Annotated in this window: 51 protein-coding genes (1 of these 51 only partly in view); 29 read left to right on the top strand and 22 right to left on the bottom strand. The window is 72.9% G+C overall.

All coding sequences use genetic code 11. From position 1 onward, the window contains the following. Both ACH4N1_RS29880 and ACH4N1_RS29875 read right to left on the bottom strand, forming a co-directional pair. Window positions 1-676, bottom strand: partial view of a PucR family transcriptional regulator gene (locus ACH4N1_RS29880; protein ID WP_398102155.1) — the start only. The gene continues 962 nt to the left of window position 1, outside the view; the window shows 676 of its 1,638 coding nt (coding positions 1-676); it begins with the start codon at window positions 674-676; its stop codon lies off the left edge, out of view. Between the two features lie 86 nt (window positions 677-762). Beyond that, the gene (locus tag ACH4N1_RS29875; RefSeq protein ID WP_366059259.1) at window positions 763-2,565 is read right to left on the bottom strand and encodes a glycoside hydrolase family 15 protein; all 1,803 of its coding nucleotides are present in this window, start codon (window positions 2,563-2,565) and stop codon (window positions 763-765) included. 532 nt (window positions 2,566-3,097) lie between these two features. Here ACH4N1_RS29875 and ACH4N1_RS29870 point away from each other — a divergent pair. From ACH4N1_RS29870 to der, 16 genes are all read left to right on the top strand, one after another. Continuing rightward, window positions 3,098-4,765, top strand: a complete 1,668-nt coding sequence (locus tag ACH4N1_RS29870) for a CTP synthase (protein ID WP_366059245.1) — start codon at window positions 3,098-3,100, stop codon at window positions 4,763-4,765. Window positions 4,766-4,899: 134 nt separating this feature from the next. Continuing rightward, a complete protein-coding gene (locus ACH4N1_RS29865; RefSeq protein ID WP_398102152.1) occupies window positions 4,900-5,526 on the top strand; it encodes an NUDIX domain-containing protein in 627 nt (208 codons plus the stop codon). Between the two features lie 259 nt (window positions 5,527-5,785). After that, the gene (locus ACH4N1_RS29860; RefSeq protein WP_398102149.1) at window positions 5,786-7,843 is read left to right on the top strand and encodes a tetratricopeptide repeat protein; all 2,058 of its coding nucleotides are present in this window, start codon (window positions 5,786-5,788) and stop codon (window positions 7,841-7,843) included. 135 nt (window positions 7,844-7,978) lie between these two features. After that, the gene (ald, locus tag ACH4N1_RS29855; protein ID WP_398102146.1) at window positions 7,979-9,103 is read left to right on the top strand and encodes an alanine dehydrogenase; all 1,125 of its coding nucleotides are present in this window, start codon (window positions 7,979-7,981) and stop codon (window positions 9,101-9,103) included. A 401-nt stretch (window positions 9,104-9,504) separates the two neighbouring features. Continuing rightward, window positions 9,505-10,641: a ParA family protein gene (locus tag ACH4N1_RS29850; RefSeq protein ID WP_398102143.1), complete on the top strand. Its 1,137-nt coding sequence runs from the start codon at window positions 9,505-9,507 to the stop codon at window positions 10,639-10,641. Further along, on the top strand, window positions 10,626-11,189 hold the full coding sequence (locus ACH4N1_RS29845) for a hypothetical protein (protein WP_398102140.1): 564 nt from the start codon (window positions 10,626-10,628) through the stop codon (window positions 11,187-11,189). The genes ACH4N1_RS29850 and ACH4N1_RS29845 overlap by 16 nt, the downstream gene beginning before the upstream one ends. Before the next feature lie 17 nt (window positions 11,190-11,206). Further along, entirely contained in the window at window positions 11,207-12,313 is a 1,107-nt protein-coding gene (locus ACH4N1_RS29840; RefSeq protein WP_398102137.1) for a segregation and condensation protein A, read from the top strand. Next, window positions 12,310-12,984, top strand: a complete 675-nt coding sequence (gene scpB, locus ACH4N1_RS29835) for an SMC-Scp complex subunit ScpB (protein ID WP_398102134.1) — start codon at window positions 12,310-12,312, stop codon at window positions 12,982-12,984. Before ACH4N1_RS29840 ends, scpB begins: the two co-directional genes overlap by 4 nt. After that, a complete protein-coding gene (locus tag ACH4N1_RS29830) occupies window positions 12,984-14,099 on the top strand; it encodes a pseudouridine synthase (RefSeq protein ID WP_398102131.1) in 1,116 nt (371 codons plus the stop codon). The genes scpB and ACH4N1_RS29830 overlap by 1 nt, the downstream gene beginning before the upstream one ends. Window positions 14,100-14,208: 109 nt before the next feature. Beyond that, window positions 14,209-14,931, top strand: a complete 723-nt coding sequence (locus tag ACH4N1_RS29825; RefSeq protein ID WP_398102128.1) for an NUDIX hydrolase — start codon at window positions 14,209-14,211, stop codon at window positions 14,929-14,931. After that, window positions 14,928-15,950: an ADP-ribosylglycohydrolase family protein gene (locus tag ACH4N1_RS29820; RefSeq protein ID WP_398102125.1), complete on the top strand. Its 1,023-nt coding sequence runs from the start codon at window positions 14,928-14,930 to the stop codon at window positions 15,948-15,950. Before ACH4N1_RS29825 ends, ACH4N1_RS29820 begins: the two co-directional genes overlap by 4 nt. Before the next feature lie 204 nt (window positions 15,951-16,154). Then, window positions 16,155-16,517 carry a chorismate mutase gene (gene aroH, locus ACH4N1_RS29815; protein WP_398102122.1) on the top strand — a complete coding sequence of 121 codons (363 nt, stop codon included), beginning with the start codon at window positions 16,155-16,157 and terminating at the stop codon, window positions 16,515-16,517. After that, window positions 16,514-17,599 carry a prephenate dehydrogenase gene (locus ACH4N1_RS29810; protein ID WP_398102119.1) on the top strand — a complete coding sequence of 362 codons (1,086 nt, stop codon included), beginning with the start codon at window positions 16,514-16,516 and terminating at the stop codon, window positions 17,597-17,599. The genes aroH and ACH4N1_RS29810 overlap by 4 nt, the downstream gene beginning before the upstream one ends. 158 nt (window positions 17,600-17,757) lie before the next feature. Beyond that, window positions 17,758-18,444, top strand: a complete 687-nt coding sequence (gene cmk / locus ACH4N1_RS29805) for a (d)CMP kinase (protein WP_398102116.1) — start codon at window positions 17,758-17,760, stop codon at window positions 18,442-18,444. Beyond that, window positions 18,441-19,118: a lysophospholipid acyltransferase family protein gene (locus ACH4N1_RS29800; RefSeq protein ID WP_398102114.1), complete on the top strand. Its 678-nt coding sequence runs from the start codon at window positions 18,441-18,443 to the stop codon at window positions 19,116-19,118. Before cmk ends, ACH4N1_RS29800 begins: the two co-directional genes overlap by 4 nt. A gap of 134 nt (window positions 19,119-19,252) precedes the next feature. Further along, window positions 19,253-20,731: a ribosome biogenesis GTPase Der gene (der, locus tag ACH4N1_RS29795; RefSeq protein WP_398102112.1), complete on the top strand. Its 1,479-nt coding sequence runs from the start codon at window positions 19,253-19,255 to the stop codon at window positions 20,729-20,731. A 73-nt stretch (window positions 20,732-20,804) separates the two neighbouring features. Here the strand turns inward: der and ACH4N1_RS29790 are convergent, their stop codons facing one another. Further along, a complete protein-coding gene (locus ACH4N1_RS29790) occupies window positions 20,805-21,299 on the bottom strand; it encodes a hypothetical protein (protein WP_398102109.1) in 495 nt (164 codons plus the stop codon). Between the two features lie 92 nt (window positions 21,300-21,391). Beyond that, window positions 21,392-22,174, bottom strand: coding sequence for a hypothetical protein (locus ACH4N1_RS29785; protein ID WP_398102106.1), 783 nt, complete (start codon window positions 22,172-22,174; stop codon window positions 21,392-21,394). 517 nt (window positions 22,175-22,691) lie between these two features. Between ACH4N1_RS29785 and ACH4N1_RS29780 the strand changes: the two genes are divergently transcribed. Continuing rightward, window positions 22,692-23,399 carry a transglycosylase family protein gene (locus tag ACH4N1_RS29780; protein ID WP_398102103.1) on the top strand — a complete coding sequence of 236 codons (708 nt, stop codon included), beginning with the start codon at window positions 22,692-22,694 and terminating at the stop codon, window positions 23,397-23,399. Between the two features lie 60 nt (window positions 23,400-23,459). Here the strand turns inward: ACH4N1_RS29780 and ctaD are convergent, their stop codons facing one another. Beyond that, window positions 23,460-25,139 (bottom strand): cytochrome c oxidase subunit I, encoded by a 1,680-nt coding sequence (gene ctaD, locus ACH4N1_RS29775; RefSeq protein ID WP_398102100.1) that lies wholly within the window; start codon window positions 25,137-25,139, stop codon window positions 23,460-23,462. Window positions 25,140-25,561: 422 nt separating this feature from the next. On the opposite strand from ctaD, the gene ACH4N1_RS29770 reads away from it, so the two are divergent. Then, entirely contained in the window at window positions 25,562-25,777 is a 216-nt protein-coding gene (locus tag ACH4N1_RS29770; RefSeq protein ID WP_398102097.1) for an I78 family peptidase inhibitor, read from the top strand. 57 nt (window positions 25,778-25,834) lie between these two features. Here the strand turns inward: ACH4N1_RS29770 and ACH4N1_RS29765 are convergent, their stop codons facing one another. Then, window positions 25,835-26,848 carry a phosphatase PAP2 family protein gene (locus ACH4N1_RS29765; protein ID WP_398102094.1) on the bottom strand — a complete coding sequence of 338 codons (1,014 nt, stop codon included), beginning with the start codon at window positions 26,846-26,848 and terminating at the stop codon, window positions 25,835-25,837. A 238-nt stretch (window positions 26,849-27,086) separates the two neighbouring features. Further along, on the bottom strand, window positions 27,087-28,253 hold the full coding sequence (locus ACH4N1_RS29760) for a glycosyltransferase family 39 protein (protein ID WP_398102091.1): 1,167 nt from the start codon (window positions 28,251-28,253) through the stop codon (window positions 27,087-27,089). Between the two features lie 256 nt (window positions 28,254-28,509). On the opposite strand from ACH4N1_RS29760, the gene ACH4N1_RS29755 reads away from it, so the two are divergent. Beyond that, entirely contained in the window at window positions 28,510-30,105 is a 1,596-nt protein-coding gene (locus ACH4N1_RS29755) for an MFS transporter (RefSeq protein ID WP_398102088.1), read from the top strand. Between the two features lie 202 nt (window positions 30,106-30,307). Next, window positions 30,308-31,513 (top strand): acyl-CoA dehydrogenase family protein, encoded by a 1,206-nt coding sequence (locus ACH4N1_RS29750; RefSeq protein WP_398102085.1) that lies wholly within the window; start codon window positions 30,308-30,310, stop codon window positions 31,511-31,513. A gap of 36 nt (window positions 31,514-31,549) precedes the next feature. Here the strand turns inward: ACH4N1_RS29750 and ACH4N1_RS29745 are convergent, their stop codons facing one another. Then, window positions 31,550-31,987, bottom strand: coding sequence for a cell division protein SepF (locus ACH4N1_RS29745; RefSeq protein WP_398102082.1), 438 nt, complete (start codon window positions 31,985-31,987; stop codon window positions 31,550-31,552). A 345-nt stretch (window positions 31,988-32,332) separates the two neighbouring features. On the opposite strand from ACH4N1_RS29745, the gene ACH4N1_RS29740 reads away from it, so the two are divergent. The 3 genes from ACH4N1_RS29740 (at window position 32,333) to ACH4N1_RS29730 (ending at window position 36,377) form a co-directional block, all read left to right on the top strand. After that, window positions 32,333-33,514 (top strand): DUF5685 family protein, encoded by a 1,182-nt coding sequence (locus tag ACH4N1_RS29740; RefSeq protein ID WP_398102079.1) that lies wholly within the window; start codon window positions 32,333-32,335, stop codon window positions 33,512-33,514. 550 nt (window positions 33,515-34,064) lie between these two features. Continuing rightward, a complete protein-coding gene (locus ACH4N1_RS29735; protein ID WP_398102076.1) occupies window positions 34,065-34,970 on the top strand; it encodes a S1 family peptidase in 906 nt (301 codons plus the stop codon). A gap of 324 nt (window positions 34,971-35,294) precedes the next feature. Next, window positions 35,295-36,377 carry a S1 family peptidase gene (locus tag ACH4N1_RS29730; protein ID WP_398102073.1) on the top strand — a complete coding sequence of 361 codons (1,083 nt, stop codon included), beginning with the start codon at window positions 35,295-35,297 and terminating at the stop codon, window positions 36,375-36,377. A 194-nt stretch (window positions 36,378-36,571) separates the two neighbouring features. On the opposite strand, the gene ACH4N1_RS29725 is transcribed toward ACH4N1_RS29730, so the two are convergent. Both ACH4N1_RS29725 and ACH4N1_RS29720 read right to left on the bottom strand, forming a co-directional pair. Beyond that, window positions 36,572-37,609, bottom strand: a complete 1,038-nt coding sequence (locus ACH4N1_RS29725; protein WP_398102070.1) for a DUF3533 domain-containing protein — start codon at window positions 37,607-37,609, stop codon at window positions 36,572-36,574. A 290-nt stretch (window positions 37,610-37,899) separates the two neighbouring features. Next, complete coding sequence (locus ACH4N1_RS29720; protein ID WP_398102067.1) at window positions 37,900-38,274, bottom strand: cupin domain-containing protein; 375 nt, start codon at window positions 38,272-38,274, stop codon at window positions 37,900-37,902. 98 nt (window positions 38,275-38,372) lie between these two features. Between ACH4N1_RS29720 and ACH4N1_RS29715 the strand changes: the two genes are divergently transcribed. Then, window positions 38,373-38,816 carry a MarR family winged helix-turn-helix transcriptional regulator gene (locus ACH4N1_RS29715; RefSeq protein ID WP_398102064.1) on the top strand — a complete coding sequence of 148 codons (444 nt, stop codon included), beginning with the start codon at window positions 38,373-38,375 and terminating at the stop codon, window positions 38,814-38,816. A gap of 171 nt (window positions 38,817-38,987) precedes the next feature. Next, a complete protein-coding gene (locus ACH4N1_RS29710; protein ID WP_398102061.1) occupies window positions 38,988-39,872 on the top strand; it encodes an esterase/lipase family protein in 885 nt (294 codons plus the stop codon). Between the two features lie 64 nt (window positions 39,873-39,936). Here the strand turns inward: ACH4N1_RS29710 and ACH4N1_RS29705 are convergent, their stop codons facing one another. Next, on the bottom strand, window positions 39,937-40,968 hold the full coding sequence (locus tag ACH4N1_RS29705; protein ID WP_398102058.1) for a lytic polysaccharide monooxygenase: 1,032 nt from the start codon (window positions 40,966-40,968) through the stop codon (window positions 39,937-39,939). A gap of 141 nt (window positions 40,969-41,109) precedes the next feature. Here ACH4N1_RS29705 and ACH4N1_RS29700 point away from each other — a divergent pair, with 141 nt between their 5' ends. Then, a complete protein-coding gene (locus tag ACH4N1_RS29700) occupies window positions 41,110-41,571 on the top strand; it encodes a GNAT family N-acetyltransferase (protein ID WP_398102055.1) in 462 nt (153 codons plus the stop codon). Window positions 41,572-41,590: 19 nt separating this feature from the next. On the opposite strand, the gene ACH4N1_RS29695 is transcribed toward ACH4N1_RS29700, so the two are convergent. After that, window positions 41,591-41,725, bottom strand: a complete 135-nt coding sequence (locus ACH4N1_RS29695; protein ID WP_086772750.1) for a hypothetical protein — start codon at window positions 41,723-41,725, stop codon at window positions 41,591-41,593. Window positions 41,726-41,863: 138 nt separating this feature from the next. Here ACH4N1_RS29695 and ACH4N1_RS29690 point away from each other — a divergent pair, with 138 nt between their 5' ends. Beyond that, window positions 41,864-42,478 (top strand): class I SAM-dependent methyltransferase, encoded by a 615-nt coding sequence (locus tag ACH4N1_RS29690; RefSeq protein ID WP_398102052.1) that lies wholly within the window; start codon window positions 41,864-41,866, stop codon window positions 42,476-42,478. On the opposite strand, the gene ACH4N1_RS29685 is transcribed toward ACH4N1_RS29690, so the two are convergent. Both ACH4N1_RS29685 and ACH4N1_RS29680 read right to left on the bottom strand, forming a co-directional pair. Further along, the gene (locus ACH4N1_RS29685) at window positions 42,475-42,975 is read right to left on the bottom strand and encodes a DUF402 domain-containing protein (RefSeq protein ID WP_398102049.1); all 501 of its coding nucleotides are present in this window, start codon (window positions 42,973-42,975) and stop codon (window positions 42,475-42,477) included. The two genes, ACH4N1_RS29690 and ACH4N1_RS29685, sit on opposite strands and share 4 nt — an antisense overlap. Further along, window positions 42,956-43,885: a GNAT family N-acetyltransferase gene (locus tag ACH4N1_RS29680; protein WP_398102046.1), complete on the bottom strand. Its 930-nt coding sequence runs from the start codon at window positions 43,883-43,885 to the stop codon at window positions 42,956-42,958. The genes ACH4N1_RS29685 and ACH4N1_RS29680 overlap by 20 nt, the downstream gene beginning before the upstream one ends. Window positions 43,886-43,955: 70 nt before the next feature. Here ACH4N1_RS29680 and ACH4N1_RS29675 point away from each other — a divergent pair, with 70 nt between their 5' ends. Then, window positions 43,956-44,321: a GntR family transcriptional regulator gene (locus ACH4N1_RS29675; RefSeq protein WP_366059206.1), complete on the top strand. Its 366-nt coding sequence runs from the start codon at window positions 43,956-43,958 to the stop codon at window positions 44,319-44,321. A 167-nt stretch (window positions 44,322-44,488) separates the two neighbouring features. Here the strand turns inward: ACH4N1_RS29675 and ACH4N1_RS29670 are convergent, their stop codons facing one another. From ACH4N1_RS29670 to ACH4N1_RS29650, 5 genes are all read right to left on the bottom strand, one after another. Next, window positions 44,489-45,583 carry a DUF5925 domain-containing protein gene (locus tag ACH4N1_RS29670; protein ID WP_398102042.1) on the bottom strand — a complete coding sequence of 365 codons (1,095 nt, stop codon included), beginning with the start codon at window positions 45,581-45,583 and terminating at the stop codon, window positions 44,489-44,491. A gap of 227 nt (window positions 45,584-45,810) precedes the next feature. Beyond that, complete coding sequence (locus tag ACH4N1_RS29665) at window positions 45,811-46,611, bottom strand: polysaccharide deacetylase family protein (protein ID WP_398102040.1); 801 nt, start codon at window positions 46,609-46,611, stop codon at window positions 45,811-45,813. Next, window positions 46,608-47,639, bottom strand: coding sequence for a glycosyltransferase family 2 protein (locus ACH4N1_RS29660; RefSeq protein WP_398102037.1), 1,032 nt, complete (start codon window positions 47,637-47,639; stop codon window positions 46,608-46,610). Before ACH4N1_RS29660 ends, ACH4N1_RS29665 begins: the two co-directional genes overlap by 4 nt. Next, the gene (locus ACH4N1_RS29655; RefSeq protein WP_398102034.1) at window positions 47,636-48,463 is read right to left on the bottom strand and encodes a glycosyltransferase family 2 protein; all 828 of its coding nucleotides are present in this window, start codon (window positions 48,461-48,463) and stop codon (window positions 47,636-47,638) included. The genes ACH4N1_RS29660 and ACH4N1_RS29655 overlap by 4 nt, the downstream gene beginning before the upstream one ends. A 724-nt stretch (window positions 48,464-49,187) precedes the next feature. Beyond that, window positions 49,188-50,393 carry a S8 family peptidase gene (locus tag ACH4N1_RS29650; protein ID WP_398102031.1) on the bottom strand — a complete coding sequence of 402 codons (1,206 nt, stop codon included), beginning with the start codon at window positions 50,391-50,393 and terminating at the stop codon, window positions 49,188-49,190. 306 nt (window positions 50,394-50,699) lie between these two features. Between ACH4N1_RS29650 and ACH4N1_RS29645 the strand changes: the two genes are divergently transcribed. Continuing rightward, window positions 50,700-51,506 (top strand): SGNH/GDSL hydrolase family protein, encoded by an 807-nt coding sequence (locus tag ACH4N1_RS29645; protein ID WP_398102028.1) that lies wholly within the window; start codon window positions 50,700-50,702, stop codon window positions 51,504-51,506. Between the two features lie 7 nt (window positions 51,507-51,513). Here ACH4N1_RS29645 and ACH4N1_RS29640 read toward each other — a convergent pair whose 3' ends face one another. From ACH4N1_RS29640 to ACH4N1_RS29630, 3 genes are read right to left on the bottom strand one after another with little or no spacing between them, the layout of a single operon-like run. Next, on the bottom strand, window positions 51,514-53,133 hold the full coding sequence (locus ACH4N1_RS29640; protein ID WP_398102025.1) for a protein kinase: 1,620 nt from the start codon (window positions 53,131-53,133) through the stop codon (window positions 51,514-51,516). 51 nt (window positions 53,134-53,184) lie between these two features. After that, window positions 53,185-54,888: a nickel transporter gene (locus ACH4N1_RS29635; protein ID WP_398102022.1), complete on the bottom strand. Its 1,704-nt coding sequence runs from the start codon at window positions 54,886-54,888 to the stop codon at window positions 53,185-53,187. After that, on the bottom strand, window positions 54,885-56,507 hold the full coding sequence (locus ACH4N1_RS29630) for a tetratricopeptide repeat protein (protein WP_398102019.1): 1,623 nt from the start codon (window positions 56,505-56,507) through the stop codon (window positions 54,885-54,887). The genes ACH4N1_RS29635 and ACH4N1_RS29630 overlap by 4 nt, the downstream gene beginning before the upstream one ends. Window positions 56,508-56,680: the final 173 nt, after the last annotated feature.

Genomic DNA, 56,680 nt, shown 5'->3' with positions numbered 1-56,680 from the left:
GCACCGAACCGGCGGGCGCGTCCTTGTGCGGGCCGCGCAGCCCCTCCCACACCTGGAGCGGATCCGCCCCCTCCGGCCCGGCCCCGGCGGCGTACAGCAGCTGCCCGTCGGTGGTCTCCAGGAACACCGGGTTGCCGCTGAAGTCGGCGAGGATGCCGAGCACTTGGGGGATACCCCCGCCGCCCAGCAGCGCCCGGGTGCAGCGGCGGTGCACCTCCTCGGCCTGCTGGAGCAGCGCGTAGTGACCGTTGACGATCTCGGTGTGGATCTCCTCGGTGACCGCGACGAACGGCACCTCGCGGTGCAGCTGCACCAGCGGCAGGCCGGTCGCGCGGGCCGTCTCCACCAGTGCCGCGGGCAGCCGGGCGAACCGGGGTCCCAGCTCGACCACCAGGGCCGCGATGCCCCGCTCGGCCAGGGTGCGCACGAACGCCCGCTGCTCCGCCGGGCGGGTGCCGAGGCCGTAACCGGTGGTGAGCAGCAGCTCGCCGCCCTTGAGCAGGGAGGCGATGTTCGGGACCTCCCCGGCGTGCACCCAGCGCACCGTGCGGCCCAGCCGCTCCGCGCCCGCCAGGATCTCGGGCAGCCCGCTGCGCAGGCCGGGCAGTTCCAGCGCCCGCTGCACGGTGATGCCGGCGCCCCGGCTGTCGAATCGGTGGTCCGCGTGGCTGTCCATGGAGCGGACGCTACCCGCGGACCCCGTCCGGCCACATCTCCCGCCCGGTCACGGGAACGCTCCGCGGCCGGGCGGGACAGGCGGGCTCAGCCGCCGTACGCCCCCGACGCCGTCAGGCGCAGGGCCGTGTCGATCAGGGGGACGTGGCTGAAGGCCTGGGGGAAGTTGCCCACCTGGCGCTGCAGGCGCGGGTCCCACTCCTCGGCGAGCAGCCCCAGGTCGTTGCGCAGGGACAGGAGCTTCTCGAACAGCTTGCGGGCCTCGTCCACGCGGCCGATCATCGCCAGGTCGTCCGCCATCCAGAACGAGCAGGCCAGGAAGGCGCCCTCGTCGCCGGGGAGGCCGTCGACGCCCTCGCTCTCGCCCTCGGTCGGGTAGCGCAGGATGAAGCCGTCCTCCGTGGACAGCTCGCGCTGGATCGCCTCGATGGTGCCGATCACGCGCTTGTCGTCCGGGGGCAGGAAGCCCATCTGCGGGATCAGCAGCAGCGACGCGTCCAGTTCCTTCGAGCCGTAGGACTGCGTGAAGGTGTTGCGCTCCTTGTCGTAACCCTTCTCGCACACGTCCCGGTGGATGTCGTCGCGCAGCTCGCGCCAGCGCTCCAGCGGGCCGTCCGCGTCACCGGACTCGATCAGCTTGATCGTGCGGTCCACGGCCACCCAGGCCATCACCTTGGAGTGCACGAAGTGGCGGCGCGGGCCGCGCACCTCCCAGATGCCCTCGTCCGGTTCCTGCCAGTGCTTCTCCAGGTAGCGGATCAGCTTCAGCTGGAGCAGCGAGGCGTAGTCGTTGCGGGCCAGTCCGGTCATGTGGCCGAGATGCAGCGCCTCGGTGACCTCGCCGTACACGTCCAGCTGGAGCTGGTGAGCCGCGCCGTTGCCGACCCGGACCGGGGCGGAGCCCTCGTAGCCGGGCAGCCAGTCCAGCTCCGCCTCGCCCAGCTCGCGCTCGCCGGCGATGCCGTACATGATCTGGAGGTTCTCCGGGTCGCCTGCGACCGCGCGCAGCAGCCACTCGCGCCAGGCGCGGGCCTCCTCGCGGTATCCGGTGCGCAGCAGCGAGGACAGGGTGATGGCCGCGTCGCGCAGCCAGGTGTAGCGGTAGTCCCAGTTGCGGACTCCGCCGATGTCCTCGGGCAGGGAGGTGGTGGGGGCCGCCACGATGCCGCCGGTGGGGGCGTACGTCAGCGCCTTCAGCGTGATCAGTGAACGGATCACCGCCTCGCGGTAGGGCCCGTGGTACGTACAGTGCTCGACCCACTCGCGCCAGAAGTCCTCCGTGGCCTGGAGCGACTGCTCCGGCTCCGGCAGCGCGGGCGGCTCCTTGTGCGAGGGCTCCCACGAGATGGTGAACGCGATCCGGTCACCGGGGGCGACGGTGAAGTCGGAGTACGTCGTCAGCGACTTGCCGTAGGTCTCGGCCTCCGTGTCGAACCACACCGAGTCGGGACCGGCGACGGCGACCGTGCGTCCCTCGTGCTTGTGCACCCACGGCACGACGCGGCCGTAGGAGAAGCGCATCCGCAGGGTCGAGCGCATGGGGACGCGGCCCGAGACGCCCTCGACGATCCGGATGAGCTGCGGGGCGCCGTCGCGAGGGGGCATGAAATCGGTCACCCGGACCGTGCCGCGCGGGGTGTCCCACTCGGACTCCAGGATCAGCGAGTCGCCCCGGTAGCCGCGCCGGGCCGCTCGCGGCGGTTCGGCGTCGGAGGCGTGCGCCGGGCCGAGCCGCCAGAAGCCGTGCTCCTCGGTGCCCAGCAGCCCGGCGAAGATCGCGTGGGAGTCGAAGCGGGGCAGGCAGAGCCAGTCCACCGTCCCGTCGCGGCAGACCAGTGCGGCGGTCTGCATGTCTCCGATGAGTGCGTAGTCTTCGATGCGCCCGGCCACGTGCAACTCCAGTCGAACGGCCACGTAGCCCCCATCAGGCGGGGGCAGTCGCTTGGTGCGGTCAAGGGGAAAGGTGTCATGCGTCGTTGAGCGGTGAAGCAAAGCAGTCGCTCCGCCGTATTGGCAAAAGGCCAATTCTTGCTCAACGAACTGCCGAGCTCTCATTGTTCCGGTGGGTACGGGCTGGGGTGTGCCGTCTTGCCGGCCGGGCTCGGCAGCGAGTGTCCGAGCAGGATACGACGCACGTAGATGATCTGTGTGCCGCTCCGGGCAACGTGGGTGGGCCGAACGGGTGAGCAGTGGGTGAGGACCCGGCGCGCCGGTGTCCCGGCGTGCCGGACCGTGCGCGGAGCGTGGCCGGAAGCCATCCCCTCGAGGCGCTGATACCCTGGTAGCCCGTGGACCGGTGGGCACGAAACCCCCGAACCGCAGCGACGGCACCCCCGGAGATCTCCGGCACGAACCGCCGGCGAAAGCCTCCGGGAGCCGCACCGCACCCCCAGATCGCGACCACGGGAGCCCCCTCTTGGCCATGCCGCCCGCTGCTTTCCGAAACAGCTCCGCCACGACGACCAAGCACATCTTCGTCACCGGGGGTGTCGCCTCCTCCCTCGGAAAGGGGCTGACCGCCTCCAGCCTCGGCATGCTGCTCAAGGCGCGGGGCCTGCGCGTCGTGATGCAGAAGCTCGACCCCTATCTCAACGTCGACCCCGGCACGATGAACCCCTTCCAGCACGGTGAGGTGTTCGTCACCAACGACGGCGCCGAGACCGACCTGGACATCGGCCACTACGAGCGCTTCCTCGACCGCGACCTCGACGGCTCCGCCAACGTCACCACCGGCCAGGTCTACTCGACCGTGATCGCCAAGGAGCGCCGCGGCGAGTACCTGGGCGACACCGTGCAGGTCATCCCGCACATCACCAACGAGATCAAGCACCGCATCCGCCGGATGGCGACGGACGAGGTGGACGTGGTGATCACGGAGGTCGGCGGCACGGTCGGCGACATCGAGTCGCTGCCGTTCCTGGAGACCGTCCGCCAGGTCCGCCACGAGGTCGGCCGGGACAACGTCTTCGTCGTGCACATCTCGCTCCTGCCCTACATCGGCCCCTCGGGCGAGCTGAAGACCAAGCCCACCCAGCACTCCGTGGCCGCCCTGCGCAACATCGGCATCCAGCCGGACGCGATCGTGCTGCGCTGCGACCGCGAGGTCCCCACCGCGATCAAGCGGAAGATCTCGCTGATGTGCGACGTCGACGAGGCCGCCGTGGTCGCCTGCCCCGACGCCAAGTCGATCTACGACATCCCCAAGACCGTGCACGGCGAGGGCCTGGACGCCTACGTCGTCCGCAAGCTGGACCTGCCCTTCCGGGACGTGGACTGGACGACCTGGGACGACCTGCTCGACCGCGTCCACCACCCCGACCACGAGATCACCCTCGCCCTGGTCGGCAAGTACATCGACCTGCCCGACGCCTACCTCTCGGTCACCGAGGCGCTGCGCGCCGGCGGCTTCGCCAACAAGGCCCGCGTGAAGATCAAGTGGGTCACCTCGGACGACTGCAAGACCCCGGCGGGCGCCAAGGCGCAGCTCGCCGACGTGGACGGCATCTGCATCCCCGGCGGCTTCGGCGACCGCGGCGTGCTCGGCAAGGTCGGCGCGATCCGCTACGCCCGCGAGAACAGGATCCCGCTGCTCGGCCTGTGCCTGGGCCTGCAGTGCATCGTGATCGAGGCGGCGCGCAACCTGCTCGACATCTCCGACGCCAACTCCACCGAGTTCGACCCGGCCACCGCCCACCCGGTCATCTCCACGATGGCCGAGCAGCTCGACATCGTCGCCGGTGAGGGCGACATGGGCGGCACCATGCGACTGGGCATGTACCCGGCGAAGCTGGCCGAGGGCTCGATCGTGCGAGAGGTCTACGACGGCAAGGAGTACGTCGAGGAGCGGCACCGGCACCGCTACGAGGTCAACAACGCCTACCGCGCGGAGCTGGAGAAGAAGGCGGGCATCCTGTTCTCCGGCACCTCGCCGGACGGCAAGCTCGTCGAGTACGTGGAGTACCCGCGCGACGTCCACCCCTACCTGGTCGCCACCCAGGCCCACCCGGAGCTGCGCTCGCGGCCGACCCGTCCGCACCCGCTGTTCGCCGGGCTGGTGAAGGCCGCGGTCGAGCGGAAGACCTCGAAGTAACACACCAGTTGTACGGTGGCCGGGGTGCATCCCTTCACGGGTGAGCACCCCGGCCGCTTTTTTCCGGTTCCCCGGTTCGGCACGGCCGGTTCTCCTCCGGCCGGATTCCTTTTGTACGTGTGGAAGGACAGGGCATGACGATCAAGGACACCGCGCAGGCGTGGGAGATCCGCGCGACGGAGACCCCCTTCGTGGGCAAGAAGACCTCCGTCCGCACGGACGAGGTGGTCATGCCCGACGGCTCCGTCGTCCACCGTGACTACCAGGTCCACCCCGGCTCCGTGGCCGTCCTCGCCCTCGACGACGAGGACCGCGTCCTGCTGATCAAGCAGTACCGCCACCCCGTGCGGCAGAAGCTGTGGGAGATCCCGGCCGGCCTGCTCGACGTGCCCGGCGAGAACCCGCTGCACGCCGCCCAGCGGGAGCTGTACGAGGAGGCCCACGTCAAGGCCGAGGACTGGCGGGTGCTGACCGACGTCTACACCACTCCCGGCGGCTGCGACGAGGCGGTGCGCGTCTTCCTGGCCCGCGGTCTGTCCGAGGCCGACGGGGACCGCTTCGCGGTCGAGGACGAGGAGGCCGACATGGAGCACGCGCGGGTGCCGGTCGACGAACTCGTGCGCGGGGTGCTCGCCGGAGAGCTGCACAACAACTGCCTCGTCGTGGGCGTCCTGTCGCTGGTCGCCGCGCGCGGCGGCGAGGGGCTCGACGCGCTGCGCCCGGCGCAGGCGCCGTGGCCGGCCCGCCCCTTCGAGGCGTGATCCCGCTCCCTTCGGGGCGTGATCCCGCTCCCTTCGGGGCGTGATCCCGCTCCCTTCGGGGCGCGGCGCCGTCCCGCGGGGCGTCACCCCGTCCCGCGCCCTCCCGTCGGCCCTTGCGGTGTGACGATCTGCTGATCCGATCGGGGGACGTCACCGCCGCGCTCCCCACGGAACGTCGCAGAGCGTGAACTAGGCTCGGGAACCGCCCGATCCGGAGTTCCGGCGGGCTCGCGCGTGCGGTGGGACGGGAGTGTGGCCCGTGACGGATCAGGCAGTGGACACAGGCGGCGTGCAGCTGTCCGGACACGCTGCGACGGAGGGCCATTTCCTGGGCCGTACCCGGGAGTTGAAGGAACTGCGCGCCGACATCGAACGCGCGGGGCTGGACACCCTCTCCGGGAAGAAGGCCCCCCGCGCGCGCGTGCTCCTCATCGCCGGAGGGCCCGGCTCCGGCCGTACCGCGCTGGCCGAGGAGTTCGTCCGGCAGGTCGCCGGACGCTACCGGGACGGCGTGCTGCGCGTCCGGCTCGGCGAACCCGACGGCACCCCCGTGCCCGTCGAGCGGGCCGCCCGCGACCTGCTCACCGCGCTCGGCCGGCCGGTCCCGCCGGGCGCCGGCGAGGACGACCTCTCGGCCACCCTGCGCGAGGCCCTCGCCGAGCGGCGCGCGCTCCTCCTGCTCGACGACGCGGCCGGCGCCGACCAGGTCGACGCACTCCTTCCGGACACCCCCGAGTGCCTGGTCGTGGCCGTCTCGGCGGGCCCCCTCACCGGGATCTCCGACGTGCGGCCCTGCACCCTGGGCGGCCTCGACACCAAGTCCGCCCTCGAACTGCTCACCCGCCACACCGGTTCGGTCCGCATCACCGTCGACCCGCGCGCCGCCGAGGGCCTCGTCGAGGCCTGCCAGGGGCACCCGGCGGCGCTGATCCTGGCGGGCGGCTGGCTCGCCGCGCGCCCCAAGTCGGCGATCGCCGACCTCGCCAAGCAACTGCACGCCGCGGGCGAGGAGGGCACCCCCCTCAGCCGGATGTTCCGGCTCGTGCACGCCACCCTGCCCCCGGCCGCCGCCCGGATACTGCGACTGCTCTGCCTCGCCCCGGCCGGCCTGGCCGACCCGCACATCGCCTCCGCGCTCGCCGGCTGCTCGATCGGTGCCGCGCGCACCACCCTGGACGACTTCGTCGCCCTGGGCCTGCTGCGGGCCCTGCCGTCGCCGGTGCCGCAGTACGAGGTCCCCGGCTGCCTCCAGCCCCTGCTGCGGGCGGCCGCCGAGACCCACGAGCGTCCGGCCGAGCTCCAGCTGGCCCGCGCCCGCATGCTGGAGCGGACGGTACGGCTGCTCCAGTCCTGCCGGGCGATCACCGAGACGGACAACCCGCAGGCCCGGGAGAAGCTCCAGGGGATGCCCCGCGCCCTGCGTTTCGCCACCCCGCGCGCGGCCGCCGACTGGCTGCGCGCCCGCCGGCCGGCGCTGCTCGCCTCCGCGCGGCTCGCGGTCGCCGACGGCGAGCTGGACACCCTGGCCAGGCGGCTGATGTCCCAGCTGGTCAGGGCGATGGTCGCGCACCTCGGCACCCAGGGGGCCGCACCCGACCTGTACGGCGTCCACCGGCTCGTCCTGGACGTGGCCGAGCGCCGCGACCTGCCCCGCGAGAAGGCCGCCGCCCTGCTGAACCTGGCCGACGTGGACGCCCGCACCGGGCGCACCGCGGAGGCCCTGGTGCGCTACCGGGCCGCGCTGGACGCCGGACGGGAGGCGAACGACCCGTACGCGACCGGCCGCGCGATGGAATCCGTAGGCGGCGCGCACCTGGAGCTGGGGGACTACGACCGGGCCGCCGACTGGTTCGGCCGGGCCCTCGCCCAGCGGCTGGCCCGCGACGAGCGCGCGGACGCCGCCCGGCTGTACGGCCGCATCGCCACCGCCCACACCTACGCCGGACGGTACGGCGAGGCGCAGCGGGGCTGGCGGGCCGCGGCCGCCGGGCACCGCAAGGCCGGCGATGTGGCCGCGTCCGCACGGGCGTTGAGCGAGCTGGCCCGGGTCCAGGAGTACGCGGGCCGGCCGGAGGAGGCGCTGCGCACCTGCCAGGAGGCGGCGGAGTGGGCCCGGCGCGCCGACGACACCCGTCTGCAGGCCGCCCTCCAGCTCCGGCTGGCCGACACCCTGGAGCACCTCGGCGACCCCGCGGCCGCCCGCCTGCACCGCGGCGCGGCCGAGCGCATCCTGGGAGATGAGCCCGGAGACCGTGATCCGGAGCCGGAACACGGCGATAACGCCTGCGAAATCCGCAGTACATCCACTGAAGATTGATGCAATGGAAGGCTAGACAGCGGGAACACCTTCATTAGACTGGCTCTGCCGCACGTTCTCCTGCGGTGCATCCCGGTGCGTCCGCTACCTCCGGGTATGTGTTGCTGTTTCCCCACACCCTCTGAGCCAAGGACCGTGATCGACGTGAAGGTCGGCATCCCCCGCGAGGTCAAGAACAACGAGTTCCGGGTGGCCATCACCCCCGCCGGCGTGCACGAGCTGGTGCGCAACGGCCACCAGGTCGTCATCGAGCGCAACGCCGGTGTCGGATCGTCGATCACGGACGACGAGTACGTCGCCGCCGGCGCGCGGATCCTGGACACCGCCGACGAGGTGTGGGCCACGGCCGACCTGCTGCTGAAGGTCAAGGAGCCCGTCGCCGAGGAGTACCACCGCCTCCGCAAGGACCAGACCCTCTTCACCTACCTGCACCTGGCCGCCTCCAAGGAGTGCACCGACGCCCTCGTCGCGTCCGGCACCACCGCGATCGCCTATGAGACCGTCGAGCTGCCGAACCGCGCGCTGCCGCTGCTCGCCCCGATGTCCGAGGTCGCGGGCCGGCTGGCCCCGCAGGTCGGCGCCTACCACCTGATGCGGGCCAACGGCGGCCGCGGCGTCCTGCCCGGCGGCGTCCCCGGCGTCACCCCGGCCAAGGCCGTCGTCATCGGCGGCGGGGTGTCGGGCTGGAACGCCACCCAGATCGCCGTCGGCATGGGCTTCGACGTGACCCTGCTGGACCGCGACATCAACAAGCTGCGCGAGGCCGACAAGATCTTCGGCACCAGGGTCAAGGCCGTCATGTCCAACTCCTTCGAGCTGGAGAAGGCCGTTCTCGACGCCGACCTCGTCATCGGTGCCGTGCTGATCCCGGGCGCCAAGGCCCCGAAGCTGGTCACCAACGAGCTGGTGTCCCGGATGAAGCCCGGCAGTGTTCTTGTCGACATCGCGATCGACCAGGGCGGCTGCTTCGAGGACTCCCGCCCCACCACCCACGCCGAGCCGACCTTCCCGGTGCACAACTCGGTCTTCTACTGCGTCGCGAACATGCCGGGCGCGGTGCCCAACACCTCCACCAACGCCCTCACCAACGCCACGCTGCCGTACATCGTCTCGCTCGCCAACAACGGCTGGGTCGAGGCGCTGCGCCGCGACCCCGCGCTGGCCAAGGGCCTCAACACCCACGACGGCCAGGTCGTCTACCGCGAGGTCGCCGAGGCGCACGGCCTGGCACACGTGGAGCTCGACACGCTCCTCGGCTGACACGCCCGGGCAAGTCACCTTTCCGTAAAGGCGATACGTCAACAGGACGAGCCAATCGCGCACATCCGGCCGGACCTTGCCCGACAAGGTCCGGCCGGATGTGTGTATGGTCACTTTGCGGCTCTCGGTCAACTCGCCTCGAACGTGACCCTTCGACCGATTCGCACACCGGTGAAACCTGCTGTGCGACGGCCGTACGCCCTTGACAGCGGGATGTTTCATTGTCGACACATCGAGTCGGGTCCGGCGGATTGTGTTGCTGCGAACACCCGACACGCCATAGAGTCGCCAACCGTCGGCATGGTGCCACGCTGACCTTGTCTAGAAGTTTCCTGGTCACCAAGGAGGTAAGACGACTTGTGAATGAGTCGACATTTTCTCCCGGGGGTGGTCAACCAGGAATGCCTACGCGGAGTCAGGGCTCCACGGGGCTCGAGGCTGTCGGCTCCGTCGCTGTCCGAACCTTCGCAGCCCACCAGAGCCAGTCAAGCCCCCACACGGCTCTGTCAGCACCCCAGAGCATGGATGGCCATCACGTGAACGCCATGGCCGGCGACGGAAGTGGCGCGCCCCGCAACCACTTCGCCGACTACGACGAACTGCCCGAAGGGCACTTCTACGACCCCGACGCCGAGTACGAGCCCGACCCCGAGTACGCGGCCACCCTCGCGCCCGACGCTGCCCGCCAGCGCCGCGAGCGCATCGGCCCGACCGGTCGCCCGCTGCCGTACTTCCCGATCCCGGGACCGCTGACCCACCACGGTCCCGCGACGATCATCGCGATGTGCAACCAGAAGGGCGGCGTCGGCAAGACCACGTCGACCATCAACCTGGGTGCCGCGCTCGCGGAGTACGGCCGCCGGGTACTGCTCGTGGACTTCGACCCGCAGGGCGCGCTGTCGGTCGGTCTGGGCGTCAACCCCATGGAGCTCGACCTCACGGTCTACAACCTGCTCATGGAGCGGGGCATGTCGGCCGACGAGGTGCTCCTGAAGACGGCGGTCCCCAACATGGACCTGCTGCCCAGCAACATCGACCTGTCCGCCGCCGAGGTCCAGCTGGTCTCCGAGGTCGCGCGCGAGTCGACGCTCCAGCGGGCGCTGAAGCCGCTGATGGACGACTACGACTACATCGTGATCGACTGCCAGCCCTCGCTCGGCCTGCTCACCGTCAACGCGCTCACCGCCGCCCACAAGGTGATCGTGCCGCTGGAGTGCGAGTTCTTCGCGCTGCGCGGTGTCGCCCTGCTGACGGAGACCATCGAGAAGGTCCAGGAACGGCTCAACCCGGAGCTGGAGCTCGACGGGATCCTGGCGACCATGTACGACTCGCGCACGGTGCACAGCCGCGAGGTGCTGGCGCGGGTCGTCGAGGCCTTCGACGACCACGTCTACCACACGGTCATCGGGCGCACGGTCCGCTTCCCGGAGACCACGGTCGCCGGTGAGCCGATCACCACCTACGCCTCCAACTCCGTCGGCGCCGCCGCCTACCGCCAGCTCGCCAGGGAGGTGCTCGCCCGGTGTCACGCCGAGTGAGTCTGCCGGGGGCCGACGAACTCTTCCGCACGACAGGGGGAACGGCGCTCCAGCCGTCCGCACCCCGGCGCCCCGCGGGCGGCGAGGCCCGGGTACCCGCCCCGACGGGGGAGCGCGACGGGGCGGCGGCCGGTCCCGCCGACGACGCGCCGAACGCCGTACCCGCACAGGGCGGGGACGGCGAGGGGGCCGAACACGCGGCGGCCGGCACCGAGCAGGGCGGCACCCGGGGCACCGGGGAGCGTTCCGGTCCCCGACCGGGCGCGCAGGAAGGTTCTGCCACCCAGGACGACGCCTCGTCGCGCAAACGCGGACGGGCCTCCGCCCGCCGGCCCAGCGGCCGCGAACGGCACGACGAGAAGATCACCGTGTACGTGTCCGCCGAGGAACTGATGGACCTCGAGCACGCCCGCCTGGTGCTCCGCGGCGAACACGGGCTCGCGGTCGACCGCGGACGCATCGTCCGCGAGGCGGTCGCCGTCGTCCTCGCCGACCTGGAGAGCCGCGGAGACGCCAGCATCCTCGTACGACGACTTCGCGGGCGGTAGCGGTAGCCTGCGAGGCCATGACCTCGAACGATCCCGGCCCCGGCTCCGGCTCCGGCTCCGGCTCCGGCGCACCCGCCGGCCGTCGGCGCGCGCTGGGGCGGGGACCGGGGGCGGCGCCTGCGGTGCCGGAACCGGTACCGGCGCGGGAACCGACGCCGACGCTTGTCCCGGCCCCGGTGCCCGTACCTGAACCCGTACCGGAGCCGGTACGGGAGCCGGAACCGATGCCCGCGCCGGAACCCGCCGCCGAGCCCGTCGGCGCTTCCCGGGACGGCGTCCGGGGCGACGGCCGGGGCGACGCCCAGGAGGTCCCCGACGGGGTCTTCCAGGTACGGCTCGCCAACTTCGAGGGCCCCTTCGACCTGCTGCTCCAGTTGATCTCCCGGCACAAGCTGGACGTCACCGAGGTCGCGCTGTCGAAGGTCACCGACGAGTTCATGGCGCACATCCGGGCGATGGGCCCCGACTGGGACCTGGACCGGACGACCGAGTTCCTCGTCGTCGCCGCGACGCTGCTCGATCTGAAGGCGGCCCGCCTGCTGCCCGCCGCCGAGGTCGAGGACGAGGCGGACCTGGCCCTCTTCGAGGCCCGCGACCTGCTGTTCGCCCGGCTGCTGCAGTACCGCGCGTACAAGCGGATCGCCGACATCTTCCGGGAACGGCTGGACGCGGAGGCCCGCCGTCATCCGCGGACCGTCGGCCTCGAACCGCACCACGCCGAACTGCTGCCCGAGGTCGTCATCAGCATCGGCGCGGAGGGCTTCGCGAGGCTCGCCGTCAAGGCCATGCAGCCCAGGCCCGAGCCGCAGGTGTACGTCGACCACATCCACGCACCGCTGGTCAGCGTGCAGGAGCAGGCCCAGATCGTGGTCGTACGGCTGCGGCGGCTCGGCGAGGCCAGCTTCCGCACGCTCGTCGAGGACACCGACGACACCCTCACCGTCGTGGCGAGGTTCCTGGCCCTGCTGGAGCTGTACCGGGAGAAGGCCGTCGCCCTCGACCAGGAGGCCGCGCTCGGAGACCTGCTGGTGCGCTGGACCGGCGGCGACGGGGACGACCGGCCCAGGGTGACCGACGAGTTCGACCGGCCGCCGGAGAAGACCGAGGAGGAGCACAAGCCGTGAGCGAGGAGACCGTGGGGGCCCCGGCGGCCCCGGCCGGACCGCGTACCGTCGCCGGCCTCGACCTCAAGCCCGCCCTGGAGGCCGTGCTGATGGTCGTGGACGAGCCCGCCACCGAGGAGCACCTGGCGAGGATCGTGGAGCGTCCGCGCCGCCAGGTCGCGGACGCGCTGCGGGAGCTGGCCGACGAGTACACCGTGCAGGGGCGCGGCTTCGAGCTGCGGTTCGTCGCCGGCGGCTGGCGGTTCTCCACCCGGGCCGACTACGCCCCGGCCGTCGAACGGTACGTCCTGGACGGCCAGCAGGCCCGGCTGACCCAGGCGGCACTGGAGACCCTCGCGGTGGTCGCGTACCGCCAGCCGGTCAGCCGCAGCAGGGTCTCCGCGGTGCGCGGAGTGAACTGCGACGGCGTGATGCGCACCCTGCTCCAGCGCGGTCTGGTCGAGGAGGCGGGCGCGGAACCCGAAACAGGTGCGATCCTGTACAGGACGACGAACTACTTCCTGGAGCGGATGGGCCTGCGCGGTCTGGACGAGCTCCCGGAGCTCGCGCCCTTCCTCCCTGAGGCGGAGGCGATCGAGGCCGAGACCCAGGAAGCCGTACCGTCGTTCGATCCGGACGCCCCGGATGCGGACGACGGTCCCACGACGGACACGACGACGACGGAAATCTGATGCGAAGCAGCGGCAGCGGTAGCGGCAGGAGCGGTGGGCGCGGTAACCCCCGCGGCGCCGGCAACAACAGGGGCCAGAAGCAGGGCCAGGGCCGGGGACAGGCCCAGGGCCGGGGGCAGGGGCAGGGCCAGGCCCAGGGCCGTCCCAGCAAGCCCCGCCCCGAGGAGCGCCGCTACGACGTGGGCCCCGGCGCGTCTCACGAGGGCCCGAAGGCGGGCCGCGGGGGCGCGGCCCGCGGCGGCGCCAAGGGCGGTCCGAAGAAGCCCCAGCAGCGCGGGCCGTCGGCTCCGGCGACCTCGCGCGAGTACGAGACGCGGGCCGAGGAGCGCAACCGCGAACGGTACGCGGCCAAGAAGGACGTCAAGCTGCCCAAGACCTTCCCGGGCGCCGAGCAGGAGGGCGAGCGGCTCCAGAAGATCCTCGCGCGCGCGGGCTACGGCTCCCGGCGGGCCTGCGAGGAGCTGATCGAGCAGGCGCGGGTCGAGGTCAACGGCGAGATCGTCCTGGAGCAGGGCAAGCGGGTCGACCCGGAGAAGGACGAGGTCAAGGTCGACGGACTGACCGTGGCGACGCAGTCGTACCAGTTCTTCTCGCTCAACAAGCCCGCCGGCGTGGTCTCGACGATGGAGGACAACGAGGGCCGGCAGTGCCTCGGCGACTACGTCACCAACCGTGAGACCCGCCTGTTCCACGTCGGGCGGCTCGACACCGAGACCGAGGGCGTCATCCTGCTCACCAACCACGGTGAGCTGGCACACCGCCTGACGCACCCGAAGTACGGCGTGAAGAAGGTCTACCTCGCGCACATCGTGGGCCCGATCCCGCGCGACCTGGGCAAGCGGCTCAAGGACGGCATCCAGCTGGAGGACGGGTACGCGAAGGCGGACCACTTCCGGGTCGTCGAGCAGACCGGCAAGAACTACCTCGTCGAGGTCACCCTCCACGAGGGCCGTAAGCACATCGTGCGCCGGATGCTCGCGGAGGCCGGGTTCCCGGTCGACAAGCTGGTCCGCACGGCCTTCGGCCCGATCACCCTGGGCGACCAGAAGTCGGGCTGGCTGCGCCGGCTGTCCAACACCGAGGTCGGCATGCTGATGAAGGAAGTCGACCTGTAGGGCGGCCCGTTGGAGCGGCCGGTTCCGGATTTCCGGGACCGGCCGCTTTCTTGTGCCCGGGCACCGGTCAGGTTTATGGTCGGTGCGACTATTAAAAGGGGGTGGGTGGATGCGGGACTACGACAAGCACGCCTTCGAGCCCTTCGCCGTCACCGTGGACCTCGCCGTCCTCACCCTGCGCGCGGGCGCCCTGCACGTGCTGCTCGTCGAGCGCGGACAGGAGCCGTACCTCGGCCGCTGGGCGCTGCCCGGCGGGTTCGTGCTGCCGGACGAGTCCGCCGAGGCCGCCGCCCGGCGCGAACTCGCCGAGGAGACCGGCCTCGCCGACGTCTCCGGCCTCCACCTGGAACAGCTGCGCACCTACAGCGAGCCCGACCGCGACCCCCGCATGCGGGTCGTCTCCGTCGCCTTCGCCGCCCTGCTGCCCGACGCCCCCGAACCACGCGGCGGCGGCGACGCGGCCCAGGCCCGCTGGCGGCCCTACGACGACGCCCCGCCGCTCGCCTTCGACCACGACCGGATCCTGGCCGACGCCCACGAACGGGTCGGCGCCAAGCTCGAGTACACCTGTCTCGCGACCGCCTTCTGCCCGCCCGAGTTCACCCTCGGCGAGCTCCAGCAGGTCTACGAGACGGTCTGGGGAACCGGCCTGGACCGGCCCAACTTCCGTCGCAAGGTCCTCGCCACCCCCGGCTTCGTCGACCCCGTTCCCGGCGGCCCCGCGCGGCTGACCGGCGGCCGCGGCAAACCGGCCGCCCTCTACCGCGCGGGCACCGCCACCACCCTCCACCCGCCCCTGCTGCGACCGCCCCGGGAAGGACGTTCCGCATGACCACCACGACCGTCAGGAAGCGCGCCGCGACGGGGGCCCTGCTGGGCCTCGCGCTGGGGGACGCACTCGGCTTTCCGACCGAGTTCAACGACGTCCCCTCCATCCTCGCCAAATGCGGGCCGTGGCGGCAGATGGAGCTGCCGGGGCGGGCCTTCGTCTCCGACGACACGCAGATGACGCTGGCCGTCGCCCGGGCCCTGCGCACGGCCATGGACCGCGGGCCGCTCGAGCCGCCCGGGCTGGAGCGGCCGCTGCGCGGGGAGTTCGTGGCCTGGTACCGCTCGCCCGAGAACAACCGCGCCCCCGGCCGGACCTGCCTGACCGCCTGCGGCCTGCTGGAGGACGAGGGGCGCCCGTGGCAGGACGCCGCCCAGATCGGCTCCAAGGGCTGCGGCGCCAACATGCGCGTCGCGCCCCTCGGCCTCGCCCCCGGCCTCAGCGACGAGCAGCGGGCCGGTGCCGCGCAGCTCCAGTCCGGCCTCACCCACGGTCACCCCACCGCGCTCGCCGCCTCCGACCTCACCGCCCACGCCGTACGGCTGCTCGCGGACGGCGCCGAACCGACGGGCCTCGTCGGACTGCTGCGGTCCTACGCGCTCGACAACCGCACCCGCTACCACCACCGCTGGCTCGGCGACCTGTGGACCCGCTCCCAGGACCCGACCCCGGAGCACTTCATCGCGCGCGGCTGGGACGACTGCCTGGGCGTCCTGGAGCGGCTCCAGGACGCCCTGCGCAGCCCCTCGCCGGAGACCGACCCGTGCCTGGCCACCGGGGAGGGCTGGATCGCCGAGGAGGCGCTGGCGACCGGGCTGCTGTGCTTCCTGCTCTTCCCCGACGCGCCGGTCACCGCACTGCGCCGGGCCGCCTGCTCCGCCGGCGACTCCGACTCCATCGCCTGTCTGGCCGGTGCCTTCGCGGGCGCGTACGCCGGGGCCGACGCCTGGCCGACGGAGTGGGCGGACCGGATCGAGCACCGGAGCGAGCTGGTCACCCTCGGGGCGCTGTGGGACCACTGACCACCGGCCACTGCTCCCGCTCACCTCGCGCCGCCGTGCCCGCCGCGAGGGGACAGGGCGGCACCGGGGGCGCGACCCGGGCCCGTGGGGCCGGCTGCTCGCACGGGGCCCGTCTCAGCGGGCGGGCGCCGTGCTCCGGGCCGCCCCGCGCTGACTACGCTGGGCGGCGAAGAGCCGTGACCTACGTGAGCGAGGAGCAGCGCCGTGGCGGTACGAGCGGTCCGGGGGGCCGTCCAGCTGGACAGGGACGAGGCCGGGCACATGGACGAGCGGGTCGGGGCCCTGCTCACCGCCGTCATGGAGCGGAACGCCCTCGCCCCCGACGACCTGATCAGCATCTGGTTCACGGCCACCCCCGACCTGCACAGCGACTTCCCGGCCGCCGCCGCGCGCAAGCTGGGCATCGTCGACGTACCGCTGATCTGCGCCCAGGAACTCGACGTCCGGGGCGCCATGCCGAGGGTCGTCCGCGTCCTCGCGCACATCGAGTCGGACCGGCCCCGCTCCGGGATCAACCACGTCTACCTCGGCGCCGCGGCCGCCCTGCGCAAGGACATCGCCCAGTGAGGACCGCGCTCGTCATCGGCACCGGACTCATCGGCACCTCCGCGGCCCTCGCCCTCGCCCAGCGCGGCGTCGTCGTCCACCTGGAGGACCACGACCCCGAGCAGGCCCGTACGGCGGCGGCGCTCGGCGCCGGCACCGACGACGCCCCCCGGGACCCGGTCGACATCGCCATCGTCGCCGCCCCGCCCGCCCACGTGGCCGCCGTGCTCGCCGACGCCATGCGCCGGGGCGCGGCCCGCGGCTACCTCGACGTCGCCAGCGTCAAGGGCGGGCCGCGCCGGGAACTGGAGGCGCTCGGCCTCGACCTGTCGGCCTACCTCGGCACCCACCCCATGTCGGGCCGCGAGAAGTCCGGCCCGCTGGCCGCGACCGCCGACCTCTTCGAGGGCCGCCCCTGGGTGCTGACGCCGACCCGCGACACCGACACCGAGGTGCTGAACCTCGCCCTGGAGCTGGTCTCGCACTGCCGGGCCGTCCCCGTGGTGATGGACGCCGACGCCCACGACCGGGCCGTGGCGCTCGTCTCGCACATGCCCCACCTGGTCTCCAGCATGGTCGCCGCCCGCCTGCAGAACGCCGAGGAGGCCGCCGTACGGCTGTGCGGGCAGGGCATCCGGGACGTGACCCGGATCGCCGGCTCCGACCCCCGGATGTGGATCGACATCCTCTCCGCGAACCCCGGACCGGTCGCCGACCTGCTCGGTGACGTCGCCGCCGACCTCGACGAGACGGTCCGGGCGCTGCGCGCCCTGCAGTCCTCCGACGAGGACGAGCGGCGCGCCGGCGCCGGCGGCGTCGAGGACGTCCTGCGGCGGGGCAACGCCGGTCAGGTCCGGGTCCCCGGCAAGCACGGGTCCGCTCCGCGGGCGTACGAGGTCGTGGCGGTGTTCATCGACGACCAGCCGGGGCAGCTGGCCCGGATCTTCGCCGACGCCGACCGGGCCGGGGTCAACATCGAGGACGTGCGCATCGAGCACGCGACGGGGCAGCAGGCCGGCCTGGTGCAGCTGATGGTGGAGCCCAAGGCGGTGACCGTGCTGAGCGCCGCGCTGCGGGAGCGGGGCTGGGCGCTGCGGCAGTAGGCACCCGGCGTCCGGGGGCCCGGCCCGCGCCGGGAAACCGTGCCGGTCCGGCCCCCTCCGCGGCCGTCGGCCGGACGAGTGACCCGCAGCCAGTAACCTTGTGCGGGGCACGTTGTCGTCCCGCAGCCCACCGCCTCGCACCAGGAAGGTGTCCTCCCGTGGAAAACGGCGCCGCCCAGCCCGTGATTGTCGCCATCGACGGTCCCTCCGGCACGGGCAAGTCGAGCACGTCCAAGGCCGTGGCCGCCCAGCTCGGGCTGAGCTACCTGGACACCGGCGCCCAGTACCGGGCGATCACGTGGTGGATGGTCAGCAACGGGATCGACATCGAGGACCCCACGGCGATCGCCGCCGTCGCCGGCAAGCCCGAGATCGTCTCCGGCACCGACCCGGCCGACCCGACGATCACGGTCGACGGCGTCGACGTGGCCGGCCCGATCCGCACCCAGGAGGTCACCTCCAAGGTCAGCGCGGTGAGCGCCGTACCCGAGGTGCGGTCGCGGATCACCGAGCTGCAGCGGTCGCTGGCGGCCTCCGCCGAGCGGGGCATCGTCGTCGAGGGACGGGACATCGGGACGACCGTGCTGCCCGACGCCGACCTGAAGATCTTCCTCACCGCCTCGCCGGAGGCCCGCGCCGCCCGCCGCAGCGGCGAGCTGAAGGGCGCGGACGTGCACAGCACCCGCGAGGCGCTGATCAAGCGGGACGCGGCCGACTCCTCCCGCAAGACCTCCCCGCTCGCCAAGGCGGACGACGCCGTCGAGGTGGACACCACGGAGCTGACGCTGGCCCAGGTCATCGAGTGCGTGGTCACCCTCGTCGGGGAGAAGCGGGCGGCGAGGTGAGCGAGCTGCCCTCGGAGAGAGGGGCGGAGGTCGGGCGGCGCATCGGCGTCGGCCTGATGTTCGGGCTGTGGAAGCCGCGGGTGCTGGGCGCCTGGAAGGTTCCGGCGACCGGCCCCGTGATCTTCGCCGTCAACCACTCCCACAACATCGACGGGCCGATGGTCATGGGCGTGGCCCCCCGGCCGACGCACTTCCTGATCAAGAAGGAAGCGTTCGTCGGCCCCCTCGACCCGTTCCTGACCGGCATCGGTCAGCTCAAGGTCGACCGGGACACCACCGACCGCAAGGCCATCACCCGCGCGCTGGGCGTGCTGGAGGCCGGCGGCGTCCTCGGGATCTTCCCGGAGGGCACGCGGGGCGAGGGCGACTTCGCCTCCCTGCGCGCGGGGCTCGCCTACTTCGCGGTGCGCAGCGGGGCGGCGATCGTCCCCGTGGCCGTCCTGGGAAGCACCGAGCGGCGCGGACGGTTGTTCAAGGCGCTGCCCCCGCTGCGTTCCCGCGTCGACGTCGTCTTCGGCGACCCGTTCGAGGCGGGCGACGGCAGCGGGCGGCGCACCCGCAAGGCGCTGGACGAGGCCACCGAGCGCATCCAGAAGCAACTGGCGGCTCACCTGGAACACGCCAGACGGCTCACCGGCCGCCCGGCGGACGACGGACGGCGGCGCGACGCGTAGCGGCGCGACGGTACGAAGAGGTACGAAAACGCCGGGCGTCCGGGCGGACGCTGGGCGACACTGAGTAGTGGATCAAACCGCCGAAAACGGGTGCTCCACCGATCACCACGAATGAACGCAGAGGTACGGACTTCATGAACGACCACATCCAGCCCGACGGCTCGGACTCCTTCGAGCACGATCACGGGGCGCTCGGCGACGCCGAGTACGCGGAGTTCATGGAGCTCGCCGCGATCGAGGGCTTCGACGCCGAGGACGTCGAGGGAGCGATCGAGGCCGCCGGGCACGGGCCGCTGCCCGTCCTCGCGGTCGTCGGCCGCCCGAACGTCGGCAAGTCGACCCTCGTCAACCGGATCATCGGGCGGCGCGAGGCGGTCGTCGAGGACAAGCCGGGCGTCACCCGCGACCGGGTCACCTACGAGGCCGAGTGGGCGGGCCGCCGCTTCAAGGTCGTCGACACCGGCGGCTGGGAGCAGGACGTCCTCGGCATCGACGCCTCCGTGGCCGCGCAGGCCGAGTACGCGATCGAGGCCGCCGACGCCGTCGTGTTCGTCGTCGACGCCAAGGTCGGCGCCACGGACACCGACGAGGCGGTCGTACGGCTGCTGCGCAAGGCCGGCAAGCCCGTCGTGCTCGCCGCCAACAAGGTGGACGGCCTGAGCGGTGAGGCGGACGCCGCCTCCCTGTGGTCCCTGGGCCTCGGCGAGCCGCACCCCGTCTCCGCGCTGCACGGCCGCGGCACCGGCGACATGCTGGACGCGGTCCTGGAGGCGCTGCCGGAGGCGCCCGCGCAGACCTTCGGCACGGCGGTCGGCGGCCCGCGCCGCATCGCCCTCATCGGCCGCCCGAACGTCGGCAAGTCCTCGCTGCTGAACAAGGTGGCCGGCGAGGAGCGCGTCGTCGTCAACGAGCTGGCCGGCACCACCCGTGACCCGGTCGACGAGCTGATCGAACTGGGCGGTGTCACCTGGAAGTTCGTCGACACCGCCGGTATCCGCAAGCGGGTCCACCTCCAGCAGGGCGCCGACTACTACGCCTCGCTGCGCACGGCGGCCGCGGTGGAGAAGGCCGAGGTGGCGGTCATCCTGATCGACGTCTCCGAGTCGATCTCCGTGCAGGACCAGCGGATCGTCACCACGGCGGTGGAGGCGGGCCGCGCGATCGTCCTCGCCTACAACAAGTGGGACACCCTCGACGAGGAGCGCCGCTACTACCTGGAGCGGGAGATCGAGACCGAGCTGGCCCAGGTGGCGTGGGCACCGCGGGTGAACGTCTCGGCGCGCACCGGACGGCACATGGAGAAGCTGGTCCCGGCGATCGAGACCGCCCTCGCGGGCTGGGAGACGCGCGTCCCGACCGGCCGGCTGAACGCCTTCCTCGGCGAGCTGGTCGCCGCTCACCCGCACCCGATCCGGGGCGGCAAGCAGCCGCGTATCCTCTTCGGCACGCAGGCGGGCACCAAGCCGCCGCGGTTCGTGCTGTTCGCCTCCGGCTTCATCGAGGCGGGCTACCGGCGCTTCGTCGAGCGCCGGCTGCGCGAGGAGTTCGGCTTCGAGGGCACGCCGATCCACATCTCGGTGCGGGTGCGCGAGAAGCGCGGCAAGAAGAAGTGACCTGACGGCACGGCCGGAGGGCGGCACCCGTGGTGGGTGCCGCCCTCCGGCCGTGCCGTGTCCGCCGCGGGCCTCAGACGCCCCGCCGGGGTGCCGGGGGGAGTGCCGCCGGGACGCGGTGCGTCCCGGTCGTCGTGGGCGGCCGGCCGGTCTGCCCGAGCGGGCCGATCCGCTGCCACTGCGGCGCCCGGGACTGCTGCTGCTCCTGCTCCTGTCGCTGTTCCTGCCTCTGCCCCGGCTCCTGCGACGGGGGCGGTGCCGGTGACTGCGACGGCTGCCCGAGCCGTGCGCTCTGCGCGCCCGCGCTGTAGGCGCTGTACGAGCTGCTGAACGACCCCGGCCGCGGCACCGCGTACGACCCCGTGCCGTGCGGCATGTTCCCGAAGGCGGTGAACCCCAGATCGTCCTCACCGCTGCGGTCACCGGGCAGCGAGCGGAACGACTTGACGTACTCGGCGTAGAGCGCGTCGTAGATCGGCGTGGCCGAGGGGCCGCCCTGGGAGTCCTGGGCCGGTCGCGCGGACGGGATCGGGTAGGGCTGGCGGTGGGGAACGTCGTAGGTGTGCACGTATGTCCAAACGACGTGTGGGGTCGGGGGATGCGGCCGGTGACCGGTCTTCGGGAGGCGCGGGGTGCGGCCCGCGTCCGCGCCCCGCGGGCTCAGGTTCCGGCGAGGGGCAGCGCCGCCCCGACCAGCTGGCCGTTCGCGGCGGCCTTGTCCAGCGCGTCCCGCAGCAGGTCCTCCCGGGGCTGGCGGCCGATCGACCCCACCGGCGCCGCGAACATCAGCACCTGCTGGTGCTTGTTGGCGGCGGCCCGCCAGCCCTCCGTCACCTGCAACGGCTGGTGGGCCTGCCACCAGGCCACCTGCTGACCGCCGTTGACCGAGGGCTGGAGCACCGCGTGCAGCTGCCCCATCGCCAGCAGCACCGACCAGCCGTGCCGCACGGGCGGCGCCTCGGACAGCTCGGACAGCGGCATGAAGCCCTGTTCGATGAGGAGCGGCAGGAAGTCGTCGCCGATGTCGGTGGCGCCGGGCCGCACGACGGGCGCGGTCGGCTCGACGACCAGGGCCGGGTGCAACTCCCCGGCGATCAGGACGAGTCCGCTGGTCACGCCGAGCACGGCCTGCTCGGGCACGACCTTGCCGTGGTCCGGGTCGGCGGTGTCGCCGCTGATGGAGCGGACGGCGCCCTGGAGCTGCTCCTCGGTGACCTGGACGATCTGCGAGGGCAGGCAGGTGGCGTGGGCGAAGGCGAGAACGGCGGTCTCGTCCCCGATGAACAGGACGGTGCTGGTGCGCTCGTACTCGGAGTCGCCCGGGGTGCGGCAGGACGTGCAGTCGTAACTGCCCGGGGTGTTCTCTCCGGCGATCAGTCGGTCGGCTTCTTCGGCGCCGATCTCGGCACGTACCTCGTCGCTGACGTCGAGCATGCGCGGCACGGGTGACTCCCTCGGATGCGGTGCGTGGGCGGGCCGGGTGGCTCCCCGGCTCATGCAGAGACAACGGGCGAGCTGTGGCGGGGGTCACGCTGCGGGGCGAAGGGAATCGAACCGGCCTGCGCGCACGGTCACGATCCGCGCGGAACCGGCCACTCATCGTCAAGTAACGAGAGCGTCACGGAAGTTGAATGCGTGAGGTGGGACACAGGCGGGGCGCGGCACCGGTCGACAAATCCGGAAATCAGGCAATGAAGTAGGTGTCCTGATTTCGCCGATACCGACGGTAACGCCCAACTGGCCTGCGGGGACGGCGTGTTGATTGATGACGGGCCGTCGGATTCCCTAGATTGCTCGGCCGTGTGCAGCGAGCACCGCCCGGGTACGTCCGCCGGCCGCGCAGAGCCAGACATCGCGCAGCACCACCGCCGGCGGACGGGGCGGAGCACGACGACCGCGTTCCCGCGCGGACGGCGCGCTCCGCTCGGGGGGAGACCCGGGTTCGTAGAGAGGGATCCTCATGTCCGAATGTGCCGATGACACCCGCGTCGACGCTCGCGCCGCCAAGGCGCGTACGACGGCGGTCCTCGCCGGGGCGGCGCTTCTCGCCCCCCTGGGACTGCTGGCCGCGGGCGGCGACGCCGCCGCGGCGGACGCCGGAGTGTGGGACCGCATCGCCCGGTGCGAGAGCGGCGGCAACTGGCACATCAACACCGGCAACGGCTACTACGGAGGACTCCAGTTCTCCGCCTCCACCTGGCGCGCCTACGGTGGCACGGCCTACGCGCCGACCGCCGACCAGGCCACCAGGGAGCAGCAGATCGCCGTCGCCGGCAAGGTCCAGCGCTCCCAGGGATGGGGCGCGTGGCCGACCTGCTCCACGCGCGCCGGGGCCTCCGGCGGCGCCCCCACGGCCGCGAGCGGCCCCGCGCAGGGCGGCTCGTCCACCGACGGGTCGTCGAAGAAGTCGTCGAAGAACGTGACGAAGAACGGTTCGTCCACGGGAGGCTCCTCGAAGGCGGCCGACGCCGCCGGACGTTCTCCCGGCCACGGCTCCCGCGGTACGTCCTCCCGCGGCGACGGCGACTACACCGTCCGCGCCGGCGACACGCTCAGCACGATCGCCGCGCGCCGGGGAACCACCTGGCAACAGGTCTACACCGCGAACAAGACGGCCATCGGCGGGAATCCCGACCTGATCGTGCCCGGTCTGCGGCTGAACTTCTGACAGCGCCCGGCCCCGTGGCCCCGCCCGGTGTGCACGCCGGACGGGCCCACGGGGCCGCGTTCACGAGCCCGCCTGGTGCTTCTTCGGCTCCGGCTGCGGGATCTGCGCCGCGTACTCGGGGTGGCGCAGGTCGAACGCCGGGGACTCCGAGCGGATCCGGGGCAGCGTGGTGAAGTTGTGCCGGGGCGGCGGGCAGGAGGTCGCCCACTCCAGGGAGCGGCCGAAGCCCCAGGGGTCGTCGACCTCGACCTTCTCGCCGTACCGGGCGGTCTTCCAGACGTTGAGGAGGAACGGCAGCGTCGACAGGCCGAGCAGGAAAGCGCCGATCGTGGAGACCGTGTTGAGGGCGGTGAAGCCGTCCGCTGCCAGGTAGTCCGGGTAGCGGCGCGGCATGCCCTCGGCGCCCAGCCAGTGCTGGACCAGGAACGTGGTGTGGAAGCCGGTGAACAGCGTCCAGAACTGGATCTTGCCGAGCCGCTCGTCGAGCAGTTTGCCCGTGAACTTCGGCCACCAGAAGAAGAATCCGGCGAAGACCGCGAAGACCACCGTGCCGAAGACGACGTAGTGGAAGTGCGCCACCACGAAGTACGAGTCGGTGACGTGGAAGTCCATGGGCGGCGAAGCCAGGATCACCCCGGTCAGACCGCCGAACAGGAACGTCACCAGGAAGCCCGTCGCCCACAGCATCGGCGTCTCGAAGGAGAGCGAGCCCTTCAGCATGGTGCCGGTCCAGTTGAAGAACTTCACGCCCGTCGGCACCGCGATCAGGAACGACAGCAACGAGAAGAAAGGCAGCAGCACCGCGCCGGTGGCGAACATGTGGTGGGCCCAGACGACCACCGACAGCCCGGTGATCGCCATCGTCGCGCCGACCAGGGTCAGGTAGCCGAAGATCGGCTTGCGACTGAAGACCGGGATGATCTCGGTGATGATCCCGAAGAACGGCAGCGCGATGATGTACACCTCGGGGTGCCCGAAGAACCAGAAGAGGTGCTGCCACAGCAGCGCGCCGCCGTTGGCCGCCTCGAAGACCTGGGAGCCGAACCGCCGGTCCGCCTCGAGCACCAGCAGGGCCGCCGCCAGCACCGGGAACGCCAGCAGGATCAGGATCGACGTGAACAGCGTGTTCCAGGTGAAGATCGGCATCCGGAACATGGTCATGCCGGGCGCGCGCATCCCGATGATGGTGGTGATGAAGTTGACCGCGCCGAGGATCGTGCCGAAGCCGGCCAGCGCCAGCCCCATGATCCACAGGTCGGGGCCGAGGCCGGGGGAGTGCGTCGCGTTGTTGAGCGGCGCGTAGGCGAACCAGCCGAAGGCGGCCGGGCCCTCCGGTACCAGCAGCGAGCCGAGCACGATCACCCCGCCGAACAGGAACAGCCAGTACGACAGCATGTTCAGCCGGGGGAAGGCGACGTCGGGGGCGCCGATCTGGAGCGGCATCAGCTCGTTGGCGAAGCCCGCGAAGGACGGGGTCGCGAACAGCAGCAGCATGATCGTGCCGTGCAGGGTGAACAACTGGTTGAACTGCTGGTTGTCCACGATCTGCAGACCCGGGCGGGCCAGTTCGGCCCGCATGATCAGCGCCATGACCCCGCCGATCAGGAAGAACGCGAACGACGTGATCAGGTAGAGGTGCCCGATCCTCTTGTGGTCGGTGGTGGTCAGCCAGTCGACGACCACCCGGCCCCGCCTCCCGCCCGCGGTGCGCGCCGTCGCCGGCGCGGTCTCCGTCCCCATTGCTCGCTCGCCCCTTCGCTCGTCGCGTCCCGGGTCCCGCCCCGCTCGCGCCGCACGGGTGCCCGCGGGCTGCCGTCATGATGCTCGCGCCGTCACGCGCCCGACGGAGGACGTACGGAGGATGTGTGGGGGAGCCGTGTATTTCCTATGAGGATCCGCCGCTCGCGGGGCCCCGCGGAATCGAGAGAAAACGGGATCCGGGAACGGTTCTCCGGGAACTTTCCGCCGGGTGCGGGAAGGAGCCGGTGCGACACGCGGAAATGGCGGTCGAATAGGTGCGGAAGGCTTGCGAAACCGCCCGTTCGGGTGATGGATTCGTACGGAAACCCGTGTCGTGATGCTGTGACAGAAGTGTGACCGTAGTGATCCACATCTCCCGTTCGGGGTTCCCGGAACGGCGGCCCCGGCCTAGCGTTGCGGGTATGGCACCGATTCCCACTCCGCCAGCGGAGCCCCAGGACAGTCCGGACGGATACGTCGGCCTCGAGAGCGGCCGGGCCGAGCGGCTCGCCCGTGAGCGAGGGTGGCCGACGGTGCGTTCGCTGGCACCCGGAACGATCATCACCATGGAGTACCGCGCGGGCCGGCTGAATTTCGAGGTGAGCGAGGGCCGGGTGACACGGGCCTGGAAGGGATGAGGCGCGGGGCCCGGTGGGTGCGTACCGGTGGGCCCCGCGCAGCAGGTCAGCCGCCGGTCAGGGTCGGGCGGCCGGGTTGGCCGAACCGTGCGGAAGCCGGTCCGCGTGCGGCGGGCGGCGGCTGCCGGTCGGGGTGACCGGGGCGCGCTCCGCGCGGGTCGTGTGCGGGCCGGGGGCGAGGTAGACCGGTGCCCTGGGCGGACGGGCCGCCGCCTCGCGGCCCGCGGTGGTCTCCTCCGGCCGGCCGGCCGTGGCGCGCTGCGTGAGCGGCACGGCCACCGGTACCGGCGTCGGGACGGGCGCCGTCGCCGCGCGGCGGTCGCGCAGGCGGTCACGCAGAGTGAAGATCCAGGCCTCGGTGCGGGCGATCAGCGGCTCGAACGCGGGCAGCGCCAGCAGGATCAGCAGGCCGGCGGCCCAGCCGAGGACCACGTCGCTCAGCCAGTGCGTGCCGAGGTAGACCGTGGCCAGGCCGACGCCGAGCGAGGTCACCGCGGAGAGCGCGGACAGCCAGCGGCGGGCTCGTGGCGTGGAGGCCAGATAGGCCAGGATTCCCCAGGTCACGACCGCGTTGGCGGTGTGGCCGCTGGGAAATATATCGCCGCCCAGGCCCATCTCGTTCGAGCCGATGGCGGTGGCGTAGTGCGGCCCGAGGCGGCCCATGCCGATCTTGGCGGCACCGACGGTGATGTTCAGCAGCAGCAGCGACGTGCCGAGCGTGAGCAGGGGCCGCAGGGTGTGCTGGCGCCAGGATCTCCAGCCGAGCCAGGCGCAGACCATGACGGCGGTGGGTCCGCGCTGGCCGAGGACCACGTAGTAGTCCACGAACCAGTGGATCTCCGACCACTGCTGGTACGGCCGGAAGAACATGACCTGCCAGTCGAGGCGGACCAGCCACGAGGTGGTCACCACGAGCCACACGATGGCCAGGTAGAAGGCCAGGGTCGCCGAGAACAGCGCGACCCGGTGCCTGCTCATCTGCGGCACATCGATGTGGGCCGGTCGTTCCGGCTCACGGTCGAGCCTTGCGAACACCCGGTCCAGACGGGTGAGGTTTCGTTCGGTACGCACCCAATCGACGTTACAGCGAGTGAGCGCAGTTACCTGCCGAACCCACGGCTTTGTGATGACGATGTGATGTGGGATTGCTCTCAGGAGGGCGAATATTCCGCTGGAATCCGCAATCCCCGCACCGCGTTCCCCGCAATTCTTTTGATCATTCTGGGGGATGGTTTTGACTTACTTATGAATGCGTTCACCGAATGCACTGCCGCCATTCTCCGTTCGCTCATCCGCCCGGCGGGACGGCTCAGGGCGGACCGGAGCCGTTCAGCCACCACGCGCCGTACACGGCCGACGCCGCCGCGACACCGCCGACGACCAGGGCCGATCGCCAGGGCCGCAGCCGCGCGAGGGCCGTGGCGAGGGGGAACAGCAACGGGAAGGCGGGCAGCAGCAGACGCGGCTTGGAGCCGAAGTAGCCGGAGGCGCACAGCGCGAGCGCGAGGACGATCCCCGTGTGGACCAGCAGGGGGAGGGGCTGGCGTCCGCGTACGCAGGCGACGTAGAGCCGGATCAGCAGGGCGACGCCGACGACCAGGGCGAGACCGGCGAAGGCCGAGGGGATCGACGTGAACTTGGCGATGACGAACCGGGCGAAGGCGTGACCGCCGTCGAAGCCGTTGCGCCAGCCCGCCTGGACGTCGAGATAGCCGAGCGGCCCCCGCCCGGTGCGGTGGCCGACCCAGAGGACGTAGCCGGCGGCGCCCAGGGGCGCGAGGAGAAGACCCAGGGCGCGCGGGGCGGTGCGCGCGCCCGGCGCGTCCATCGCGCTCCGCTCTCGCACGAACGAGACCACGCCCGCCGCCCACACCGCCGCCACCACGGCGATCCCCACCGGGCGGGTCAGCCCGGCGAGCGACGCCAGCAGGCCAGCGGTCACCCAGCGGCCGGTGAGGACCGCGTACAGCGACCAGGCGGCCAGCGCGGTGAACAACGACTCGCTGTACGCCATCGACTGCACGATCCCGACCGGCAGCACCGCCCACAGCAGCACCGCGCACACCCCGGCCCGGCGCCCGTACAGACGGTCGGCGACCGCGAAGATCCCCCAGGCCGCGGCGAGCGAGGAGATCAGGGAGACGACGAAACCGGCGTCGGCGTACGACAGCGGTGTCAGCTCCGCGACCAGCCGCTCCAGCCACGGCAGCAGCGGGAAGAAGGCGAGGTTGGAGTGGACGTCGCCGTTGGGCAGGCGCACCTCGTAGCCGTACCCCAGTTCGGCGACCCGGGTGTACCACAAGGAGTCCCAGCGGGCCGTCAGCAAGGTGTACGCGCTCTTGTCCCGCGCGGCGCTCCACACCGCCAGGGTGAGCAGCCCCAGCGCGCGCACGGCCGCGTACCCCAGGAGAGCGGGGGCCGCCCGGCGCAGGGTCGGGGGGCCGGGCGGCGCCACCCGGGTCTCGAGATCGGTCACGGGGCGATTATCGGCGGCGCCCGGAAACAGAGGGTGCGCCGGGGTGCGACGGGCCGTGAGGGGAGTGGCGCACGCCACATGTTCGGCGGGGAACTGTGAGAGGTCCGCCACGTGGCCGACGCGCGAACTCGCGTACGCTGCGTGTCACTCGTCGTTCGTTGCGCGGGCCGGAGACCACCGCTCCTCTCCGGCCGAGCCCCGGGGAGTCCCCACCCCGCGAGCCCGCCGGACCGAGGAAACTCTGGGAGGTACGTTCATGTCCGGGACGACCACGGCCGCCGTTCGGTGGCGCCGTCGGGCGGCCGGGGCCGGTGCCGACCGCTGGGTCGTGCTGGTGGTGCTGTGCGTCAGCCTGCTCCTGGTCGCCGTCGATGCGACCGTGCTGCACGTGGCGGTGCCCGCCGTCACCGAGGACCTCCGGCCCGGCGCGATCGAACTGCTCTGGATCGTCGACACCTATCCCCTGGTCTGCGCCTCGCTGCTGATCCTGTTCGGCACGCTCGGCGACAGGATCGGCCGCAGACGGGTGCTGCTGCTCGGTTACGCGCTGTTCGGCGTGGCCTCCGCGCTCGCGGCGTTCGCCGGAAGCGCGGAGGTGCTCGTCCTCGCGCGGGCCCTGCTGGGCGTCGGCGGCGCGATGATCATGCCCGCGACGCTGTCCATCCTGCGCCAGGTCTTCCCCGACCGGCGGGAGCGGGCGCTCGCCATCGGCATCTGGAGCGCCGTGGCCGCGGTCGGCGCGGCGGTCGGACCGCTGCTCGGCGGCTTCCTGCTGGAACACTTCTGGTGGGGCTCGGTCTTCCTCGTCAACATCCCCCTGATGCTGGTCAGCCTGCCGGTGGGCCGGCTGCTGCTGCCCGAGTCCAAGGGCGCCGGGGAGGGGCCGTGGGACGTCGTGGGCGCGCTGACGGCCGCCGCCGGACTGTTCGGCGCCGTCCTGGGCGTGAAGCGGCTGGGCAGCGGCGAACTGGGTCCGCTCACCCTGGTGCCGCTGGCCGTGGGCGCGCTGCTGATCGTGCTGTTCGTACGGCGTCAGCGGCGGCGCGCGCATCCGCTGGTGGACCTGCGCATGTTCGCGCGGCCCGCGTTCGGCACGGCGGTGGGGTGCATCGTGCTGGCGATGCTGGCGCTGGTGGGTCTGGAACTGATCGCGGCGCAGTACCTCCAGCTGGTGCTGGACCTGTCCCCGCTGGAGACGGGGCTGCGGCTGCTGCCCCTGACCTTCGCGGCGATGGCCGCGGGGCTCGCCGGGGCGCGGCTGCTGCGGCGGTTCGGGCCGCGGCGGATGGTGTGCGCCGGGTTCTGCCTCACCGCCGCGGCGGTCGTCACCCTGACCGCGATGGGCGGGGCGGACAATCCGGCGCTGCTGCTGGTCGGCTTCCTGCTGCTCGGGTTCGGGCTGGAGACGACGCTGTTCGGGGCGTACGAGTCGATGCTGAGCGAGGCGCCGCCGGAGCAGGCGGGCGGGGCGGCGGCGATCGGCGAGACGTCGTACCAGCTGGGCGCCGGGATCGGGATCGCGCTGCTGGGCAGCGTGATGAACGCGGCCTACGCGCCGGGGCTGTCGTCGGTGCCGGGGGTGCCGGCCGCGGCGTCGGCCGCGGCGGGGAACTCGCTGGGCGAGGCGTACGAGGTGGCCGGGCGGCTCGGCGGGCCCGCCGGGGAGGTCCTGCGGCAGACGGCGCGGGACTGTTTCGTGCACGGACTGCACGTGACGCTGATGGTGAGCGCGGGGCTGTTGCTGCTGGGCGCGGTGATGGCGCTGCGGCTGCCGCGGGTGATGCAGTGCGAGGCCCCCCCGGTGCGGCTGCCCGCGCCCCGGGAGGCCGGGAAGCCGCGGGTCTCGGCCTGACGGCCGGCCGGTCTCCCGCCCGCGTACCGCCTGAGGCGGTCCCCGCGGGGCCGGGCGTCGGCCGTGGTGGTGCGGCGCCGTCGGCCGCCCCCGTCCGCCACGCGCGTCGCGGGGGTGGGGGCTGGACGGGGTTCGCAGGGCGTCGTAACGTCGGGGGAGTCGCGTGACTAGCGGTGCTAGTTTTCAGGTTTCGGAGGGAATCATGTCGTCGTCCTCGGGGCCCGTGGGGTCTGTGCCGCCTCCTTTCGACCCGTCCGACCCCCTCGGGATCGACGATCTCCTGGACGACGAGGACCTCGCCGTACGGGACACCGTGCGCTCCTGGGCCGGGGACCGGGTGCTGCCGTACGTCGCCGAGTGGTACGAGAAGGGCGAACTCCCCCGGATCCGGGAACTGGCGAGGGAACTGGGCGGGATCGGCGCCCTCGGCATGTCCCTCACGGGCTACGGGTGCGCCGGCGCCACGAACGTGCAGTACGGGCTGGCCTGCCTGGAGCTGGAGGCCGCCGACTCCGGGATCCGCTCGCTCGTCTCCGTCCAGGGCTCCCTCGCCATGTACGCCGTCCACCGGTTCGGCAGCGAGGAGCAGAAGCGGGCCTGGCTGCCGCGCATGGCCGCCGGTGAGGTCATCGGCTGCTTCGGGCTGACCGAGCCCGACCACGGTTCGGACCCCGCCGGCATGCGGACCCACGCCAAGAAGGACGGCTCCGACTGGGTCCTGAACGGGCGCAAGATGTGGATCACCAACGGGTCGGTCGCGGGCGTCGCCGTGGTGTGGGCGCAGACCGAGGACGGCATCCGGGGCTTCGTCGTGCCCACCGACGCCCCCGGGTTCTCCGCGCCCGAGATCAAGCACAAGTGGTCCCTGCGGGCCAGCGTCACCAGCGAACTCGTGCTGGACGACGTACGGCTGCCCGCCGACGCCGTGCTGCCGGAGGTCGTCGGGCTCAAGGGCCCGCTCAGCTGTCTGTCCCACGCCCGGTACGGGATCGTCTGGGGCGCCATGGGGGCGGCACGGGCCTGTTTCGAGGCCGCCGTCGACTACGCGAAGTCGCGGGAGCAGTTCGGGCGGCCGATCGGCGGGTTCCAGCTCACCCAGGCCAAACTCGCCGACATGGCGGTCGAACTGCACAAGGGAATCCTGCTCGCCCACCACCTGGGGCGGCGCATGGACGCCGGCCGTCTGCGTCCCGAACAGGTCAGCTTCGGCAAGCTCAACAACGTGCGGGAGGCGATCGAGATCTGCCGTACGGCGCGGACGATCCTCGGGGCCAACGGGATCTCCCTGGAGTACCCCGTCATGCGGCACGCGACCAACCTCGAGTCGGTGCTGACCTACGAGGGCACCGTCGAGATGCACCAGCTCGTGCTGGGCAAGGCGCTCACCGGACTGGACGCCTTCCGCTGACCCCGAAAGGAGGCAGGGCCGGCGAGCGGCCCTGCCTCAGCTCTGGTTGAAGAAGCCGTCCGCGCGGCGCGCGGCCGGGTCACCGTTGACGATCTCGGTGTTGGCGGGGCTGAGCAGGAACACCCGGGTCGACACCCGCTCGATCGAACCGCGCAGCCCGAAGATCAGCCCGGCCGCGAAGTCGACCACGCGCTTGGCGTCGGTGGCCTCCATGGCCGTGAGGTTCATGATGACCGGGACACCCTCGCGGAACAGCTCGCCGATCGCCCGCGCGTCCCGGAAGCTGTCCGGGGTCACGGTGCCGATCCGGCGGCCCCTCTCCTGGGCCGTGTCGGTGGCGACCTTCACCCGCGGGTCGGTGACCCAGGCGTCTCCGGGGTCGGTCCCCTCGGAATAGTCGTCGTCGTAGTAACGCTCGTCATCGTTGTCGTCGACGAGGCCAAGCCAGGCACTCGCCTTGCGTACCGATCCCATGGACGCCTCCTCTCACAGCGGTCATTCTTGCTTTCCGCATTCCCCATGGTCGTCCATGATGCGGATGTCGCGCCAAGTGGATAGACGCCGCGCGGGGGGTTTGTGACGCTACTGGTGCACAGCCGATCCGTCGAGAGTCCAAGTGCCCCAAGGGTCGCGACTCATACGGCTGCTGACTGTGAGTGAAATATGATTCTTCCCGGCGGACGGGTGAGGGACGGAGCGGACGGGTGAACCGGGCGCGCCGTTCCCGCGTGGTGAGCGGTCGATACGATGCGGCGGCCGACGGCGGTCTCCATGGCCGCTCGACGTCGCAGGGATCGACACACATCACGGGGGATCGACATGTTCGGGATCGTCAGACCGTGCCGGCACCGGCTCGGTGAGGGGCTCACGACCCAGTGGATGGCGCATCTGTGCGGGCTCTGCCTCGCCCTGCGGCGCGATCACGGACAGTTCGCGCGGATCGTCACCAACTACGACGGCCTGCTCGTCTCCGTCCTGACGGAGGCTCAGGCCGAACGGACCGAGGGCGCGCGGCGTACGGCCGGGCCCTGCCCGTTGCGCGGTATGCGCTCCGCGTCCGTCGCGCAGGGTGAGGGGGCCCGGCTCGCGGCGGCGGTCTCGCTGGTGCTGGCCGCCGCCAAGGTGCGCGACCACGTCGCCGACGGGGACGGGCTGCTGGCGCGCCGCCCGGTCGCCCTGGCCGCGCGCCGGGTGGCCACGGGCTGGGGGCGGGCGGGCGCGCGCGGCGGCTCGGCCGTCGGCTTCGACACGGCCGTCCTGGTGGACGCCGTGGACCGGCAGGTCGGCATCGAGGCGCTCGCCGGGCCCGGCACACCGTTGCTGACCGTCACCGAGCCGACCGAGACGGCCACCGCCGCGGCCTTCGCCCACACCGCGGTCCTGGCGGGCCGGCCCGGCAACGCCGAGCCGCTCGCCGAGGCCGGCCGTCTCTTCGGCCGGCTCGCGCACCTGCTGGACGCCGTGGAGGACCGGGAGACCGACGCCGCGTCCGGCGCCTGGAACCCGCTCACGGCCACCGGGACCTCCCTCACGGAGGCGCGGCGGCTCGCGGACGACGCCGTGCACGGGATCCGGCTGGCGCTGCGCGACGCCGAGTTCACGGACGCCGGGCTCGCCCACGTGCTGCTCGTGCACGAACTGCGCACCTCTGTGGACCGGGCCTTCGGCACCGCCTCGTGCGGACACGCGCACGCGCCGGAGCAGTACGGGCCGCCGCCGGGCAACCCCTACGCCCCGTCCGGCCCCGGCGGTCCGCCGCCCCCGCGGCCGCCGCACCGGGACCGGCGCGGACTGCTCGCCGGGTGCGCGGTGTGGGCGGGCCTCGCCTGCACGTGCCAGATGTGCTGCGGCACGTACGAGGACCCGTGGACCCGGGAGCCCAAGGAAGGGCTGTGCCAGCGCTGCGACTGCGACAACTGCTCGGACTGCTGCGACTGCTGTGACTGCTGCGGGAAGTGCGGCGACGGCTGCTGCTGCGACGGCTGCGGCTGCGACTGCTGAACCGCGCCCGGCGCAGGTGCCGTCGGTGATCGGCCCGCCGACGACCCCTCCGGCGCGGCCGACGCCGGCGACCGTCCCGCCCGCCGCCCTCTCGCCCGGGGCCCCGGTGCCGTACCGGCGCAGGGCACGAGCCGGGGCGCGGGCCCGGCCGGTCGGTCCGTACGCGGGAGGGCCGGAGGGAGTCCGGAGGGGTTGCTTCCGGACATCCCGTGGTGCGGGTGGCCGAAGGGGCGGGAGCGGGGCCCGCGGCGTCGGTGCCGAGGCGCCGACGCCCTTGCGTACGAACCGAGTTGCTCTGTACCGAGGCGCTTCGTGCCGGACGGCGGGAGGGGCTCCGGGCGGGCGGCCGGGGCCCGACGCGCACAGGTGGTTCAAGGGCTGACGGCCGAAAGGCGCCCTTGCGCCGACCGTCCGTTCGGCCGAATACTCCCCCTCAGCGCTTGTCAGGGGCATGGCTTGTTCGGAATCCGGACACCCGGTGGCCCTCGACTGCGCCTCACGGGCCCCGACCCCACGCGGGCCCCCGATTTCCCCTGGGAGGGAACGAAACGTGAGGATCAAGCGCACCACCCCCACCAACGGCATCACGAGACGCACCCGGCTGATCGCCGTCACCACCGGTCTCGTGGCCGCCGCCGCCGTCGCCATCCCCCACGCGAACGCCGCGGACAGCACCCCCTTCAGCACCGCCGAACTCAAGAGCGCCGGCAGCGCGGTGCTCAAGGCCGACGTCCCGGGCACCGCCTGGGCGGTCGACAGCAAGACCAACCGGCTCGTCGTCACCGTCGACAGCACGGTGTCCCAGGCCGAGATCGCGAAGATCAAGCAGCAGGCGGGCGGCAACGCCGACGCCCTGACGATCAAGCGGACCGAGGGCAAGTTCCAGAAGTACATCCAGGGCGGCGACGCCATCTATGCGAGTAGCTGGCGCTGCTCCCTCGGCTTCAACGTCCGCGACAGCGCGGGCAACTACTACTTCCTGACGGCCGGTCACTGCACCGACGGCGCCGGCACGTGGTGGTCCAACTCGTCGCACACCACGACGCTCGGCACCACAGCGGGCTCGAGCTTCCCGACGAACGACTACGGCATCGTCCGGTACACCAACACCTCGGTCGCCAAGGCGGGCACCGCCGGCGGGGTGGACATCACCAGTGCGGGCACCCCGTCCGTGGGCACCACCGTCTACCGCGACGGCTCGACCACCGGCACCCACAGCGGACGGGTCACCGCGCTCAACGCGACCGTCAACTACGGTGGCGGCGACGTCGTCTACGGCATGATCCAGACCAACGTCTGCGCCGAGGGCGGCGACTCCGGCGGCTCGCTCTACGGCAGCAACGGCGTGGCCTACGGCCTGACCTCCGGTGGCAGCGGCAACTGCACCTCCGGCGGCACGACGTTCTTCCAGCCCGTGGTGGAGGCGCTGAACGCGTACGGCGTCAGCGTCTTCTAGCCCGGACGCGCGGCCTTCGGCCGACAACAGGGGAGCCCTCGCACGCGGTCGGCGTGCGAGGGCTCCCGCGTGTCCGCGCGGGTCCACCGGGACCGACGGTATGTGCAATGCGAACTGATTTCGCCGCGGCCCGAGTCGGCCGCCGGTCCGGCCCCCAGGTGGTGAAGGCGGGAAGGGCGCGCGGTGTTCACCCTGTGCGCGTCCACGGTTCGACCTTGTGTGCTCCCTGTGCGGTTCGGAAGAGTGGGCGCCCGTCAACCCAGCCTTCCGGGCCGGGCGGCCCCCACTGCCGTCCGCCCCGTCCCCCCCACCGGAGGACCCGAGTTGAAGCACCGACGCATACCCGGGCGACGGGCCGTCATGGCCGGAGCGGGCATCGCCGCTCTCGTCGCCGCGGGTGTCACCTTCCAGACTGCGAACGCCAGCGAAACCCGGAGCACCCCCGAGCCCCGGCTGCTCTCCGCCCTCGCGGCCGGACAGCTCGGCTCGACGCTCCGCGCCGACCTCGGCGCCGACGCGGCCGGCCTCTACTACGACGCGCGGAGCAGGAACCTCGTGGTGAACGTGCTCGACGAGGCCGCCGTGAAGACTGTCGAGGCGGCCGGCGCCAGGGCCAGACTCGTCCGGAACTCCCTCGCCGAACTGACGAGCGCCCGCGCGACGCTCAAGGCGGACGCGACCGTCCCGGGCACCGCCTGGGTGGCGGACCCGACCACCAACAAGGTGGTCGTCACCGCCGACCGCACGGTCTCCGCCGCCGAGTGGGCCCGGCTCACCGAGGTCGTCGAGGGCCTCGGCGGCAAGGCCGAACTCCGGCGCACCAAGGGTGAGTTCACACCCTTCGTGGCCGGCGGCGACGCGATCACCGGAGGCAGTGGGCGCTGCTCGCTCGGCTTCAACGTGGTCAAGGGCGGCGAGCCCTACTTCCTGACCGCCGGTCACTGCACCGAGTCCATCTCGACCTGGTCGGACTCCTCCGGTGCCGAGATCGGCACCAACGAGACCTCCAGCTTCCCCGGCGACGACTACGGCCTGGTCAAGTACACGGCCGAGGCCGACCACCCGAGCGAGGTGAACCTCTACAACGGCTCGGCCCAGGCGATCACCGGCGCCGCCGAGGCCACCGTCGGCATGAAGGTCACCCGCAGCGGCTCGACGACCCAGGTGCACGACGGCACGGTCACCGGCCTGGACGCCACCGTGAACTACGGCAACGGGGACATCGTCGACGGCCTGGTCCAGACCGACGTCTGCGCCGAGCCGGGCGACAGCGGCGGCTCCCTCTTCTCGGGCACCAGCGCGATCGGCCTCACCTCCGGCGGCAGCGGCGACTGCACCTCGGGCGGGGAGACGTTCTTCCAGCCGGTCACGGAGGCGCTGTCGGCGACGGGCGCCCGGATCGGCTGACGCTTCGGTCTCCGCGTCCGGACTCGGCCTCCCGGACTCGGCCTCCCGGACTCGGCCTCCCGGACTCGGCCTCCCGGGGCCGGTCCGAGCGGGTGGGCGGCTTCGCGGCGGCCACCCGGCCCCCCACCCGGCCCTCGGCCGGGAGGCGCCCCGCGCGACGAGCAGGGGCGGGACTTCCGCGTCGTACCGGCGCCTCAGAGGCGGGCGCGCCGGGTGCGCAGGGCCGCCGCCAGCAGGGTGATCGCGGTTCCGGCGACCGCCCACGCCGACAGGACCAGCAGGGCGGACGTCATGGCGTTGCCCTCGAAGTACGCGATCGACCGCGCGGCCCAGGTGCCCGCGCCCGGCGGCAGGGCCGGGCCGATCGCCTTCCAGAAGGGCGGCAGCAGCGGAGGCGGGAGGGCGCCGCCCGCGCTCGGGTTGCCCAGGATCACCACGATCAGGATGGCCAGGCCGATACCGGCGAGCCCGAGGACGGCCTGGCAGGCGAGGGTGGCCGCGCCGACCGCGAAGACGATCAGGGTGCCGAGCCCCCAGAGGGCCGGGAAGCCGCCGGGCAGCGCGCCGAGGACCGGCCCGGCGATCAGGGCGCCGCCGAGTCCGCCGAGGAGCGCGACGAGAACCATGGCGGCGAGCCGGATCGTCGCCCGTCGCGGTGTGGAACGGGCGGCACCCGCACTGATCGTCATGATCGACGCGCAGAGGTAGCCGCCCACGCACCAGCCCACGGTCACGTAGAAGGACGACAGTCCGTTGGCGTCGCTCGTGTCGGCCGGGGCCACGTCGACGGTCCGTACCGTGCGGCCCTCGGACTTCTCCACCCGGACGGTGAGCGTCTCCAGGGTGGTGGCCAGCACCCGGCCGCCTCCGGTGGCGACCAGGAGGGTGTCGGTGGTGCCGGCCGGGCCGACGATCAGCGCGCCGTCGATCGTCCGGTCCAGGACCTGCTTCCTGGCCGTCGCCCGGTCGGCCACCGCTCGCGGGTCCAGCGGCCCGCCCGGGAGCCCCGCCAGCCGGGTCACCGTCCGCTCGGCCACGGCCTGGGGCGCGACGACCCCGAAGGGCACGTCCCTGGGGCGCGGGTCGTGCAGTGCGCCCACGTAGGAGGCGATGAAGAGCAGGTGCAGGGCGAGTACGCCGATGACCAGCAGGGTGGCGCGCGGGGTGACCGCGTCCTTCACCTCGGCGAGGAAGGGACGGTCGGGAGGCGGTGCGCCGGGGACCTGTGACATGTCCCCACAGTCCGGCTTCCAGGGGAGGGGCGCAGGCGGGAGGGAGCCGAACGGACGTCATACCTGTGTTCGAGGCGTGGTCCACCGTGAGGGCGGGGGAGCGGGGGAAGCGTTCGGAGACGTGTTTTCGAGGACCGCTCAACACCGGGCACACGCGCACCGGCCACAGCGGGTACGACGGGTCCCCGTACGGAAGGGCCGCCCGTCATGACGCGGGCCGCAACGGGGTGGGCCGCACGGGGTGGGCCGCCTGACGGAGCCGGCCCGCTCCGAGCTGTTCGCCGCCGGGGTCAGTTCGCCCACGGGGGAGTGAGCAGGGTTCCGTCGGCCAGTTCCGCCGTCAGGCCGACGGAGGTGGTGACCCAGGTGAGCGCGGTGTGACCGGTGGGGTTCTCCACGCTCAGGGTCGACCCGGCGTTGACGATCACGGTGTCGCCCGCGCCGACCCGCTCGGTGCGGCCGTCGAGCGTGAGGGCCAGCTCGCCGACGAGGATGTGGAGGATCTCCTCCCGGCTGACGGTGTGCGCGGGAGCCTTCGTCCCCGGCGGGATCTCGCCCCGCCAGGCGGCCAGCTCCTTGCTGCCGGTGCCGGGAGTCGCGTACGAGACGAAGCGGGCGCCGTGGATCTCGTGCGTCACGGCGTCGGAGGAACGGACGAACGGCATGGGTGTCTCCTCGGAATGTAGTCAAGCTGCTTGACCGAATGGGCTGTCTTCATGGTCAAGCTGCTTGACCGAAACGTCAAGGGTGTTTGAATGCGGACGTGCAGAACTCCGAAGCCCTCGCCCTGACCGCCGCCCTGCTCGCCGCGGCCGGCGATCTCACGCGACGCATCAACGACGGTGTGGAGGCGCGCGGTTTCGAGGGGCGGCCCGCCTACGGCTTCGCCTTCGCGCGGCTCGCTCCGGACGGGGCGACCGTCACCGAACTGGCCGCGCACCTCGGGGTGACCAAGCAGGCCGCCAGTCAGCTCGTCGACGAGCTGGTCCGCAAGGGGTACGCCGAGCGGCGGCCGCATCCCGTGGACGCGCGCGCCCGGCTGGTCGTCCTCACCGAACGGGGCCGGGACTGCACCCGCGCCGCGGAGGAGGCCGCCGCCGACGCCGTACGGACCTGGGCCGAGGTCCTGGGGGAGGGGGAAGTGCGCGTGTTGGGCGACCGTCTGGCGCGCATCGCCCCCCACGGCCCCCTCAGGCCCACCTGGTGACCCGCCGTCAGGCGCCTCCGCCGCCGTCGGGCGCCGCCGGAAGTTTTACCGACGCGTAACTTCACACTTCACCTACTCGCCCGTAACTTGACGGGTGAACAGCATCCTCGTGATCCGGATCACCAGGCGTAAGGCCGTCGAACTTTCCTTGAGCCGCGAGGAGATCACGCGATGCTGCCCTGGAAACGCCTGCTCAGACCGCTCGCCGCCCTGCTCCTGGCGATCGCGGCCACCGCCGTCCCCGCCGCCACGGCCGCGACCACCGCCCACGCCGCCACCGCAGCCACCGCCTCGAGCCGGGGAGGCTGGAACGACTACGACTGCGAGCCCTCCGCCGCCCACCCCCGCCCCGTCGTCCTCGTCCACGGCACCTTCGGCAACTCCGTCGACAACTGGCTCGGCCTCGCGCCCTACCTGAAGCACCGCGGGTACTGCGTCTTCTCCCTCGACTACGGCCAGTTGCCCGGCGTTCCCCTCCTCCACGGCCTCGGCCCCATCGACAGGTCGGCGGAACAGCTGTCCGCCTACGTCGACAGGGTCCTCGCCGTGACCGGCGCCACCGAGACCGACCTCGTCGGCCACTCGCAGGGCGGCATGATGCCCCGCTACTACCTCAAGTTCCTCGGCGGAGCCGCCAAGGTGAACGCCCTCGTCGGCATCGCCCCCAGCAGCCACGGCACCACCCTCGCCGGGCTGACCAACCTGCTGCCCTTCTTCCCCGGCGCCGAGGACCTCCTCACCGCCGCCACCCCGGCCCTCGCCCAGCAGATCGTCGGCTCCGACTTCATGACGAAGCTGAACCAGGGCGGCGACACCGTCCCCGGCGTCCGCTACACCGTCATCGCGACCCGGTACGACGAGGTGGTGACGCCGTACCGGACGCAGTTCCTGAGCGGGCCGAACGTCAGGAACGTCCTCGTCCAGAATCTCTGCCCGCTCGACGTGTCCGAGCACGCGCTGCTCGGACTGACCGACCGGATCGCCTTCCACGAGGTGGCCAACGCGCTCGACCCGGCCCACGCCACCCCCACCACGTGCGCGTCCGTCCTCGGCTGACGGAGGTGGTCCCGCCGGGGCCTGTCCGGCCTGAGCCGCCGGTCAGGCCCCGGAGTCCGTCGGGTCAGCGGCCGCTCCGGCCACCGCCCACCGCGCGCCGCCGCACCGACGCGAACAGCACGCCCGCCCCCAGCGCCAGGACGGCCGCCCCGCCGACCGCGAGGTACGGCGTGCTGCCGTCGCCGCCGGTCTCGGCGAGACCGGCGGCGGTCCCGGCCGCCTTCGGCTCGTTCGCCTCGGGGGCGGGGGGAGCCGACGTCGGGTCCGTCGTGGTGGCGGGGTCGTCGTCGCCGTGACCGCCGTGCTCGACCGTCGACTTGTCGGCCCCCTCCTCGATCTGCTCCTCGGACGGCGCGGACGCGGCCGGCGCCGGGGTGGAGCCGCCGGTCGGGCTGCCGGTGGAACCGCTCGCGGAACCGTTCTCCGCACTGTCCTGCGAACCGCTCTCCGCCCCGTCGAAGGCGACGTCCGAGCAGGAGTAGAACGCCTCCGGACTGTCCGAGCGCTGCCACACCGCGTACAGCACATGCCGCCCCGAACGCTCGGGCAGCGTGCCGGAGAACGTGTAGAAGCCGCCTGCCGCGACCGGGTCGGTGGCCGTCGCCACCGGATGCTCCAGATCCAGGTCGGACCAGGCCAGCGGCTGCGCCGGGTCGTAACCCGGCTTGGTGACGTACACCGTGAAGGTGCCCTTGTGCGGGGCGGTCACCCGGTACGCGAAGGTGGAGGCCCCGCCGCGCACGCTCGTCGCCGGCCAGTCCGCGCGGGCCAGGTCGAGGCCCTTGAACGCGGCGTTGTTCGCGCTGCACAGCCTGCCGTCCGGGATCAGCTCCCGGTGCCGGCCGGCGGCGTCGCCGATGCGGATGCCGTTCCAGTCGTACAGCGCCTGTGTCCCGCCCGCCGCGACCGCCGCCTTGCAGGCGTTTGACCGCGGACTCTCGGGGCCCTCCGCGTAACACTGCGCGACGCGGCTGACCGGGTCGCCCATCGAGCCGTGCGCGGCCGCGGGACTCGCGACCAGCACGGGCAGCGCGGTCAGGGCCGGCGGGATCAGGCCCAGGGCGGCGACGGCGGCGGCCTTGCGGCGTGCGGGCATGGGGGATCTCCTCGGAACCGGTGCTGACGTGTGCCGGAACCAAGAAACCCCGAAAACGCCCGGCGGAGAGTCCCGTGGGCGATCTTTAGGGTCCCCTTAAGGACCTGCTGAGGCAGGGATCAGGTAGGTAGCGTGCACGGTATGACCAGCGACGAGATCCGGCCCGCGACACAGGCCGACGTATCGGCCGTCACCACCGTGACCGATGCCGCGTACCGCCCCTACATCGAGCGCATCGGCGTCGTGCCGCAGCCCATGGAGGCGGACCACGCGGCGGACGTGGCGGCCGGGAAGGTGTTCGTCACCGGGGACCCCGTCATCGGCCTGGTGGTGGTCGAGGAGTCCGGGGACGGGCCGTCGGGCCACCTGCTCCTCAAGAGCATCGCCGTCCACCCCGACGCCCGGGGGACGGGCGTGGGGCGGCGGCTGCTGCACTTCGTCGACACACACGCGCGTGCGCTGGGCCTGCACGAGGTCAGGCTCTTCACGAACGCGCTCATGTGGGAGAACCAGCGGATCTACCCCAGGTACGGCTACCGGGCCGTGGAGCGCCGGGTCGACGGGCCCTACGACCGCGTCCACTACCGCAAGCGACTGGACTGACGCGGACCGCGGGCGCGCCTCACCCGTCCGGCCACCAGGTGCGCGCGATGTCCTTGCGCACCTCGGGGCGCCCGGCGGGGCGCTCGTCGGTCTCCTCGCGGATCCTTCGGGATTCCGTCTTCTTCAGGGGCTTCTGCACGGTCGTACGGCGCATGGCTGCCTCCTTTGGGGCCACCGAGTTCCGCGTTCTCACGGAGGCAGACCCGTTCCGGGAGAGTTCCTCATCGCTGCCGTTCTGTCAGTGGTGGCTGTCACGATTCGAATGTCAGTGGCGGGTGTCACTCTTGAGCACATGGCAAACCTGAGTGACGGGACGACTTCGGCGCGTGTCGACTGGGACGCGCTGGCCGCCGCCTTCGACGAGGAACCGGACCACGGGCTGCGCGACCCCGACGTGCGTGCCGCGTGGGCGGACCGGCTGCGCGGCTGGCTCCCGGACCGCCCCGGCGACCTGCTCGACCTCGGCTGCGGCACCGGCAGCCTGTCGCTCCTGGCCGTCGAGCGCGGACACCGCGTCACCGGCGTCGACCTCTCCCCGGCCATGATCGACCGGGCCCGCGCCAAACTCGCCGGGCGTGACGCGGTGTTCCTGGTCGGTGACGCGGCGGCGCCCCCGGTCGGCGAGGAGCGCTTCGACACCGTCCTCGTACGGCATGTGCTGTGGACCCTGCCCGACCCAGGCCGCGCCCTGCGGCGCTGGTGCGACCTGCTGCGCCCCGGAGGCCGGCTCGTGCTGGTCGAGGGCGTGTGGGGCACCGTCAGCCCCGTCGGCATACCGGCGGCCCGGCTCACCGCCCTGCTGACCCCGCTCACCGGCCACGCGCGCGTGGAGCGGCTCTCGGACGACCCGCGGCTGTGGGGGAGGGCGGTGCGGGACGAGCGGTACGCGGTGGTGGCGACCGTCTAACGGGTCAGTTCCCCGAAGCGGTCACCGCGGGCCAGCGCCTCCAGCTCGTCGAGCGCCCTCACCGCGGCGGCCGCCGCCTCCGGGTCCCGCTCGGCCAGCCCGCTCCGCGCGAACTCGTCCTCGTCCAGCCGCCGTACGTCGTCGCCGCCGGCGGAGCGCCACAGGTCCAGGTCGAGATCCTCCACGGCCAGCTCGGTGCCGGTGAGGGTCGCCGGGCGGGTGACGTCGCAGTACCAGCCCTTCAGCGCGCCGGACGCGCCGCGGACCTCCTTCACGGCGTACCAGCGGTCCCGCCAGTAGTACTCCGTGAAGACGTCACCCGGCTCGAACCGCACGAAGCCGAAGTCCCGTACGCCCTCGCCCGCCCAGGGGGCCAGGACGGCGATCCTCGTTCCGTCGTCGGAGAGCAGCTCGGCGGGGTAACGGATCTTCGTCCGGCCGCCCTTGACGAGGACGACGTCCACGAGCCGGACGGGGTCAGCCGAGTTCACGGGCATGGCGCACCTCTGTCGCACAGATCTCGTAGCCGAACCACTTGTTGACGGCGAGCATCGGGCCGTTGCCGGTGTCGTTGCCGGTGAACGCCTCCCGGTGTCCCGCGGCGCGGGCACGGTGCAGCGAGGCGTTCTTGACGAGCTTGGCCAGGCCCCGGCCGCGGTGGGCGCGGGCCGTGCCGGTCATGCCCGTGGAGTAGCGGGTCGTGCCGTCCGTGCGGGCCGCGGTGAAAGCGGCGGGACGGCCCTCGACGACGGCGACCGCGGTCAGGTCGAGGTCGAGCAGCGGATGCCGCCAGGTCTCCTCCAGCCAGGCCTCGTAGTCGGTGAACCCGGCGTCGATGTCGCCCGGTTCGTCCGCGGTGACCTCGGCGTCCAGCTCGAACAACGGGCGGGGGTCGTCCGCGAAGTCGGCGGCGGTGCGCAGTTCGACACCGGCCGGAGGGGCCTGGAGCGGGGGCAGCGCGCGGTTCGCCAGGTCCAGGCGGAGGAAGTGCGCGGAGCGGCTCGCCCGGTAGCCGCGCCGCTCGGCGAAGCCGCGGTCGTCCGGCTCGTCCAGGACCCAGGCGAACGACCGCGTCGCCCCGTGCGCCGCCAGGTGCTCCTCGCCCGCCCGGGTCAGCCTCGACCCCGCCCCGCGGCCCCGGTGCGCGGGGTGCACGTACACGTTGAGGAAGCCCTGGCCGGGTTCCGGGCTGTCGTGGGCGAGACCCGCCTGGGCCGTGCCGACGATCTCGCCGTCGGCCTCGGCGACGAGCAGGCGCAAACGGGCGTCGGGACGGGTGCGGGTGAGGTCGTGGACCACGGAAGCCGGGGTGGACACGATGAACGGCAGGGCGGCCCGCCGCACCCGGACGAAGCCCTCCACGTCCGCCGGCACCCCGGGGCGCAGATCGCGCACGATGACGGTCATGCGCCGCACGCTATGCGTCCGGCCCGCCGGGATGCCTCCCATTTTCCGGCGGGTGCGGGACAATCGGGCCGTGACCTTGAAGATCGACATCGTTGAGGGCGTCGCGCCGTACGAACAGGTGAGGGCGCAGATCGCCGAGCAGGCCCGGTCGGGGGCGCTGCCCGTGGGCCATCGGCTGCCCACCGTGCGGGGCCTGGCCGAGTCGCTGGGCCTGGCGGCGAACACGGTCGCCAAGGCCTACCGGGCGCTGGAGACGGACGGCGTGATCGAGACCCGCGGGCGCAACGGCACGTTCGTCGCCGCCGCGGGCTCGGCGGCGGAGCGGGAGATCGCCGCCGCCGCGCAGACCTACGCGGAGCGGGCCCGCCGGCTGGGCCTGGGCGAGCAGGAGGCCCTGGCGGCGGTCCGGGACGCCCTGCGAGCGGCCGGCGGCTGAGAGGTGCGCCGGGGGCGGACCCCTCACCGGCCGGCCGGCAGGGTCCTCGCGCGTGTCGTTCCGGGAGGGCCGGCCGCTCGGCCCGCCGGCCCGGCGAGGGCCCGCGTCGGGCGCAGTAGTCCCGCCCGCTCCGCGAGTCGCCCGAACAGCAGCGCGAACGAGAAGCCCTACAGGTACAGCCCGGCGTCGGCCCCGCCGCGGGGCTCCGGCAGCGACGTGGGGGAGGCGCCCCGGCGCAGTGCGTACAGCTCGGCGAGGGTGGCGCCCTCACGGCCGACGCCCTCCTCGGTGCCGAGCCAGTCCACCGCCTCCCGGCGGGTCAGTGACCCGACCTCGATCCGGGCCAGGCAGCGGCCCGGCCGCACGACCGCCGGATGCAGCCGCTCCAGGTCCTCGTTGGTGGTCACCCCGACCAGGACGTTGCGCCCCTGGCCGAGCAGGCCGTCGGTGAGGTTGAGCAGCCGGGAGAGGGCCTGGCCCGCGGTGTGCTTGGCCTCGCCGCGGATCAGCTCGTCGCAGTCCTCCAGCAGGAGCAGCCGCCAGCGGCTCTTGCCGGGGCCGTCCTCCTCGCCGATCGCGATGTCCATCAGATAGCCGACGTCGGAGAACAGCCGCTCGGGGTCCAGGACGCAGTCGACCTGGCACCAGTCCCGCCAGGAGCGGGCGAGGGTGCGCAGCGCGGAGGTCTTGCCGGTGCCGGGCGGGCCGTGCAGCAGGAGCAGCCGGCCGGCGATGTCGTCGGGGGTCGTCCCCATCAGGCGGTCCATCGCCTCGGCGACGGGGGCCGTGTAGTTGGGGCGGATCTCGTCCCAGGTGCCCGCGGCGATCTGGCGGGTGGTGCGGTGCGGCCCGCGCCGCGGGGAGACGTACCAGAAGCCCATGGTCACGTTCTCCGGCTGGGGCTCGGGATCGTCCGCCGCGCCGTCGGTCGCCTCGTCGAGCACCTTCGCGGCGAGTTCGGCGCTGGTCGCGGTGACGGTGACGTCCGCGCCGCGGTTCCAGCGGGACACCAGCAGCGTCCAGCCGTCGCCCTCGGCGAGGGTGGCGCTGCGGTCGTCGTCGCGGGCGACGCGCAGCACGCGCGCGTGGGGCGGGACCAGGTCGGCGCCGGAGCGGACACGGTCGATGTTCACCGCGTGGGAGTACGGCTGCTCGCCCGTCGCGAAGCGGCCGAGGAACAGCGCGTCGACGACGTCGGACGGGGAGTCGGAGTCGTCGACGTTGAGCCGCATCGGCAGGGCGTCGTGTGGGTGCGCGGACATGCCCGCCATGATCCGGCACCGGCGGTCCGTGTGCACCCGGTTTCCGTACTGCGCGCCGGTGTGTCGGATCTGTCCGGTGCGCGGTGTGCCGGAAGGCGCGGCCGGGGCCTGCTCCCCCGGCCGCGCCTCCCGGCGCAGGGCCACCGAACCGGCCCGCGCCGCGCCTTCCGGCGCGAGGCCTCCACGGCCGGCCCGTGCCGCGCCTCCCGCCTCGGACCGTCGGACCGTCAGGCCAGGGCGTCGGCCGCCCTGCGGTGGATCCGCCGGGCCCCGCGCACCACCGCGTATCCCTTGGTGAGGGCGCGGTCCCGGGCGAAGGTGCGGGCGACGGCGCGTCCGTCGAGGAGCCGCTCGAACTCCTCGACGCCGGTGCCACGCCGCACGGTCACCCGCCGCAGGGCGTACGGCCCCTGCGCGCGCCGGGCCAGCGCGTTGCCGACGGCGAGCGCCTGGGCGAAACCGTGCTCCCGCACGGCCGTGCGCACCCGCCTGCTGGAGTAGCCGTACGGGTAGGCGAACGAGACCGGCGGGGCGCCCAGTTCGCCGGCGACGATGTCCCGGCAGCGGGCCAGCTCGGCGTGCAGCGCGGTGTCGTCGAGCTGGTCGAGCTGCGGGTGGCTGTGGCTGTGGCCGCCGATCTCGACGCCCGCGCGGGCCAGTTCGCGCACCTGCCGCCAGTCCAGCATGGCGTCCGGGCCGCCGCCGGTGTCGTACGCGCCGCGGAGCCAGCCGGTGGACACGAACAGGGTGGCCGGGAAGCCGTGTTCGGCCAGAGCGGGCAGGGCGTGGCGGTGCACGCCCTCGTAGCCGTCGTCGAAGGTGATCAGGACGGGCAGGGCGGGCAGCGGGCGGCCGGAGCGCCAGCGGGCCGCGAGGTCCGCGGTGGTGAGCGGCGTCAGGCCCCGCTCGGCGACCATCGCCATCTGCCCGGCGAACGCCGCCGGGGAGACCGAGAGCGACCGGGTGGCGTCGTTCGGGTCGGACGCGACCGCGTGGTACATGAGGATCGGGATCCGCGCCTGTGTCATGCGGCGGCCTCCCGGTCCGCCCCGGCGGGCGCGTCGACGCGTACCCGCGAGAACACCGTCCCGTTGCGCCGCGCCCGTACGCTGCCCACCACGTAGCCGGCGGCGGCGGTGAGCACCCCGGCGACGATCGCGCCCGCGCGCCGGGCCCCGCCGGGGCGGGCCAGCGCCTGGTCGCGCAGCCCCCGGACCACCCCGGCCGGCAACACGCGGGTGACGTAACGGCGTTCGGACTCCAGGCCCTTGCCGGCGCCGACACTGCGGGCGACGAGCGCCTTGGACAGGCCCTCGGCGTAGGCGCGGGTGCGGAAGTACGCGAAGCGCTCGCGGGCCTCGGGCACCCTGTGGTGGATGACGGCGCGGTCGTCGACGAGCAGGACGGCGTCGGGTCTGGCGCGGCCGATCCGGATGCACAGCTCGGTCTCCTCGCCGCCCAGCGGCCGCCTGTTGCCGTCGCGGCCGATGCCGGTGGCGAAGCCGCCCGCGAGGTCGAACGCGGTCCGCCGGAAGGAGGCGTTGCCGCCGAGGACGTTGCGGACCCGGACCAGGCCGGGCGGCAGGCCCCGGTAGGAGCAGCCCACCACCCAGTCGAACTCGTCGGGGAACCAGTCGGGCCGCCGTCCGGACGCCCACACCGGCTCGGTCCGGCCGCCGACGGCCATCACCCGCGGGTCGTCGTAGGCGGCGGCGAACCGGCTCAGCCAGTCGCGTTCGGCGACGGCGTCGTCGTCGAGGAAGGCGACCACCTCGCCGCGGGAGGCGGCGATGCCGGTGTTGCGGCCGGCCGACAGCCCGCGCGGGCCCGCGTTGGGCAGCACCCGCACCCCGGTGACCTCCTTGTACTCCCGGGTCAGCCGGTTCAGGAGCACCGGGTTGTGGTCGACGACCAGCAGGGTCTCCAGGGCCGGCCGGCTCTGCGCGCGCACCGAGGAGACCGCTGCGAGGATGTCCTCCCAGCGGTCCTCGGTGTACACGCAGACGACGACGGAGACGCGGACGGGCGGCCCGGCCGGGGTGTCGTTCGCGCTCAAGACACCTCTCCCCGGGCCCCGTCGAGCATCCGCGCGCGGCGGCCGCGGCGCAGCGCCCGCCGGTTGGACCGTTCGCCGATGATCACCCGCAGCACCCGCAGCCCGTCGCGCACGGCGCGCAGGTTGCTGACGCCGTGGATGCGCAGGTACTCGTGGCTCGGGATCTCCTGCACCCTCAGTCCGGCCTTGACGACCCGGATGTTCATCAGGGTCTCGACCTCGAAGCCGGTGCAGTCCAGGTCGATCTTGTCCAGGCAGTGCCGCCAGAAGGCGTTGTAGCCGTAGCACAGGTCGGTGTAGCGGGCGCCGAACTTGCGGTTGACGACGGCGCACAGGACGCGGTTGCCGAGCCGGCGGACGAAGGTCATGTCGTCGGTGCCGCCGCCGTTGGCGAAGCGGGAGCCCTTGGCGAAGTCCGCGCCCGAGACGAGGGCGGAGACGTACGACACGATCTCGTTGCCGTCGGCGGAGCCGTCCGCGTCGACCATCACGATGATGTCGCCGCTGCACGCCTCGAAGCCGGTGATGAGGGCGTCGCCCTTGCCCCGGCCCTGCTGCCCCACGACCTTGACGCCGGGCCACAGCTCCCGCGCGACCTCGACGGTGGCGTCGGTGGAGTTGCCGTCGACCAGCACCACTTCGTGGATCCAGTCCGGCAGGGTCTTGAAGACGTACGGAAGGTTCTCGGCCTCGTTCATCGCCGGGATGACGACGCTCACCGGTGGCGTGATGGCCAGGTGAGAGGAGATGGGCCGGTACTTCCCGGCGGTCGACGGGGCCTGACGATCCTGGCCCGGTGTCGCCGGATGCAGAACGGAACTCATGAGTGTGGTCCCTCTCGTCCGGTGGGCCGCCCACCCCCGGGCGGCCCGGATGTAAGTCCGGTTCGAAAGGGGGGTTGTTGTGTCACCCACGGCCGCACGGCATGACGGAGGACCTCTCCGTCGGCCCTGCGGCCCGGCATGGCGGAAGACCTCTCCGCGCACCCCGGGTGAGCTGGCAAAGCCGGCCGGCCACCGGAAAAGACGGCAGCCGACTGCGCGGCACGACCCGGTCACCAGGTTCGGTCACCGGGCACGGCACCCCCCTACCGCGCCCCGCGCCGGAAACCGTCTGCGGTCCTTGAGCCCTCCCCCGGGCCCTGTCGTCACCTTCTCGCCTGCCCCGCGACGCCATGCACGCACTCTCGCCGCACCGGGCCCTGACCCGAGTACGTCCAGTACGAGGATCAGGGCCCGGCACGCCGAGAGCACGCACCTGACGCCGCCGGGCCCGCCCTCCGGGCGGACGACGGGAAGGTGACGACAGGGCCCAGCCGCTTACCGACGGTCCGATGCGGGTGAGATGTCTGACGGTATTGACGAATACGCCCGTATGGCAAGACCTGGAACGAGGCCTCACCTTTTTGTTCGTTTGACCGTTACACAACGGCTCGTCCCGTCCCGGGACGGACCTCGATGATCAGGAACCTGACATAAATGTCCCCCGGAGGCCGGGTGCGCCTCCGGGGAACGGGACCTGACCGGTCGCCGCCTCAGCGGCGTCGGGTCACGGGACGATCTTCAGCAGGCGGTTCGGCGAGCCGGTGCCCGCGCTGGTGACCTTGCCGGTGGTCGCGCCGTTGACCAGGGCCGTGGCCACCTGGGCCGGGGTGGCCGAGGTGTGGCCCGCCAGGTAGATCGCGGCCGCGCCCGCGACGTGCGGGGTCGCCATCGACGTACCGGAGATGGTGTTGGTGGCGGTGTCGCTGGTGTACCAGCCCGCCGTGATGGAGGAGCCGGGGGCGAAGATGTCCAGGGCCGAGCCGTAGTTGGAGTAGCTGGCCCTGGCGTCGGTGCTGGTGGTGGCGCCGACCGTGATGGCCTCGGTGACCCGGGCCGGGGACGAGGAGGAGGCGGTGGTGCTGCTGTTGCCCGCCGCGACGGCGTAGGTGACGCCGCTGGCTATGGAGCGGCGCACGGCCGCGTCCAGGGTGGTGGAGACGCCGCCGCCGAGCGACATGTTGGCGACCGAGGGCCCGGAGTGGTTCGCGGTCACCCAGTCGATGCCCGCGATCACACCGGCCGTGGTGCCGGAGCCGGAGTTGTTCAGCACCCGGACGGCCACGATCTTCGCCTTCTTGGCGACGCCGTAGGTGGTGCCCGCGATCGTGGTGGCGACGTGGGTGCCGTGGCCGTTGCCGTCCTGGGCGACGTTGTCGCCGTCGACGGCGTCGTAGCCGTTGACGGCCCGGCCGCTGATCTGGGAGTGCGTGATGCGTACGCCGGTGTCGATGACGTAGGCCGTCACACCGCTGCCCGCGGAGTCCGGGTAGGTGTAGGTGCCGGACAGCGGGAGCGAGGTCTGGTCGATGCGGTCCAGGCCCCAGGGGGCGCTGGACTGCGTGGCGTCCACGTGCACGGTCTGGTCCTGCTCCACGGCGGCGACCGCGGGGTCGGCGGCCAGTCTCCTCGCCTCGGCGGCGGAGAGGGTCGCGGTGTAGCCGTTCAGCGCGGCGCCGAACGTCTTCTTCACCGAGCCGCCGTAGCCCTTGATGAGGTCCTTGCCGGTCGCCGAGGACGCCTTGAAGCCGGCGTCCTGCTTGAGGGTGACGATGTAGCTGTCCTTGACGGCGGTGGGGGAGCCGGCCGCGAGGACGCTGCCCTCGGCCGGGGCGGCCTGGGCGGGGAGCGCGGTCAGTCCGCCGACGAGGGCGGCGGCCGCCACGGTGGCGGCGGCGGAGACGCGGACCTTGTTGCTGCGAAGGTGTGCCATTACGAGGGAGTCCTCCTCTAGGCGGCGCGCGCCGGGGTGGGGCGCGCGTCTGTGGGGGGTGCGCAGGGTGTTCGCGCACACGGCGTCGAGCGTCGCGGCGTACCGCTCTCGGCCGGGGTAAAGACTCCGTCATCTACCGCCGTAGAACAAGGGTGTTGAAAGACAGTCAACGAATTTGACGTGCCCACGTAACAAATGGGAGATGATCGATCGCCCGGAACCTCAACAGACTTGGCATGAACACTTCCTGTCAACGCGCGTAGCTGGTACCAAGGTTGCCGCAGAGATCCTGCTAAGGGAGGTTCCATGAGACGTTCCCGCATTGCCGTACTCGTCAGCTCGCTCCTGCTCGCCCTCGGCACCGCCCTCACCGGGGCGGCCTCGGCCCAGGGGGCCCAACTCGCCGCCACCGGCGGCTATGTGGCCCTCGGCGACTCCTACTCCTCAGGTGTCGGATCCGGCAGCTACATCAGCTCCAGCGGCGACTGCAAGCGCAGCACGAAGGCCTTCCCGTACCTCTGGAACGCCGCGCACGCCCCCGCCTCGTTCTCGTTCACCGCCTGCTCGGGCGCTCGAACGGGTGATGTTCTCGCCGGACAGCTCGGCCCGCTCAACTCCTCCACCGGCCTGGTCTCCATCAGCGTCGGCGGCAACGACGCCGGCTTCGCCGACGTCATGACCACCTGCGTCACCAGCTCCGACAGCACCTGCCTCAGCCGCATCAACACCGCGCGCTCGTACGTCAGTTCCACGCTGCCCGGTCAGCTCGACAGCGTCTACTCGGCGATCCGCTCCAAGGCGCCCGCCGCCCGCGTCGTCGTCATCGGCTACCCCCGCTTCTACCAGCTCGGCACGACCTGCCTGGGGCTGTCCGAGACCAAGCGCACCGCCATCAACAACGCCTCCGACCTCCTCAACAGCGTCACCGCCCAGCGCGCCGCCGCCCACGGCTTCGTCTTCGGGGACGTCCGCACCACCTTCACCGGCCACGAGATCTGCTCCGGCAGCTCCTGGCTGCACAGCGTCAACTGGCTCAACATCGGCGAGTCCTACCACCCGACCGCGTCCGGTCAGTCGGGTGGCTACCTGCCGGTCCTCGACAACGCCGCCTGAGCCGCCATCACTGCGAGGGTGACGCGGAGGGGGAGGCCCCGCCCGACGGGGCCTCCGTCTCGCACGTGACCGAGAACGGCACCGAGTTCGACGTCACGCGAACCGGCTCGCGCACCTCGACACCGATCGCGTTGCGGTACGTCCCGCTCCCGGCGTGCGTGGTCACCACGACCCTGTCCTGCCCCGACCTCCCGCCGCCCGCCGGAAGGTCCAGGGTCCGCCAGCCCGCGTCCACGAGTTCGCCCTCCTCCGACACCCACCGGTAGGACACCCGCGCGGGCAGCCGGCCCACCGTGATGGTCACCGTGAACGTGGGCGCCTGCGCGTCCGGCGGCGGGCAGGACCCCGAGTAGTCCGTGTGCGAGCCGGTGACCGTGACCGCCACGGACTGCGGCGGAGCCTCGCTCGTGGCACTCCCGCTCTCGCTCGGACTCGCGTCCGGCGAGGGCTCCCCGCTGTCCGAGGTCTCGCTCTCCCGCGGCGTCGCGGACGGACTCACGCCCTGCGACCGGCTGTTGACGACGTCCCCGCCACCACTGCCGCTGCCGTCGCCCCCGTCCCCCCTGCTCAGCAGCGCGTACGTCAGCCCGCCGACCGCCAGTGCCAGCGCCGCCACTCCGGCGAGCAGCACGCCCGCGGTGCGCCGGTCACGGCCGGGCCCGGTCCGGGTGGTGTCCTCCGGGGAGCCGGTCCGGGGCGGAGCCGGCGACGGCGACGGCCCGGTGCGTGACGTCGCCGAAGGCCCGGCGGCCGTCGGCGGATACGGCGTCGCCGCCCGGAACGCGCCGGGCCGGGCGGTGCCGCCCGCGGCGACGACCCGCAGATCGGCCTCGGCCACCTCGGCCGGCACCCGTTCGGCCGGGTCCTTGCGCAGCAGCCCCTCGATGACGGGGGCCAGCGCGCCCGCCCGGCGGGGCCGCGGCAGCTCCTCGTCGACGATCGCGCGCAGGGTGCTCAACGGTGTGTCGTGCCGGAAGGGGGAGTTGCCCTCGACCGCCGCGTACAGCAGCACGCCCAGCGACCACAGGTCCGACTCGGGGCCCGGCGTGCGGCCCAGCGCCCGCTCCGGCGCGAGGAACTCGGGCGAGCCGATGACCTCGCCGGTCATGGTGAGCGCCGAGGTGCCCTCGACGGAGGCGATGCCGAAGTCGGTGAGCACCACCCGGCCGTCGTTGGACATCAGCACGTTGGCCGGTTTCACGTCCCGGTGCAGCACGCCCGCCTCGTGCGCCGACCGCAGCGCGGCCAGTACCTCGGCCCCGATGTGCGCGGCCCGCGCGGGCTCCAACGGGCCTTCCACGTCGAGCAGTTCGGCGAGCGAGATGCCCCGTACCAGCTCCATGACGATCCACGGCCGGCCGTCCTGCACGGCCACGTCGTACACCGTCACCACATTGCGGTTCGCCACCCGGGCGGCGGCCCAGGCCTCCCGCTCCAGCCGGGCGTACAGCCGCTCGACGTCCGAGGCCGGCAGTCCGGCCGGGGCACGGACCTCCTTGACGGCGACCTCGCGGTGCAGCACCTCGTCCCGGGCCCGCCAGACCGTGCCCATGCCACCCTCGCCGAGCGGGGACAGCAGACGGTAGCGGCCCGCGATCAGACGCTCACTGCCGGACTCTTCGGTCACCGCGCACCCCGTTCCCCCTTCGCATCCTGGTGAATACCTCCCCAACGTAGCTCAGACCAGTACGGATGCGACCCCCTTGAGCACCAGCCCGGCCCCGAGGGCCACGACCACCAGCGCCGACCACAGGGGCAGGTTCCGGCGCACCAGCGCCACCGCCGGGTGGCCGGTCCGGCGCGGGCTCCTGTCCAGCAGCCGGGCCGCACCCGCGCCCAGCCGGACGACGGCGAACCCGGCGGCCGTCAGGGTCAGGGCCAGCCCGATCCCGTACGCGACGACGAGCAGCAGCCCGAACCAGGCGTGGCCGAGCGCCGCGGCACCGACCAGCACGACGACGGCGGAGGGGCTGGGGACCAGGCCCCCGGCGAAGCCGAGCAGGATCGTGCCGCGCAGGGTCGGGGCGGTGGGGTGGCTGTGGGGCACACCGCCATGGGTGTGCGTGTGGGCGTCCGTGTCCATGTCCGTGTCCGTGGGGTGGTGCCCGTGATCGTGCCGGTGCTCGCCGTCGTGCCGGTGCTCGCCGGCGTGGCGGTGATGATGGTCGTGGTCGTGGTCGTGGTCGTGGTGGGTGTGGCCGTGGTCGAGGTCGCGCGGGTGCTCGTGGGCGGTGGACCGGGCGGGGTGTTCCGCGGGCGCGCCGACGAGGACCGGTTGACGGACGGGAGGCTTCGCCGGCCGGTGCGGACGCGGGTGGGGACGGGGATGCCGGTGTCCGGTCCCGTGTCCCCGGTGGTGCCAGGCCCGTCGTACGAGGGTCGTGCCCGCGAACAGGACGAGGGCGCCGCTGGCCAGGCCCAGCCAGGCGACCACCGAGGGCGCGGCGGCCGACCCGGCGGTGACCAGGAGGCCGAGGGCGACCACGCCGAGGGTGTGGGTGACGGTGACGGACGCGGCCAGCGGCAGGACGTCCTTGAAGCGGGCCCGGTCGCCACGGGCGGCCGCCGTCGCGGCCATGAGGGTCTTGCCGTGCCCCGGCGCGAGGGCGTGCATCGCACCGAGGCCGACGGCGAGGACCAACGCCAGCGCGGCGAAACCGAGGGTGAGGTGCTGCCGGGCGACCAGGCCGTCCAGGGCCCGCGTCCAGCGGTCCGCGCCCCGGGGCAGCACGGACGCGGCGGGCGCGTCGTCCTCCTCCTCGGCGAGCGCCGCGCCGCCGGGCCGCACCCGCAGGGAAGCGGTCGCGGTGTCGGCGGGTGAGGACAGCAACCCGGCCGGATAGCGCGTCAGTTCCTCCGACACCGACTTCCGCGGTACGTCCGCGTCGGTGAGCGTCATCCGGTCGCCGCGCGCGGTGATCTCGCGCCAGCCGGGCCCGGAGGAGACGCCCGCGCTCCGGAAGGTGAGCGACACCGACGCGGCCTCGGGCAGCGGAGCGGTCAGCCGGCACCGCACGCGCAGGGTGTCGAGCCCGGCCTGTCCCGGCCGCAGGTCGGCCTCCGCGGCGCCGGCCGTGAGGGCGACCGTACGGCCGTCGACGGTGAGGCGGCTGCCCGCGGCGGCCGTGGCACACCGCTGCCGGGCCCACCCGGCCGGACCGAGCCGCTCGACGTCCGGCTTCGCCTGGGTCGCCGGGATCTCCGCGAGGTCCTCCACGTGATCGACGCGCAGCTGACCGGGGGCGGCCACGAGGCCGTCGTAACGGTTGACGGTGAAGTTGCCCAAGGGGTGCGCGCTCGCACCGGTGGAAGGGAACAGGGTGAGCGCGCACCCGGCCGTCAGGACGGCCGCGCAGGAGGCGAACACGCGACGGAGCGTCACTCGGCCGCCTCCAGCGTCTTCAGGGCGGCACGGGCCTCGCGGGCCCCGAGGGCCGAGAAGCCCGGGTTCAGCTCCAGGGCCGCGGTGAGGTGGGCGCGGGCGTCGTCCGGGTGGCCCGTGGCCCGTTCGATCACGCCCCGGTGATAGAGGAAGACGGCGTTGTCGTAACCGGTGGCCGTGGCCCGCCGGGCGTAGCCGAGCGCCTCGTCGTCCTCGCCGTTGACGTGCAGGGCCCAGGCGAGGGCGTCCGCGGTGTGCACCGTCCTGCGGCGGTCCCATTCGGCGCGGGCCGCGCGCAGTGCCGCCGTCCGGTCGCCGTGGTCGGCGGCGGCGAGCGCGGTGTCCAGGTCGACGTTGACACCGCCTGCGCGGGCGAGCGCCGTCCAGGCGTCGACGAGCCGGTACCGGTCCCGCGCCCGCGCCGCGTCGCCCGCGCCGCCGCGCACCTCGTACAACTCGCCCAACTCGACCAGCGGGCCGGGGAGCGGGAAGCGGGCCACCACGTTCTCCAGCCCCTCGATCGCCTCCGCCTGCCGGCCGCTCGCCGCCAGGGCGCGGGCGCGGCCCTCCAACGCCGGGAGGTAGTCCTCGTCGGCGGCGAGGGCGCGGGCGTAGTGGGTGAGGGCGGTGTCGTCGTCGCCCTGGTTCCAGGCGAGCTGGCCGAGCTGGGTGGCCACGTAGGCGATGTCGCCCGGCGTGGTCGAGGCCGCGAGTGCCCGGTCCAGGACCCGGCGGGCGGTGGTGACGTCGCCGCGCAGCTCCTGGACGTATGCGTAGCGGGTGAACACCGGTACGCCGGGACGCCGTTCGTCGGCCGTGCGGGCCGCCCGCGCCGCCTCCTCGTACCGGCCCAGCTCGACGAGCGCGTCGATGCGGGAGCACAGGGCGCGTTCGTTGTAGGGGTTCAGCTCCAGGGCCCGGTCGGCGTGGGCGAGCGCGTCGGCGAACTCGTGTCGGGCCGCGGCGAGCGCGGCACGGCCGGACAGGGCCTGGTCGTTGTCCGGGCGCAGGGCGAGGGAGCGCTTGAGCGCCTGCTCGGCCTGCGGGTAGCGGGAGGGGTCGCCCTGGGTGCGGGCCTGCTCGACATAGGCGAGGCCGAGGGTGGCCCAGCCGCCGAAGTCCTTGGGCTGGTCGCGGAGATGGGCCTGGAGCGCGGCGACGCCGGTGTCGAGGTCGGCGGCCGCGAGCAGACCGGGGGAGACCGCGGCGGCCGTCACCACCGGCGCGTCCCCGCCGTCCCGCACCGCGCCGAACGCGATCGCCCCCGCGGTGAGACCGACGGCCAGCAGGGCGGCACAGGCCCCGAGCTGCACGGACCGCCAACGGCGCCCCGCGGCGGCGACCCGCCGAACGGCGGCGACCCGCTCGTCGGCGGGGCCGGCCGCTTCGGGGGTCCCGGTGGTCGGGGCGGTCCCGGCAGTCCCGGCAGTCCCGGCGGCCACGGCCGGCCGGGCTTCGCCGGTCGACTCGATCGCGTCGGCGGTCTTTGCCGCCTCCGGCCGTGCCGTCGGCGGGCCCGCCGCTTGCCCGGACGCCGTTTCCTCCGCCGGGGCGGTGGCATCGGGCCCGGAGGCCGGCCGCTCGCGCTCCGGTCCGCCGTCGTTCGTACGCGGGGGCATGCCCTCTCCTCGGTCGCCTGGAGTGAATCGTCCTGCGCTGGTGCGTGGGGGTGGCGCGGCCCGCGCCGTGGGGGACGAGTACGCGGGCCGCGCCCGTCGGGTGGGGCGGGCGGGGGAGTGCAGGATTCTCCCCCGCCCGCCCGGACAAGGGGCCGGCGGTAAGCCGGCCGGAG

It is taken from the genome of Streptomyces sp. NPDC017202 (genome assembly GCF_044331705.1).
Classification (GTDB): Bacteria; Actinomycetota; Actinomycetes; order Streptomycetales; family Streptomycetaceae; genus Streptomyces.
The sequence above is the reverse complement of the archived record's forward strand: the minus strand, read 5'-3'. Positions and strand labels throughout refer to the sequence as shown.

What these genes read in the sequence shown, in the direction of transcription:
- ACH4N1_RS29870 (WP_366059245.1), top strand. Translation starts at nt 3,098, where the DNA reads ATGCCGCCCGCTGCTTTCCGAAACAGCTCCGCCACGACGACCAAGCAC.
- ACH4N1_RS29865 (WP_398102152.1), top strand. Translation starts at nt 4,900, where the DNA reads ATGACGATCAAGGACACCGCGCAGGCGTGGGAGATCCGCGCGACGGAG.
- ACH4N1_RS29850 (WP_398102143.1), top strand. Translation starts at nt 9,505, where the DNA reads ATGCCTACGCGGAGTCAGGGCTCCACGGGGCTCGAGGCTGTCGGCTCC.
- ACH4N1_RS29840 (WP_398102137.1), top strand. Translation starts at nt 11,207, where the DNA reads ATGACCTCGAACGATCCCGGCCCCGGCTCCGGCTCCGGCTCCGGCTCC.
- ACH4N1_RS29830 (WP_398102131.1), top strand. Translation starts at nt 12,984, where the DNA reads ATGCGAAGCAGCGGCAGCGGTAGCGGCAGGAGCGGTGGGCGCGGTAAC.
- ACH4N1_RS29825 (WP_398102128.1), top strand. Translation starts at nt 14,209, where the DNA reads ATGCGGGACTACGACAAGCACGCCTTCGAGCCCTTCGCCGTCACCGTG.
- ACH4N1_RS29820 (WP_398102125.1), top strand. Translation starts at nt 14,928, where the DNA reads ATGACCACCACGACCGTCAGGAAGCGCGCCGCGACGGGGGCCCTGCTG.
- der (WP_398102112.1), top strand. Translation starts at nt 19,253, where the DNA reads ATGAACGACCACATCCAGCCCGACGGCTCGGACTCCTTCGAGCACGAT.
- ACH4N1_RS29780 (WP_398102103.1), top strand. Translation starts at nt 22,692, where the DNA reads ATGTCCGAATGTGCCGATGACACCCGCGTCGACGCTCGCGCCGCCAAG.
- ctaD (WP_398102100.1), bottom strand. Translation starts at nt 25,139, where the DNA reads ATGGGGACGGAGACCGCGCCGGCGACGGCGCGCACCGCGGGCGGGAGG.
- ACH4N1_RS29770 (WP_398102097.1), top strand. Translation starts at nt 25,562, where the DNA reads ATGGCACCGATTCCCACTCCGCCAGCGGAGCCCCAGGACAGTCCGGAC.
- ACH4N1_RS29755 (WP_398102088.1), top strand. Translation starts at nt 28,510, where the DNA reads ATGTCCGGGACGACCACGGCCGCCGTTCGGTGGCGCCGTCGGGCGGCC.
- ACH4N1_RS29750 (WP_398102085.1), top strand. Translation starts at nt 30,308, where the DNA reads ATGTCGTCGTCCTCGGGGCCCGTGGGGTCTGTGCCGCCTCCTTTCGAC.
- ACH4N1_RS29745 (WP_398102082.1), bottom strand. Translation starts at nt 31,987, where the DNA reads ATGGGATCGGTACGCAAGGCGAGTGCCTGGCTTGGCCTCGTCGACGAC.
- ACH4N1_RS29740 (WP_398102079.1), top strand. Translation starts at nt 32,333, where the DNA reads ATGTTCGGGATCGTCAGACCGTGCCGGCACCGGCTCGGTGAGGGGCTC.
- ACH4N1_RS29725 (WP_398102070.1), bottom strand. Translation starts at nt 37,609, where the DNA reads ATGTCACAGGTCCCCGGCGCACCGCCTCCCGACCGTCCCTTCCTCGCC.
- ACH4N1_RS29720 (WP_398102067.1), bottom strand. Translation starts at nt 38,274, where the DNA reads ATGCCGTTCGTCCGTTCCTCCGACGCCGTGACGCACGAGATCCACGGC.
- ACH4N1_RS29710 (WP_398102061.1), top strand. Translation starts at nt 38,988, where the DNA reads ATGCTGCCCTGGAAACGCCTGCTCAGACCGCTCGCCGCCCTGCTCCTG.
- ACH4N1_RS29705 (WP_398102058.1), bottom strand. Translation starts at nt 40,968, where the DNA reads ATGCCCGCACGCCGCAAGGCCGCCGCCGTCGCCGCCCTGGGCCTGATC.
- ACH4N1_RS29700 (WP_398102055.1), top strand. Translation starts at nt 41,110, where the DNA reads ATGACCAGCGACGAGATCCGGCCCGCGACACAGGCCGACGTATCGGCC.
- ACH4N1_RS29695 (WP_086772750.1), bottom strand. Translation starts at nt 41,725, where the DNA reads ATGCGCCGTACGACCGTGCAGAAGCCCCTGAAGAAGACGGAATCCCGA.
- ACH4N1_RS29690 (WP_398102052.1), top strand. Translation starts at nt 41,864, where the DNA reads ATGGCAAACCTGAGTGACGGGACGACTTCGGCGCGTGTCGACTGGGAC.
- ACH4N1_RS29685 (WP_398102049.1), bottom strand. Translation starts at nt 42,975, where the DNA reads ATGCCCGTGAACTCGGCTGACCCCGTCCGGCTCGTGGACGTCGTCCTC.
- ACH4N1_RS29680 (WP_398102046.1), bottom strand. Translation starts at nt 43,885, where the DNA reads ATGACCGTCATCGTGCGCGATCTGCGCCCCGGGGTGCCGGCGGACGTG.
- ACH4N1_RS29670 (WP_398102042.1), bottom strand. Translation starts at nt 45,583, where the DNA reads ATGTCCGCGCACCCACACGACGCCCTGCCGATGCGGCTCAACGTCGAC.
- ACH4N1_RS29665 (WP_398102040.1), bottom strand. Translation starts at nt 46,611, where the DNA reads ATGACACAGGCGCGGATCCCGATCCTCATGTACCACGCGGTCGCGTCC.
- ACH4N1_RS29655 (WP_398102034.1), bottom strand. Translation starts at nt 48,463, where the DNA reads ATGAGTTCCGTTCTGCATCCGGCGACACCGGGCCAGGATCGTCAGGCC.
- ACH4N1_RS29650 (WP_398102031.1), bottom strand. Translation starts at nt 50,393, where the DNA reads ATGGCACACCTTCGCAGCAACAAGGTCCGCGTCTCCGCCGCCGCCACC.
- ACH4N1_RS29645 (WP_398102028.1), top strand. Translation starts at nt 50,700, where the DNA reads ATGAGACGTTCCCGCATTGCCGTACTCGTCAGCTCGCTCCTGCTCGCC.
- ACH4N1_RS29630 (WP_398102019.1), bottom strand. Translation starts at nt 56,507, where the DNA reads ATGCCCCCGCGTACGAACGACGGCGGACCGGAGCGCGAGCGGCCGGCC.